This is a genomic window from Ruegeria sp. PrR005, from assembly GCF_010500245.1.
In the GTDB taxonomy this organism is placed as follows: Bacteria; Pseudomonadota; Alphaproteobacteria; order Rhodobacterales; family Rhodobacteraceae; genus Ruegeria_B; species Ruegeria_B marisflavi.
The window spans coordinates 277,723-321,288 of record NZ_JAAGOX010000032.1 but is presented as its reverse complement, the minus strand read 5'-3'; the positions used below and the strand labels follow the sequence as shown (position 1 = coordinate 321,288).

The 43,566-nt window shown below is 61.8% G+C and carries 39 protein-coding genes (1 of these 39 only partly in view); 8 read left to right on the top strand and 31 right to left on the bottom strand.

Translation table 11 applies throughout. The features are described 5' to 3' along the window. On the top strand, nt 1–182 hold a 182-nt coding region (locus G0P99_RS25070; RefSeq protein ID WP_203583137.1), incomplete at its 5' end, for a hypothetical protein. Here the strand turns inward: G0P99_RS25070 and fusA are convergent. The 3 genes from fusA to rpsL are packed head-to-tail and all read right to left on the bottom strand — an operon-like array spanning nt 164 to nt 3,160. Then, a complete protein-coding gene (gene fusA, locus G0P99_RS17165) occupies nt 164–2,287 on the bottom strand; it encodes an elongation factor G (protein WP_164131696.1) in 2,124 nt (707 codons plus the stop codon). The two genes, G0P99_RS25070 and fusA, sit on opposite strands and share 19 nt — an antisense overlap. A 15-nt stretch (nt 2,288–2,302) precedes the next feature. Next, a complete protein-coding gene (gene rpsG / locus G0P99_RS17160; protein ID WP_093034634.1) occupies nt 2,303–2,773 on the bottom strand; it encodes a 30S ribosomal protein S7 in 471 nt (156 codons plus the stop codon). Nucleotides 2,774–2,788: 15 nt separating this feature from the next. Further along, entirely contained in the window at nt 2,789–3,160 is a 372-nt protein-coding gene (gene rpsL, locus G0P99_RS17155; protein WP_093034637.1) for a 30S ribosomal protein S12, read from the bottom strand. A gap of 345 nt (nt 3,161–3,505) precedes the next feature. Between rpsL and G0P99_RS17150 the strand changes: the two genes are divergently transcribed. After that, nucleotides 3,506–4,312, top strand: coding sequence for a putative rhamnosyl transferase (locus G0P99_RS17150; RefSeq protein WP_164131714.1), 807 nt, complete (start codon nt 3,506–3,508; stop codon nt 4,310–4,312). A gap of 2 nt (nt 4,313–4,314) precedes the next feature. Then, complete coding sequence (locus G0P99_RS17145; RefSeq protein ID WP_164131713.1) at nt 4,315–5,133, top strand: putative rhamnosyl transferase; 819 nt, start codon at nt 4,315–4,317, stop codon at nt 5,131–5,133. Here G0P99_RS17145 and G0P99_RS17140 read toward each other — a convergent pair. The 3 genes from G0P99_RS17140 to G0P99_RS17130 all read right to left on the bottom strand — a co-directional run bounded on the left by G0P99_RS17140 (nt 5,113) and on the right by G0P99_RS17130 (nt 7,556). Further along, a complete protein-coding gene (locus G0P99_RS17140) occupies nt 5,113–5,982 on the bottom strand; it encodes a DMT family transporter (RefSeq protein WP_164131695.1) in 870 nt (289 codons plus the stop codon). The two genes, G0P99_RS17145 and G0P99_RS17140, sit on opposite strands and share 21 nt — an antisense overlap. A 113-nt stretch (nt 5,983–6,095) precedes the next feature. After that, nucleotides 6,096–7,265 carry an MFS transporter gene (locus G0P99_RS17135; protein WP_239059845.1) on the bottom strand — a complete coding sequence of 390 codons (1,170 nt, stop codon included), beginning with the start codon at nt 7,263–7,265 and terminating at the stop codon, nt 6,096–6,098. 51 nt (nt 7,266–7,316) lie between these two features. Continuing rightward, nucleotides 7,317–7,556, bottom strand: coding sequence for a hypothetical protein (locus tag G0P99_RS17130; RefSeq protein WP_164131694.1), 240 nt, complete (start codon nt 7,554–7,556; stop codon nt 7,317–7,319). A gap of 172 nt (nt 7,557–7,728) precedes the next feature. Between G0P99_RS17130 and G0P99_RS17125 the strand changes: the two genes are divergently transcribed. Further along, nucleotides 7,729–8,244, top strand: a complete 516-nt coding sequence (locus tag G0P99_RS17125; RefSeq protein WP_164131693.1) for a DinB family protein — start codon at nt 7,729–7,731, stop codon at nt 8,242–8,244. A gap of 67 nt (nt 8,245–8,311) precedes the next feature. Here the strand turns inward: G0P99_RS17125 and rpoC are convergent, their stop codons facing one another. From rpoC to ccoN, 18 genes are all read right to left on the bottom strand, one after another. After that, nucleotides 8,312–12,553 carry a DNA-directed RNA polymerase subunit beta' gene (rpoC, locus tag G0P99_RS17120; RefSeq protein WP_164131692.1) on the bottom strand — a complete coding sequence of 1,414 codons (4,242 nt, stop codon included), beginning with the start codon at nt 12,551–12,553 and terminating at the stop codon, nt 8,312–8,314. A 53-nt stretch (nt 12,554–12,606) separates the two neighbouring features. Continuing rightward, complete coding sequence (gene rpoB, locus G0P99_RS17115) at nt 12,607–16,743, bottom strand: DNA-directed RNA polymerase subunit beta (RefSeq protein ID WP_164131691.1); 4,137 nt, start codon at nt 16,741–16,743, stop codon at nt 12,607–12,609. A gap of 250 nt (nt 16,744–16,993) precedes the next feature. Next, nucleotides 16,994–17,371: a 50S ribosomal protein L7/L12 gene (gene rplL, locus G0P99_RS17110; protein WP_164131690.1), complete on the bottom strand. Its 378-nt coding sequence runs from the start codon at nt 17,369–17,371 to the stop codon at nt 16,994–16,996. A gap of 81 nt (nt 17,372–17,452) precedes the next feature. Then, nucleotides 17,453–17,971, bottom strand: coding sequence for a 50S ribosomal protein L10 (rplJ, locus tag G0P99_RS17105; RefSeq protein WP_093034935.1), 519 nt, complete (start codon nt 17,969–17,971; stop codon nt 17,453–17,455). A 289-nt stretch (nt 17,972–18,260) separates the two neighbouring features. Further along, entirely contained in the window at nt 18,261–19,184 is a 924-nt protein-coding gene (locus G0P99_RS17100; protein WP_164131689.1) for a glycosyltransferase family 2 protein, read from the bottom strand. 218 nt (nt 19,185–19,402) lie between these two features. Next, nucleotides 19,403–20,101: a 50S ribosomal protein L1 gene (gene rplA / locus G0P99_RS17095; protein WP_164131688.1), complete on the bottom strand. Its 699-nt coding sequence runs from the start codon at nt 20,099–20,101 to the stop codon at nt 19,403–19,405. Between the two features lies 1 nt (nt 20,102). Beyond that, complete coding sequence (rplK, locus tag G0P99_RS17090; protein WP_164131687.1) at nt 20,103–20,528, bottom strand: 50S ribosomal protein L11; 426 nt, start codon at nt 20,526–20,528, stop codon at nt 20,103–20,105. Between the two features lie 108 nt (nt 20,529–20,636). Further along, nucleotides 20,637–21,170, bottom strand: coding sequence for a transcription termination/antitermination protein NusG (gene nusG, locus G0P99_RS17085; RefSeq protein WP_164131686.1), 534 nt, complete (start codon nt 21,168–21,170; stop codon nt 20,637–20,639). A 206-nt stretch (nt 21,171–21,376) separates the two neighbouring features. Continuing rightward, nucleotides 21,377–21,574 (bottom strand): preprotein translocase subunit SecE, encoded by a 198-nt coding sequence (gene secE / locus G0P99_RS17080; protein ID WP_164131685.1) that lies wholly within the window; start codon nt 21,572–21,574, stop codon nt 21,377–21,379. 89 nt (nt 21,575–21,663) lie between these two features. Then, nucleotides 21,664–22,068 carry a cupin domain-containing protein gene (locus G0P99_RS17075; RefSeq protein WP_164131684.1) on the bottom strand — a complete coding sequence of 135 codons (405 nt, stop codon included), beginning with the start codon at nt 22,066–22,068 and terminating at the stop codon, nt 21,664–21,666. 47 nt (nt 22,069–22,115) lie between these two features. Then, on the bottom strand, nt 22,116–22,274 hold the full coding sequence (gene ccoS / locus G0P99_RS17070) for a cbb3-type cytochrome oxidase assembly protein CcoS (protein ID WP_164131683.1): 159 nt from the start codon (nt 22,272–22,274) through the stop codon (nt 22,116–22,118). A gap of 4 nt (nt 22,275–22,278) precedes the next feature. After that, the gene (locus G0P99_RS17065) at nt 22,279–24,456 is read right to left on the bottom strand and encodes a heavy metal translocating P-type ATPase (RefSeq protein WP_164131682.1); all 2,178 of its coding nucleotides are present in this window, start codon (nt 24,454–24,456) and stop codon (nt 22,279–22,281) included. Nucleotides 24,457–24,460: 4 nt separating this feature from the next. Further along, nucleotides 24,461–24,919, bottom strand: a complete 459-nt coding sequence (locus G0P99_RS17060; RefSeq protein WP_164131681.1) for a FixH family protein — start codon at nt 24,917–24,919, stop codon at nt 24,461–24,463. A gap of 2 nt (nt 24,920–24,921) precedes the next feature. Continuing rightward, complete coding sequence (ccoG, locus tag G0P99_RS17055; protein WP_203583146.1) at nt 24,922–26,250, bottom strand: cytochrome c oxidase accessory protein CcoG; 1,329 nt, start codon at nt 26,248–26,250, stop codon at nt 24,922–24,924. A 484-nt stretch (nt 26,251–26,734) separates the two neighbouring features. Continuing rightward, nucleotides 26,735–27,604: a cytochrome-c oxidase, cbb3-type subunit III gene (gene ccoP, locus G0P99_RS17050; RefSeq protein ID WP_164131679.1), complete on the bottom strand. Its 870-nt coding sequence runs from the start codon at nt 27,602–27,604 to the stop codon at nt 26,735–26,737. Beyond that, on the bottom strand, nt 27,601–27,786 hold the full coding sequence (locus G0P99_RS17045; protein WP_164131678.1) for a cbb3-type cytochrome c oxidase subunit 3: 186 nt from the start codon (nt 27,784–27,786) through the stop codon (nt 27,601–27,603). The genes ccoP and G0P99_RS17045 overlap by 4 nt, the downstream gene beginning before the upstream one ends. 10 nt (nt 27,787–27,796) lie before the next feature. Next, a complete protein-coding gene (gene ccoO, locus G0P99_RS17040) occupies nt 27,797–28,525 on the bottom strand; it encodes a cytochrome-c oxidase, cbb3-type subunit II (RefSeq protein ID WP_164131677.1) in 729 nt (242 codons plus the stop codon). Between the two features lie 14 nt (nt 28,526–28,539). Continuing rightward, complete coding sequence (gene ccoN, locus G0P99_RS17035) at nt 28,540–30,147, bottom strand: cytochrome-c oxidase, cbb3-type subunit I (protein ID WP_164131676.1); 1,608 nt, start codon at nt 30,145–30,147, stop codon at nt 28,540–28,542. Between the two features lie 190 nt (nt 30,148–30,337). Here ccoN and G0P99_RS17030 point away from each other — a divergent pair, with 190 nt between their 5' ends. Next, nucleotides 30,338–31,177, top strand: coding sequence for a universal stress protein (locus G0P99_RS17030; RefSeq protein ID WP_164131675.1), 840 nt, complete (start codon nt 30,338–30,340; stop codon nt 31,175–31,177). A gap of 12 nt (nt 31,178–31,189) precedes the next feature. On the opposite strand, the gene G0P99_RS17025 is transcribed toward G0P99_RS17030, so the two are convergent. Genes G0P99_RS17025 through glyA form a run of 3 tightly spaced genes read right to left on the bottom strand, consistent with a single transcriptional unit; the run spans nt 31,190 to nt 34,598 of the window. Continuing rightward, nucleotides 31,190–32,929, bottom strand: a complete 1,740-nt coding sequence (locus G0P99_RS17025; protein WP_164131674.1) for an adenylate/guanylate cyclase domain-containing protein — start codon at nt 32,927–32,929, stop codon at nt 31,190–31,192. 31 nt (nt 32,930–32,960) lie between these two features. Beyond that, entirely contained in the window at nt 32,961–33,215 is a 255-nt protein-coding gene (locus tag G0P99_RS17020) for a GlsB/YeaQ/YmgE family stress response membrane protein (protein ID WP_164131673.1), read from the bottom strand. 60 nt (nt 33,216–33,275) lie between these two features. Continuing rightward, on the bottom strand, nt 33,276–34,598 hold the full coding sequence (gene glyA / locus G0P99_RS17015; RefSeq protein WP_164131672.1) for a serine hydroxymethyltransferase: 1,323 nt from the start codon (nt 34,596–34,598) through the stop codon (nt 33,276–33,278). 98 nt (nt 34,599–34,696) lie between these two features. On the opposite strand from glyA, the gene G0P99_RS17010 reads away from it, so the two are divergent. Beyond that, on the top strand, nt 34,697–35,569 hold the full coding sequence (locus G0P99_RS17010; protein ID WP_164131671.1) for a LysR family transcriptional regulator: 873 nt from the start codon (nt 34,697–34,699) through the stop codon (nt 35,567–35,569). Nucleotides 35,570–35,641: 72 nt separating this feature from the next. Here the strand turns inward: G0P99_RS17010 and fnrL are convergent, their stop codons facing one another. Beyond that, on the bottom strand, nt 35,642–36,385 hold the full coding sequence (gene fnrL / locus G0P99_RS17005; RefSeq protein ID WP_164131670.1) for a transcriptional regulator FnrL: 744 nt from the start codon (nt 36,383–36,385) through the stop codon (nt 35,642–35,644). Nucleotides 36,386–36,450: 65 nt separating this feature from the next. Here fnrL and hemN point away from each other — a divergent pair, with 65 nt between their 5' ends. Both hemN and G0P99_RS16995 read left to right on the top strand, forming a co-directional pair. Further along, nucleotides 36,451–37,806, top strand: coding sequence for an oxygen-independent coproporphyrinogen III oxidase (gene hemN / locus G0P99_RS17000; RefSeq protein WP_164131669.1), 1,356 nt, complete (start codon nt 36,451–36,453; stop codon nt 37,804–37,806). 305 nt (nt 37,807–38,111) lie between these two features. Continuing rightward, nucleotides 38,112–40,040, top strand: a complete 1,929-nt coding sequence (locus G0P99_RS16995) for an elongation factor G (protein WP_164131668.1) — start codon at nt 38,112–38,114, stop codon at nt 40,038–40,040. A gap of 47 nt (nt 40,041–40,087) precedes the next feature. On the opposite strand, the gene G0P99_RS16990 is transcribed toward G0P99_RS16995, so the two are convergent. The 3 genes in view from G0P99_RS16990 to G0P99_RS16980 are tightly spaced (at most 3 nt apart) and all read right to left on the bottom strand, a layout consistent with a single transcriptional unit that may run on beyond the window. Beyond that, nucleotides 40,088–41,668: an ABC transporter ATP-binding protein gene (locus tag G0P99_RS16990; RefSeq protein WP_164131667.1), complete on the bottom strand. Its 1,581-nt coding sequence runs from the start codon at nt 41,666–41,668 to the stop codon at nt 40,088–40,090. Further along, nucleotides 41,665–42,771, bottom strand: coding sequence for an ABC transporter permease (locus G0P99_RS16985; RefSeq protein WP_164131666.1), 1,107 nt, complete (start codon nt 42,769–42,771; stop codon nt 41,665–41,667). Before G0P99_RS16985 ends, G0P99_RS16990 begins: the two co-directional genes overlap by 4 nt. A 3-nt stretch (nt 42,772–42,774) precedes the next feature. Then, nucleotides 42,775–43,566: the 3' portion of a microcin C ABC transporter permease YejB gene (locus G0P99_RS16980; protein WP_164131665.1), read on the bottom strand. It continues 300 nt past the right edge of the window; the window shows 792 of its 1,092 coding nt (coding positions 301–1,092); the start codon falls outside the window, past its right edge — the gene reads right to left on this strand; the stop codon is at nt 42,775–42,777.

The window sequence follows — 43,566 nt, the reverse complement described above, 5'->3', positions numbered from 1 at the left end:
TCTTGCCGTGGTCAACGTGCCCAATCGTGCCGATGTTGACGTGCGGTTTCGTACGCGCGAACTTTTCCTTTGCCATTGCAAAGCTCCTTTTTTCTTACAGACGGCGCGCGATCATGCGCACCAACAGGAAGGACGGGGTGCGTGGTTTCCCACGCACCTCGGGTTATGCAAATTTCGCCTGAATCTCTTCCGAGATGTTCTGCGGCACCGGATCGTAGTGATCGAACTGCATGGTGAACTGGGCGCGGCCCGACGACATCGAACGCAGGGTGTTGATGTAGCCGAACATATTGGCCAGCGGCACGAACGCAGAGATTGCGATCGCGTTGCCGCGGTTCTCCTGGCCCGACACCTGGCCCCGACGCGAGGTCAGGTCGCCGATGATGCCACCGGTGTATTCTTCCGGAGTCACCACTTCGACCTTCATGATCGGTTCCAGCAGTTTCGCACCGGCCTTCTTCATGCCTTCGCGCATACCCATGCGGGCAGCGATTTCGAAGGCCAGAACGCTGGAGTCCACATCGTGGAACTTGCCGTCGATCAGGGCGACCTTGAAGTCGATAACCGGGAAACCGGCCAGCGGGCCCGAATCCATCACCGACTTGATGCCTTTTTCGACGCCGGGGATGTATTCCTTCGGAACTGCACCACCAACGATCTTGGACTCGAAGGAATAGCCTTCGCCCGGCTCGGTCGGCGAAATGACCAGCTTGACCTCGGCGAACTGGCCCGAACCACCCGACTGTTTCTTGTGGGTGTAGGTGTGTTCCACCTGTTTGGACACGGTCTCGCGATAGGCCACCTGGGGCGCACCGATGTTGGCCTCGACCTTGAATTCGCGCTTCAGACGGTCGACCAGGATGTCGAGGTGAAGTTCACCCATGCCCTTCATGATGGTTTGACCCGATTCCAGATCGGTTTCGACGCGGAAGGACGGGTCTTCGGCGGCCAGACGGGCCAGACCCTGAGACATTTTCTCTTGGTCGTTCTTGGTCTTGGGCTCGACCGCGATCTCGATCACCGGATCCGGGAAGGTCATGGTTTCGAGAACCACGGGCTTGGACGGATCACACAGGGTGTCGCCGGTGGTGGTCTCTTTCAGACCCGCCAGCGCGATGATGTCGCCTGCAAAGGCTTCTTCGATCTCCTCGCGGTTGATCGCGTGCATCATCATCATCCGGCCAACGCGCTCGCGCTTGCCTTTGGTCGAGTTGATCATCTGGTCGCCCTTCTTGAGGACGCCCGAGTAGATGCGGGTAAAGGTCAGCGAGCCGACAAACGGGTCGTTCATGATTTTGAACGCCAGTGCCGCGAAGGGCTGCGCGTCATCGGCCGAACGGGCGATGTTGCGCTCTTCGTTTTCGTCGCCCGGTGCAAAGCCCATATAGGCCGGCACGTCGAGCGGCGACGGCAGGAAGTCGATGACCGCGTTCAGCAGCGGCTGCACGCCCTTGTTCTTGAACGCCGAACCGGCAGCAACCGGAACGAAGCTGAGCGACAGGGTGCCCTTGCGGATCAGCTTGCGCAGGGTTGCTTCGTCGGGCTCGTTGCCTTCGAGATAGGCTTCCATCGCCTCGTCGTCCTGTTCGACGGCAAGCTCGATCAAGTTGTTGCGCCATTCTTCGGCAACATCCTGAAGGTCTTCGCGGATCGGCTGACGAACCCAGCTTGCGCCGAGGTCTTCACCCTTCCAGACCCACTCTTCCATCTTGATCAGGTCGACGATGCCTTCCAGCTTGTCCTCGGCGCCGATCGGCAGGGCGATCGGTGCGGGGATCGCGCCGGTGCGGTCCTTGATCATCTTCACACAGTTGAAGAAGTCAGCGCCGATCTTGTCCATCTTGTTGACGAACACGATGCGCGGAACCTTGTAGCGGTCAGCCTGACGCCACACGGTTTCGGTCTGCGGCTCGACGCCGGCGTTGGCGTCCAGCAGACAGACGGCACCGTCGAGAACCGCCAGCGAACGCTCGACTTCGATGGTGAAGTCAACGTGGCCGGGAGTGTCGATGATGTTGAAGCGGTACTTGGTGTCCGAGGTACCTTCGGCGGTCGGATCTTCCTGGCGCTGCCAGAACGTGGTCGTGGCGGCCGAGGTGATGGTGATCCCGCGTTCCTGTTCCTGCTCCATCCAGTCCATGGTGGCGGCGCCATCATGGACTTCGCCGATCTTGTGCGACTTGCCGGTGTAGTAAAGGATACGCTCGGTCGTGGTGGTCTTGCCCGCGTCGATGTGGGCCATGATACCGAAGTTGCGGTATCGCGTAAGGGGATATTCGCGTGCCATGTCTGCTCGCTCCTATTACCAGCGATAATGGGCGAAGGCCTTGTTGGCTTCGGCCATCTTGTGGGTGTCTTCGCGCTTCTTCACGGCAGTCCCGCGCGACTGGACAGCGTCCAGCAGCTCGCCGGCGAGGCGTTCTTCCATGGTGTTTTCGTTGCGCTTGCGGGCGGCGGTGATCAGCCAGCGGATCGCCAAGGCCTCACGACGCTCGGGGCGCACTTCGCACGGCACCTGATAGGTGGCACCGCCGACACGACGCGAACGAACCTCGACCGAGGGCTTCACGTTGTCGAGCGCTTCGTGGAACACTTCCACCGGGGCGCGCTTGATCTTGGTCTCGACGCGCGTCAGCGCGTTGTAGACGATGGTTTCTGCGACCGACTTCTTGCCGTCGATCATCAGGTTGTTCATGAACTTGGTCAGAACGCGGTCGCCATATTTGGCGTCGGGCAGAACTTCGCGTTTCTCTGCAGCGTGACGGCGCGACATGCTCGTCTCTCCTTCTTACTTCGGACGCTTCGCGCCGTACTTCGAACGGCGTTGCTTACGGTTTTTGACGCCCTGGGTATCCAGAACACCGCGCAGGATGTGGTAACGCACACCGGGAAGGTCTTTTACACGGCCGCCACGGATCAGAACAACCGAGTGCTCTTGCAGGTTGTGGCTTTCACCGGGGATGTAGGAGATCACTTCGAAACCGTTGGTCAGGCGAACCTTGGCAACTTTCCGCATAGCGGAGTTCGGCTTCTTCGGAGTGGTGGTGTACACGCGGGTGCAGACGCCGCGTTTTTGCGGGCACTGCTCCAGGTGCTGGGACTTCGAGCGTTTTACTTTCGGCTGCCGCGGTTTGCGGATCAGCTGTTGAATCGTTGGCATTCCGGTTTCTTCCCCGTTTTGCAACACACATGTCATGCACGCGCGCTGCGTGCGGCTTCATTCTTTGCGCGCTTGCGCTAACGCAAACACAAAACCCGCGAGCGTTCCCATTCCGAGGTGAACGTCGCGGTTGGTTCTCAGAGGATCGGGACGACGAAATTGTCCGGACCTTGACCACGTCTATTTGAAATCGGATATGGGGTGTCCCCGGTTTCCGAGATGTTGCGCGTAATAGGGGGAGTCGGCAGCAGTGTCAACAGCTCCGGCCCATGTTGCCAAGCGGGCAGAGGGCTGCCAATGTCAGAGCAACGCGTATTTACAGGTTTATTCATGGACAGCAAGGACATGCAAGCCATCGGCTTGTGCCGGTTCTCGTACCCGGCTTTAGGTGGGTTTCAGGTCGAGCATGCAACCATAGACGAGCGCATTGCCTATCTTTATGCCGAGCACCGGATGGAAGAGCGGTTCCAGTTGATGGAAACCGTCGCCCTGCCCTGTCTGCGCGAGCAAACCGACCAGAACTTCGAACTGATCATCGTGATTGGCGACAGCCTGCCCAAGCTGCACCACGACAGGTTGCATGACCTGACCGCCGACATGCCGCAGGTTCGCATCGTTTCGGAACCGCCCCGCCCCCAGCGCGAGGTGATGAAGGAGCTTCTGAACGCGGCCCGCAAGGATCCCTCCGAACCCTGCCTGCAATTTCGCCACGACGACGACGATGCGATCTCGGTCGATTTCATCGAACGGTTGCGCCAGACTGTGCGTGACTGTCCCGGACTGATCCGCGACAACCGCACGGTGGCGGTGGATTTCAACCGCGGCTACGTGGCCGAGCTGGGCGCCCAAGGTATTTTGGCCACCGAGACCGTCCGCTCGCTCTATGTCGCGTCGCTGGGCATGTATGTGGCGGGCAGATGCCATCTGACGATAATGAACTTTGCTCATGAAAGGATTGGCCGGTTCATGCCGGTGGTCAGCCTGAGCGATGCGCCGATGTGGGTCCGAACCCACAACGGCTATAACGACTCGCGCCAGAAAAAGGTGAAACCGGTCCCGGTGGAGCCATTGACCGAAGCGCAGAAAGCCGAGTTTGCCGCCCGCTTCGCGGTGCGGGAAGAGCGCGTCAAACAGGTGTTTTCGGAGAGATGACAATGCAGGTTCTGGGTCTTTGCCGATTTAGCTATCTTGGTCACGGTGGTTTCAAGATCATGCATGAAACCTTGGATGAACGCCGCGCCTATCTCTATGCCCCGGAACGCATGGACGACAGGTTCCGCCAGTTCGAGGCGATCACCCTGCCGACCATCGCCGGGCAGACCGACCCCGACTTCGATTTTGTCATCGCCATCGGCGAGTGTTTCCCGGATCGCTATCTGGTCCGTTTGCAGGATCTGACCCGCGACGTTCCCCAGATCCGCATTCGCGCCTTTCCCCCGCTGCGCCACCGCACGGCCATGGCGCGCGCGCTGGACGAGGCCCGGCAGGATATCGAAACACCTTGCCTGCAGTTCCGGCTCGACGATGACGACGGCATGGCGCGTGATTTTATCGAACGCTACCGGCAGGTGGCCGAGGATACCCGCGCGTTCTGGCAAAGACACCCGGCGGTGGCGGTAGATTTCAACACCGGCTACGTGTTCCGCTGCGGCACGCGCGGGATCGAGGTTTCCCCGTTTCAATTCGCCTACAGCGCCATTGCACTGGGCGTGATCGTCGCCCCGGGCCATACCGAAGGGATCATGCATCACGGGCACCACAAGCTGTGGACCTCGATGCCGACCATCACTGTGCCGGGCGAGGACATGATGTTGCGCGGACATAACGACTTCAACGACTCGCGCGCCAAACCGGGGGCAAAACAATTCGAGTATGCGCCGCTAGATCCGGAGTCCGAGGCCTATTTCAAGGCCCGGTTCAACGTCGACAATGCGCGGGTGAAGGAGATCTTCTCAGCCTCGCCTGCGGCGTGAGCGTTCGCGGAACAGGGTGAACAGACCGGTAGCGACAACCAGTCCCGCGCCCAACATGGTGACGGGATCGGGCCAATTGCCAAAGATGAGCCAACCCAGCCCCAAGGCCCAGACCAGGCTGGTGTAGCGGAACGGCGCGATGAACCCCACCTCGCCCACGCGCATCACCATGACGCTGCACAGGTATCCGATCAGGACAAAGACCGACGCGCCAAATACCAGAAGACCTGATTGCAGGTCGAGCGGCACCCAGGAAACGGTCAGGGATCCCACAAGACCAAGACCGGTAACCGTGAGAGCCGTCGCCAGTGTGACAACCATGGACGGAACATGAGATGACATCCGACGCGTGATCAGGTCGCGCGCGGTCACGCAGGTGACGGCCAGCAGCGCAAAGATGGCGTGTGTCGTGAACCCGTCCGGTCCCGGCCGAACGATCAGCAGCATCCCGCAAAACCCGATACCGATGGCCAGCATGCGCCGCCAGCCCACGGGCTCGCCAAAGATCAGGGCCGCCCCCAGGGTGACGGTGAGCGGCAAAGCCTGCAAGACTGCAGTGACATTCGCCAGCGGCATGTTCATCAGCGCGGTCAAAAAGAAGAAGGTGGCCCCGATTTCGGACACGCACCGCATCGCCACAAGCACTCGGTCGCGGTGGTCGAACCTCAGGTGCAGCGCCCCCAGATGCCGAGCCAGAAGGAAAACCCAGACAGAGGTCAAGGCCCCGCGCAGGGTGATGATCTGGAACAATGGAAGGCTGCCGCCCAGCAGTTTGACAATTGCGTCGTTGACGGTAAAGGCGGCCATGCTGCCCATCATCAACAACGCCCCGCGAGTATTGGGTGACATGTTCCGACCTCTTCGCAGGGAACCATCGTCGGCGCCGCCCGAGCGTTCGTTCACAAGCTAACAGACCCGTTCTGGCCTGCCATGGGGAAAATGGCAAGATAGCGCGACAGAGTTCACCTCAGGTCGCGCCGCCGCTGCATCCACATATGCAAGAGAATGCCGACGACATAGAACAGGATCACCACCGCCAGCATTCCGCCCGTTCCCCCGCGTTGCAGAACAAGCATCAGAACCGGAGTGCCCAGAGTGTTTCCCAGGTTGCCCATCTGGGCCATCGCCCCATTTGCCAGCGCCCTGTCGCGGGCCGTTGCGTTCAACTGCGGGATCGAGGCGAAACTCGCCCCCTGCACCAGCCCCAGCGCGGCGAACAGCGCGATGCAGGTCGCGGCGGGCGGAAAACCCAGCCAGTGGCCGCAAAGCACCAGAGCAGACAGCGCAAACCCGGCCATCACGATACGCACCGCGGGCCAGTATCGCAGCAATGGCGTCACGATCAGAAGGGACACACCAATGCTGGCCACCGGCATAAGCCCGACCACCGCCGCACGCTGTCCATGCGGAAGCAAACCCGGCAGGATCGCCACCAGCGACACAAATGTCAGTGTGTAGAACAGCCAGCCCATGGCCGGAGCGGCGATGAAGGCCGACCTGTAGGCTGCCCGATGCTGTTGGAGTATCTCGACAAGACCCAGGTGATCGCCGGGAACGGCCGGTGAATTGTCCTCATCCAGGAACCACCAGACCAGTGCGGCAAGGGCCGCCATGACGCCACCATGAATCAGAAACAGCAGCTGGACACCAAAGACCTGTGCCAGCGGCAGACCAAGCCAGGCCACGATTGAGAACGCCACGGCAAAGAATGTGCTCCAGAGCGTCATCGCCGGCCCACGCAAGCGGTCGCTGGCAACCTGGGCAATCAGGGTCGGCGCAGCAACAACGATCAACAGGTGCGACAGACCCTCGACAACTCGGCTGGCCAGCATCACGGGAAACTCGGGCAACGTCGATTGCCAGATCGAACACCCAGCACCCACCATCAACCCGATCACCAGCAGCCGCCGGAACCCGTACCGGGCGACAAAAATACCCGCGGTCATCCCCAGCACGATCCCAGCAAAGCTGATCATCGAAAGCAACAGACCAAGCCCCGCGCCGCTGTCTGGATAACGCGCCGCGATCAGGTCAAAGGGAACGGCAATCTTGGCAAACTGTCCTGCCGCGCCCAGACCAGCGCACCAAAGAAGCAGGATCAAACCGATGGAACTGAATGGACTGCGAACCATGTCCTAGCGTTACCCGCTTCCCTCTGACAGAGCCACAGGATTCGGGCGGTTTCAGGTGTCGAGCGCGTCGCCCAGCCAACCGACTGTATCGATAGCGGCACGCAAAGCCGCCGCCTCGCTGGAATAGCTGCGCGTCCCGTGGTGGCCGATGCTGTACCAGCCGTGCCCATCCTCGGGGTCGCGGCGGAATTCGTCGAACCCAAAGGATCCGTCCGGTCGAACAAAAACGTCGACGCAGATGGTTTCGCCATCCAGGTTGACGGATCGGAGAACCTTGTTCGCGTGGGCCATAGGGCGAGGTTGTCAGATTTCGCTGGCCGCCTCAATGGCTGTGCTGCCGAGGCAGAGCATGCTAGGCTGCGCCGGTGCGATGCCATTATGTAATCGCTCAATCAGGCCCAAGCGCTGAACAGCGCATCACCAGGCCGCTCTCCCCCCGGACAATCGCAACAAAGGAGCCGTCATGCCCGACAAGCATTATGTATTGACCATGGCCAGATACAACATGTGGCAAAACCAAAGCCTGCTGGCGGCGGCCGGCGACCTGGACGAAACCGCGCTTGAACAGGACAGGGGGGCGTTTTTCGGGTCGATCCGCAGAACCCTGTCACATCTCTATTGGGCCGATCAGTTGTGGCTGAGCCGGTTCGCCCAGACTCCACCGCCGACGGTCGGTGGCAAGGACTCGGTCAATTCCGTCAAGGATTGGAGTCAGTTCCCGGACGAGCGCGCTGCCTTGGATCAGAGCATCCTCGATTGGGCGCACAAGGTCACACCCGATTGGTTTGAAGGCAGTCTTAAATGGACTTCTGTCATTCTGAATGGCGAGCAGGTCACGCTACGCAGGACACTGGTACTCGGTTTCTTCAACCACCAGACCCATCACCGGGGTCAGATCCACGCAATGCTGACGGCGGCCGGTGCCATGCCCGAGGATACCGATATCATTCTCTTGCCTGAACGCTTCGCCGCAATGTGATCCAGGCAAAAGAAGAACCCCCGCGCAAGCGCGGGGGTCTCTGTTTTCCGTTTCCGGTTCGCCTTGGTTAGTTGCGGCTTTCCGGAGTATCGACCAGCGAGTCGAAATCGTCGTCGATGATGTCAGCATCCATGATCGGAGCGGCCAGGGCCGCGGCGGCCTCAGCCTCTTCACGGCGGGCCGTGATCACCACGTTGTCACGCTGCGTCGCGATATGGCGGACCCGCTGGGTCGCGCCACCGGTACCCGCCGGGATCAGGCGGCCGACGATGACGTTTTCCTTGAGGCCAACGAGCTTGTCCATCTTGCCCTGAACCGAAGCCTCGGTCAGGACGCGGGTGGTCTCCTGGAAGGAGGCCGCCGAGATGAACGAGCGGGTCTGCAACGAGGCTTTGGTGATACCCAACAGGATCGGCTCGCCCGAAGCGGCACGACCGCCGCGAGCGATGGTCTTCTCGTTGGCCGCGTCGAACTCCTGCTTGTCGACATGTTCGCCTTTCAGCAGGGTAGTGTCGCCGCTGTCGGTGATCTCCCACTTTTGCAGCATCTGACGCACGATGACCTCGATGTGCTTGTCGTTGATCTTCACGCCTTGCAGACGATAGACCTCCTGCACCTCTTTCACCATGTAGTTGGCCAGAGCCTCGACACCCAGGATCGACAGGATGTCGTGTGGGGCCGGGTTGCCGTCCATGATGTAGTCACCCTTCTGCACGAAGTCGCCTTCCTGCACCGGGATGTGCTTGCCCTTGGGCACCATGTATTCGACGGGCTCCAGACGGTCGTCCGACGGTTCGATGGTGATGCGACGCTTGTTCTTGTAGTCGCGTCCGAACCGCACATAGCCATCGGCTTCGGCAATGATCGCGTGATCCTTGGGACGACGGGCTTCGAACAGTTCCGCCACGCGAGGCAGACCCCCGGTGATGTCCTTGGTCTTGGCACCTTCGCGCGGGATACGGGCGATGACGTCTCCGGCCTCGACAGTCTGGCTGTCTTCGACCGACAGGATCGCGTCCACCGACATCGGGTAGTGTACGGGGTTGCCGGCATCGTTGCGCACCGGCTCTCCGTCCTCACCGACCAAGATGATCTCGGGCTTCAGCTCGCTGCCACGCGGGGCCGCGCGCCAGTCGATCACGATCTTCTGGGTCATGCCGGTCGCTTCGTCGGTCTCGTCGCGCACCGCAAGGCCCGAAACGAGGTCGACATATTTCGCGGTACCAGCTTTCTCGGCGATGATCGGCAGGGTGTAGGGGTCCCACTCGAACAGCTTGTCGCCGCGCTTGACCGTCGCACCGTCCTTGACGAACAGCTTGGAACCATAGCCCAGCTTGAAGCTGGCACGTTCCTCGCCCTGCGCGTCCTTGATCAACATCTTCATGTTCCGGCCCATGACCAGGCTCTCGCCTGCGGCATTCAGCAGAAGCTGCGGGTTCTCGAACGTGATGGTGCCGTCCTGGTTGGCTTCCTGGAAGGACTGCTGGCCACCCTGGGCAACACCGCCGATGTGGAAGGTCCGCATCGTCAGCTGGGTCCCCGGTTCGCCGATCGACTGCGCGGCGATGATGCCGACAGCCTCGCCGATGTTCACCCGGGTACCACGGGCCAGGTCGCGGCCGTAGCATTGGGCACAAACACCCTCTTCGCTTTCACAGGTCAGCGGCGACCGCACGCGGGAGGTCTGCACACCGGCTTCGTGGATGGCATCCGCCATCCGTTCGTCGATGAGCTGGCCCGCAGCCACGATCACCTCATCCGTGCCCGGACGCAGGATATCGTCGGCCGCGACACGGCCCAGGATACGCTCGGCCAGCGAGGCGACGATTTCACCGTCGTTGACGGCCGCTTCGGCAGTGATGCCGCGGTCGGTGCCGCAATCGGGCTCGCGCACGATGCAGTCCTGCGCCACGTCCACCAGACGACGGGTCAGGTAACCCGAGTTCGCCGTCTTCAGAGCGGTGTCCGACAGACCTTTCCGTGCGCCGTGGGTCGAGTTGAAGTATTCAAGAACGGTCAGACCTTCCTTGAAGTTCGAGATGATCGGCGTCTCGATGATGTCGCCGTTCGGCTTGGCCATCAGGCCGCGCATGCCGCCCAGCTGCTTCATCTGGGTCACCGAGCCCCGCGCGCCCGAGTGGGCCATCATGTAGACCGAGTTCGGTTCCTTGTCGGCGCCATTCTCGTCCTTCTTGACCGACGAGATGGTGTTCATCATCGCCTCGGTGACGCGGTCGTTACACTTCGACCAGGCATCGACGACCTTGTTGTACTTTTCGCCCTGAGTGATCAGGCCGTCCATGTACTGCTGTTCAAAGTCCTTCACCTGCTCGCGGGTGTCTTCGACGATGCCCCATTTGTCATCGGGTATCACCATGTCGTCCTTGCCGAACGAAATACCCGCCTTGAACGCCTCGCGGAAGCCCATCGTCATGATCTGGTCGCAGAAGATCACCGACTCCTTCTGACCGCAGTAGCGGTAGACGGTGTCGATCACCTGCTGCACTTCTTTCTTGCGCAGCAGACGGTTGACCAGTTCGAACGGAGCCTTGTTGTTCATCGGCAAGAGCGCGCCCAGGCGCACGCGACCCGGCGTGGTCGCGACCCGCTTGTAGACCTCGTTACCCTCGTCGTCGATCTGCTTGATCCGAGCGGTGATCTTGGTGTGCAGATGCACCTCTTTTGCGTCCAGTGCGTGTTGCACCTCGTCAATCGAGCCAAAAACCTTGCCTTCGCCAACCATGCCTTCGCGTTCCAGGGTCAGATAGTAGAGACCCAGGATCATGTCCTGCGACGGCACGATGATCGGCGCGCCGTTGGCGGGCGACAGAACGTTGTTGGTCGACATCATCAGGACTCGGGCTTCCAGCTGGGCCTCCAGGCTCAGCGGAACGTGCACGGCCATCTGGTCGCCATCAAAGTCGGCGTTGAAGGCCGAGCAGACCAGCGGATGCAGCTGGATCGCCTTACCTTCGATCAGGATCGGCTCGAACGCCTGGATGCCCAGACGGTGCAGCGTCGGCGCACGGTTGAGCAGAACCGGATGCTCGCGGATCACCTCGTCCAGAATATCCCAAACCTCGGGACGTTCTTTTTCGACCAGTTTCTTGGCCTGTTTGACGGTGCTGCTGAGGCCCTTGGCCTCGAGTCGCGAATAGATGAACGGCTTGAACAGTTCCAGCGCCATCTTCTTGGGCAGGCCGCACTGGTGCAGCTTGAGTTCCGGGCCGGTCACGATAACCGAACGGCCCGAGAAGTCGACCCGCTTACCCAGAAGGTTCTGACGGAACCGGCCCTGCTTGCCCTTGAGCATGTCAGACAGCGATTTCAGCGGACGCTTGTTGGCGCCGGTGATCACGCGGCCGCGACGGCCGTTGTCGAACAGGGCATCGACCGACTCTTGCAGCATCCGCTTTTCGTTGCGGACGATGATGTCGGGCGCGCGCAGCTCGATCAGGCGCTTCAGACGGTTGTTCCGGTTGATCACCCGGCGGTACAGGTCGTTCAGGTCAGAGGTCGCAAAGCGGCCACCGTCCAGCGGCACCAGCGGGCGCAGTTCCGGCGGAATGACCGGGATCACGGTCATCACCATCCATTCGGGCCGGTTGCCCGACTCGAGGAAGCTTTCCACAACCTTCAGGCGCTTGATGATCTTCTTGGGCTTCAGCTCGCCGGTGGCTTCGGCCAGGTCGGCGCGCAGCTGTTCGGCCTCGGCTTCAAGGTCGATCTGGCTCAGCATCTCGCGGATCGCCTCGGCGCCGATATTGGCGGTGAAGGCGTCCATGCCGAACTGGTCCTGGGCATCCATGTACTCTTCTTCGGTCATCAGCTGACCATAGGAGAGATCGGTCAGACCCGGCTCGGTGACCACGTAGTTTTCAAAGTAGAGGATGCGTTCCAGATCCCGCAGGGTCATGTCCAGCATCAGGCCGATCCGGCTGGGCAGCGACTTCAGGAACCAGATATGCGCAACGGGCGCGGCCAGTTCGATATGGCCCATGCGCTCGCGCCGGACCTTTTGCAGGGTGACTTCCACACCGCATTTTTCGCAGACAACGCCGCGATACTTCATGCGCTTGTATTTGCCGCAAAGGCATTCATAATCCTTGATCGGGCCAAAGATGCGGGCGCAGAACAGACCGTCACGCTCGGGCTTGAACGTGCGATAGTTGATGGTCTCGGGCTTCTTGATCTCGCCATAGGACCACGAGAGGATCCGCTCGGGGCTGGCCAGCGAAACCTTGATCTCGTCAAAGACCTTCGGCGGCGTCAGCGGGTTGAACGGGTTGTTCGTCAGTTCCTGGTTCATTTGTTTTCCTCAAATTCGTGCGGAAGGGATGATGGGGTAAGGGCGCGCGGCCCTTACTCGTCCACCTCCGCATCCAGGAGTTCCATGTTCAGGCCGAGGCCACGGACTTCTTTCACCAGAACGTTAAAGCTCTCGGGAATGCCCGCTTCGAAATTGTCCTCGCCCTTGACGATCGATTCATAGACCTTGGTACGGCCCGCCACGTCGTCCGACTTCACCGTCAGCATCTCTTGCAGAGTATAGGCAGCGCCATAGGCTTCCAGAGCCCAGACTTCCATCTCCCCGAAGCGCTGACCACCGAACTGCGCCTTGCCGCCCAGCGGCTGCTGGGTAACCAGGCTGTACGGTCCGGTCGAACGCGCGTGGATCTTGTCGTCGACCAGGTGGTGCAGCTTGAGCAGGTACTTGATGCCCACGGTGACCGGACGCGCGAACTGCTCGCCGGTGCGGCCGTCGAACAGGATGCTCTGGCCGCTGGTGTCGAATCCGGCGCGTGTCAGAGCGTCGTTGACATCAGCCTCTTTCGCCCCGTCAAAGACCGGCGTTGCGATCGGCACACCGCGTGTGACGTTGCCCGCGGCTTCGACCAGCGCGTCGGCGTCCAGACCCGAGATTCCCTCTTCGTACACGTCCTCGCCATAGGCGTGGCGCATCGCTTCGCGCACCGGGGTCAGGTCACCCGACCGGCGATACTCTTGCAGCGCATCGTCGATCCGCAGACCCAGGCCGCGTGCGGCCCAGCCCATATGGGTTTCCAGAATCTGACCAACGTTCATCCGCGACGGCACACCCAACGGGTTGAGGCAGAAGTCGACCGGAGTACCATCCGCGAGGAACGGCATGTCCTCCATCGGCACCACTTTCGAAATCACACCCTTGTTGCCGTGACGGCCGGCCATCTTGTCGCCCGGTTGCAGCTTGCGCTTCACCGCGATGAAGACCTTGACCATCTTCATCACACCCGGCGGCAGGTCGTCGCCACGGCGGACCTTTTCGACCTTGTCCTCGAACCGGGCATCCAGGGCACGCTTTTGCAGCTCGTACTGCTCGTTCAGGGCTTCGACGATCTTGGCGTCTTCCTCGTTCTCCAGGGCCAGCTGCCACCACTGACCACGGGTCAGGGTTTCCAGCAGGTCCTCGGTGATCTCGGAACCCGGCTTGATGCCCTTGGGACCCTTAACCGCGACCTTGCCCATGATCAGCGACTTCAGACGCGCATAGATGTTGCGGTCGAGGATCGCCAACTCGTCGTCCCGGTCACGGGCCAGACGTTCAACTTCCTCGCGCTCGATCTGCAGCGCACGCTCATCCTTGTCGACGCCGTGGCGGTTGAACACACGGACCTCGACCACGGTGCCGTAATCGCCCGGCTTTACCCGCAGCGAGGTGTCACGCACGTCGGAGGCCTTCTCGCCAAAGATGGCGCGCAGCAGTTTTTCTTCCGGCGTCATCGGGCTTTCGCCCTTGGGGGTGATCTTACCCACCAGAATGTCGCCCGGCTGCACTTCGGCACCGATATAGACGATACCGGCCTCGTCGAGGTTGCGCAGGGCTTCCTCGCCGACGTTCGGGATGTCGCGGGTGATCTCTTCCGGCCCCAGCTTGGTGTCACGGGCGGCGACCTCGAATTCCTCGATATGGATCGAGGTAAAGACGTCGTCACGCGCGATGCGCTCGGAGATCAGGATCGAGTCCTCGTAATTGTAACCGTTCCACGGCATGAAGGCCACGACGACGTTCTTGCCGAGCGCCAGTTCGCCCATGTCGGTCGATGGGCCGTCTGCGATCACCTCGCCCTTGGACACCATATCACCCACCTTGACCAGCGGACGCTGGTTGATGCAGGTGTTCTGGTTCGAACGCTGGAACTTGCGCATACGGTAGATATCGACGCCCGCATCGCCCAGTTCCAGATCCTCGGTGGCCCGGATCACGATCCGCTGCGCATCGACCTGGTCGATGATGCCCGCGCGCTTGGCCTGGATCGCCGCGCCCGAGTCGATGGCGACCTTGGCCTCAATCCCGGTACCGACCAGCGGCGCCTCGGCCCGCAGGAGCGGAACAGCCTGACGCTGCATGTTCGAGCCCATAAGAGCGCGGTTGGCGTCGTCGTTTTCAAGGAACGGGATCAGCGAGGCAGCAACCGAAACCAGCTGTTTCGGCGACACGTCGATCAGGTCCACGTTTTCGACCGGGGCCAGGGTATAGTCACCGGCCTGACGAGTGTTGACCAGTTCGTTCACGAACCTGCCGTTCTCGTCCAGCGTCGCGTTGGCCTGCGCCACAGTGTGACGCATTTCCTCGGTCGCGGACATATAGTGCACCTCGTCGGTGACCTGCCCGTCATTGACGACGCGATACGGGGTTTCGATGAAGCCGTATTTGTTCACGCGGGCAAAGGTGGCCAGCGAGTTGATCAGACCGATGTTCGGACCTTCGGGCGTTTCAATCGGGCACATCCGGCCATAGTGGGTCGGGTGTACGTCGCGCACCTCAAAGCCCGCACGCTCTCGGGTCAGACCGCCCGGTCCAAGCGCCGAGAGACGACGCTTGTGCGTGACTTCGGACAGCGGGTTGGTCTGGTCCATGAACTGGCTGAGCTGCGATGAGCCGAAGAATTCACGCACAGCGGCCGCGGCCGGTTTTGCGTTGATCAGGTCCTGCGGCATCACCGTATCGATCTCGACCGAGGACATACGCTCCTTGATCGCGCGCTCCATGCGCAAGAGGCCGACGCGGTACTGGTTTTCCATCAGTTCGCCGACCGAACGCACCCGGCGGTTGCCGAGGTGGTCGATATCGTCGATGTCGCCCTTGCCGTCGCGCAGTTCAACCAGCGCCTTGATGCAGGCGATGATGTCTTCGCGGCGCAGGGTGCGCTGGGTGTCGGCGGCATCCAGATCGAGACGCATATTCATCTTGACCCGGCCAACGGCCGACAGGTCGTAGCGCTCGCTGTCAAAGAACAGGGTATCAAACAACGCCGAGGCAGCCTCGACGGTGGGCGGCTCACCCGGACGCATGACGCGATAGATGTCCATGAGCGCGGTTTCCCGGTTCATGTTCTTGTCCTGCGCCATGGTGTTGCGGATGTAGGGGCCGACGTTGATGTTGTCGATGTCCAGAACCGGGATATCGGTGATACCGGCATCCAGCAGTTCCTTGACGGTACCACCAACGAGGTCGCCGTCCTTGTCGTATTCCAGGGTCAGCTCGTCGCCAGCCTCGACATAGATCGCGCCGGTTTCCTCGTTGATGATATCCTTGGCAACAAACTTGCCAACGATGTGCCCGAACGGAACCAGCAGGCTCTTGACGGTACCTTCCTCGATCAGCTTCTTCACCGCGCGCGGGGTGATTTTCTTGCCGGCCTCGGCAATCACTTCGCCCGTTCCGGCATCGACCAGATCATAGGTCGGGCGGGTGCCGCGGACACGATCGGGGAAGAAGGGCGTGACCCAGCCTTTCTTCTTCTCCAGCTTGAAGGAAATGGTCTTGTAATAAGCATCCATGATGCTTTCCTGGTCCAGGCCCAGGGCATAAAGCAGCGTCGTCACCGGCAGTTTGCGGCGACGGTCGATGCGGGCGAACACGATGTCCTTGGCGTCGAACTCGAAGTCCAGCCACGAGCCGCGATACGGGATGATGCGGCAGGCGAACAGCAGTTTGCCCGAGGAGTGGGTCTTGCCCTTGTCGTGATCAAAGAACACGCCCGGCGAACGGTGCATCTGGGACACGATCACCCGCTCGGTTCCGTTCACGATGAACGTGCCGTTGGGCGTCATGAGCGGCATGTCGCCCATGAACACGTCCTGCTCCTTGATGTCCTTAACGCTCTTGCCGCCGGTGTCCTCGTCAACATCGAACACGATCAGGCGCAGGGTGACCTTCAGCGGCGCGCTATAGGTCATGTCGCGCTGCATGCATTCCTCGACGTCGTACTTCGGCTTTTCCAGCTCGTACTTCACAAATTCCAGAACGCTGGTCTCGTTGAAGTCCTTGATCGGAAAGACCGACTGGAACACGCCCATGATGCCTTCGCCATCGGTGGGCTTGGCGCCGTCGCCAGAGTTCAGGAACAGGTCGTAGGAGGATTTCTGGACCTCGATGAGGTTCGGCATTTCCAGCACTTCGCGGATCTTGCCGTAGTACTTGCGAAGACGTTTCTGGCCAAGGAACGATTGAGCCATGTCAGATGTCACCTTTTTATTTTCTCACCGGTCAAGGACGCCGCCGGGCCCCAGCGTCTTGACCATTCGAGACGACACGTTCGGATCAATTCATGGCCACCGTCCCGAGTGGCGGCCTCCCGATTCGCGAACCGCGTCTTAGAAAACGCCCCTCTGCCTGAGGCCCTTTCTAAGACAGGTTCGGCTGGACCCGGAGTTTTCCGGGCCCAGCCAACACTACGATGCGTCTGCGACGCACCTGTAACAGTGCTTAGGCCAGTTCGACCTCGGCGCCAGCTGCTTCCAGCTTTGCCTTGATCTCTTCTGCTTCTGCCTTTGCAATGCCTTCTTTGATCTTGCCGCCGGCTTCGACCAGGTCCTTGGCTTCTTTCAGGCCCAGACCGGTGATGCCGCGAACTTCTTTGATCACGTTGATTTTCGAAGCGCCGGCGTTCTTCAGAACGACGTCGAATTCGGTCTTTTCTTCTTCGGCAGCTGCGCCGCCGGCGTCGCCAGCTGCTGCAACCATCACGGCGCCGCCAGCTGCGGGCTCGATGCCGTATTCGTCCTTCAGGATGTTTTTCAGTTCCTGTGCTTCCAGCAGGGTCAGACCCACGATGCTTTCTGCGAGTGCTTTCAGATCAGCCATTTTATCAGCTCTTTCCGTTTACAGTGTGTGTGTTCCAACGTCGGGGCACATGCCCCACGCAGATCATTCAGTGCCAACCGCTTACGCAGCTTCCGCCTTCTCGATGATGGTGGAAAGGATGCCAGCGATGTTGCTTGCAGGTGCGCCAATCGCGCCAGCGATGTTCGAAGCAGGTGCGCCAATGCAGGACACGATCTGAGCGATAAGCTCTTCGCGCGACGGCATTTTCGACACGGCTTCGACGCCGGCACGGTCCAGAGCCGCTCCGCCCATTGCACCGCCGAGGATCTCAAATTTCTTGTTATCCTTGGCGAAGCCCTCGGCCACCTTGGCTGCTGCCACGGGGTCCTCGGAATAGGTCAGAACGGTCATACCCGTCAGCAGGTCGGCCATGCTTGCACACGGCTTTCCCTCAAGGGCGATTTTGGCGAGCCTGTTCTTGGCAACACGCACAGACCCACCCGCTTCGCGTGCACGGGCGCGCAGGTCTTGCATCTCGGCAACTGTCAGACCGGCGTAGTGAGCAACCACCACGACGCCAGAGCTTTCGAAGATCTGGCCGAGTTCCTCGACCACTTTCTCTTTCTGGGCTCTATCCACAGTTCTCTCCAAGTTTGGGACGTTGAGGCGTCCCGGCTCATATTTGCCGGGCTCGCACCCGGCGTTCATGTCCGCATTACGGGGCTGAGCCAAATAATCGCCCGAGGGTCGAGCCCTCGATCTCTTTGGTCCTTCCCGTCTCAGGCAGGAAATTAAGGCTACGAATGTGGCCACCCACCGTCTTGGACGAAACGAAATAAAGCGCACGACGAATCGCACGCTTTACTCGCAGACTTACTTAGGACAGAGTGGCGGGGTTTCCAAGGGGTAAAACGACCGATCGGCGCGATCAGGCCGCTCCATGACCTTTCCCGAACCTCCGGGCGGTTATTCCATCCAGGTCAATGGGAAGCTCTAGGCTCACACCTTCGGCGCGCAGCCGGTCCAGCCGTTCAGCATCCACACCGTGCAAGTCGGCATGCAGGGTCCGCAACCTCTCCTCGGCGTCGGGCAAGTCGAGCATGGCGCGAATCCGCTCGGTCAGGGGAACGGTAAACCCACTGGAGACGAGCCGCCAGTCGAGCTTGGCCCGCCAAACGGCATAGTCCAGCCCGATGTGATGAAGCAGCGCCGCGCCCTCGCGAACCGGCACGTATCGTTCAGCGATCTCGCTGCCGTCGGCGCGCTGCGCCCAATGCTGACGCAGGCTGACGCCCGGCAGACCGCAACGGACAAAGGATTTCCCCTGCGGGTGGCCGATCAGCCCTTTTCTGCGAGGACCGAACAGCGCCGCGCTGTCACCATAGACCCGGCGGGCAACGTCCCGCTCCATCGGCAGGCGATAGATGTTTTCTGTCGCTCCTGCCGGACCTACAACGATTTCGGCAGTTTCCACCCGCACCGCTTCTGTTTCAGCGGGCATGGCGGCCAGAAAACTGGACACGGCCCCGTTTATGACATGCAGGAACTCGTCTGCATCGACATTCAACAGCCATCCGTCCGGCATCGACCGATAGACCCAGCTGAGCGCCATGTTCTGCCGCTTGGTGAACCGCGTGTCGGGCGTCAGACCCAGATCGGCCCAGAATTCGGCGGTGCAGGGAATACAGGTTACCGACGGATGACTGGCAAGCACCTCTAGCGCCGGATCTTCGGGATTATCGAACAACAAGGTCAGACCCGACGCGCCGGCGTCAAGATACCAGGCGGCAAACCGCAGCGTGTCGGCCAGCGGCTCGTTCAGGATGGCACCGACACGCCATTGCGAGGTCATGCCTCACCCTTCTTCGTCATTGCTGCCCGCCTCTGTCATCGCTGGACGTTTTTCGGGGCGACCGTACACCGAAGGCCGCAGCCAAGTCAAAACAGCGTTGAGTTGACGGGCCAGGCCAAAACGATGGCCTCCTACCCCGAAAAAGAAAAACCCGGCACCGCCAGTGGCGATACCGGGTTTCAACTCTGGGCCGCGACCAGGGTCGCGTCCCTTGTTTCTTAGTTGCCCGAGGCGCTGGCCACGTCAACCGACACGCCCGGGCCCATGGTCGAGCTGAGAGCGATCTTTTTCAGGTAGGTGCCCTTGGCGCCTGCCGGTTTGGCCTTGGCGACTGCATCCACAAAGGCGCGGACGTTTTCGGCCAGTTTGGCCTCGTCGAACGACACCTTGCCGACGCCGGCATGGATGACACCGGCCTTTTCGACCTTGAACTGGACTTCACCGCCCTTGGCGTTCTGCACGGCCTGGGCGACGTCCATGGTCACGGTGCCGACCTTGGGGTTCGGCATCAGGTTGCGCGGGCCGAGGATTTTACCCAGGCGACCGACAACCGGCATCATGTCCGGGGTCGCGATGCAGCGATCGAATTCGATCTTGCCGGACTGGATGGTTTCCATCAAGTCCTCGGCACCGACGATATCCGCGCCGGCGGCCTGTGCCTCTTCAGCCTTGGGGCCACGGGCAAAGACCGCGACGCGCACAGTCTTGCCGGTGCCGTTCGGCAGGCCGACAACACCACGGACCATCTGGTCGGCGTGACGCGGGTCAACGCCCAGGTTCATCGCGATCTCGACGGTCTCGTCGAACTTTGCCGAGGCCGACGACTTGATCAGGGCAACAGCTTCTTCGACCGACAGGTTTTCCTTGCCGACAAAGGCTTCGCGGGCTGCGCGGGTGCGTTTTCCAAGCTTTGCCATCTTACTTCACCTCGATGCCCATGGACCGGGCCGAGCCCAGGATGATCTGCATTGCGCCTTCGATATCGTTGGCGTTCAGATCCTTCATCTTTGCCTCGGCGATTTCGCGGACCTGGGCAACGGTGACGGTGCCGGCGGTCGCGCGCGAGGGGGTCTTTGAACCCGACTGGATCTTGGCGGCCTTCTTCAGGAAATAGGACGCGGGCGGCGTCTTGATTTCCATGGTGAAGGATTTGTCCTGGTAATAGGAAATCACGGTCGGGCAAGGTGCGCCCACTTCCATGTCTGCGGTCTTGGCGTTGAACGCCTTGCAGAATTCCATGATGTTGATGCCGCGCTGACCCAGCGCCGGACCAACTGGCGGCGACGGGTTCGCCTTGCCTGCAGGCACCTGAAGCTTCAGCGTGCCGATCAGTTTCTTGGCCATTGGCCTTCTCCTTTTTCAACACCTTCGGGGCGCGCCCCTCGGGTTCTCATGTTGTGTGGTCCGGCACCGGATGACGCGTCACCCTGAACCTCCCACAGTGCATTCACCTCAGGCCTGCTTGGCAACCTGTGTGAAATCCAGCTCGACCGGGGTTTCCCGGCCGAAGATCGACACCGACACGCGCAGCTTCTGGCTGTCGTCGTCCACGCCCTCGACCATGCCGTCGAAACCTTCGAACGGGCCGTCATTGACCTTGACCCGCTCGCCGATCTCGAACGAGATCAGGGTGCGCGGTGCCTCTTCGCCTTCCTGCACGCGGTTGAGGATCTGGTTGACCTCGGCATCGCGCATCGGCATCGGGCGGCCCTGTGGGCCCAGGAAACCGGTGACCCGGTTGATCGAGTTGATCAGGTGATAACCCCGATCGGACATTTCCATGTGCACCAGAACGTAACCGGGCATAAAGCGACGCTCGGTGGTGACCTTCTTGCCCCGGCGCACCTCGATGACCTCTTCGGTCGGCACCAGGACTTCGTCGATCTGGTCCTCAAGGCCATTTTCGGCGACCGAGGAACGGATCTGCTCTGCAACCTTCTTTTCGAAGTTCGAAAGAACGCTGACCGAGTACCACCGTTTCGCCATGAACCTGTCGTCCTTGTCTTTTCTTGCCAGGTCACTCGAGGCACCCCGGCATATGTGTCGATTTGTGCGGCGGCAAAGCCGCGCTCTCCGGAACAAAAAGCGGCGCGCAGCTCGAATCGCCGCACGCCTATCCCAAAGGTTCCGCGTGAACTAGCCCCTGAACCGCCGATGTGCAAGGCCGGATTGTTCGCCCGGCCCGTGGCTGGTCAGTTGAACATCCCCAAAAGCAACTGCAAACCGCCCCGGATCGACAGATCGACCAAGGCAAAGAAAACGGCTGTCAGGGCTGCCATGATAAAGACCATGACCGTGGTCAGCAGAACCTCGCGGCGGGTCGGCCAGACGACTTTGGATACTTCTGCACGGACCTGCTGGATGAACTGGATCGGGTTGCTGGTGGCCATCTGCCTGACTTCTCTCTGCTTGCGGATTAAGGGCACATAGCCGGACCGGGTGCCGAATTCAAGGCCGGTTCAATTTCCCGGACGCCGGTTCAGGTCGGGACGGTCAGATAGTCGGCATCAGCGACCTTTTCCAGCCAGTTGGCCACCTGCCCGTCCTGCGCCTCCTGAATGGCCAGGTGAACCATGCCTGTGTAGGGCGCCGCACCGTGCCAGTGTTCCTCGCCCGGCGGGATCCAGACCGTGTCGCCCGCGCGGATCAGACGTGGCGCGGCAGTCCGGGTGCCGACCAATCCCACGCCGGACAGCACATGCAGCGTCTGGCCCAGTGGATGGGTATGCCAAGCGGTTCTCGCCCCCGGCTCGAACCCCACGCGCAAGGCGCGCACGCGCGCCGGTTCCGGTGCTTCGATCACCGGATCCTGCCAGACCGTACCGGTAAACCATTCCTCGTTCGCGCGCCGGGTCGGCCGGCTTCCGCTTGCGAATATCTCCATTCGGACTCTCCCCTGTTCCCGTCAGTCTGGCGCAAACGGGCAAAGCGTCAAGGCTTTGGCCGGTCGTCCCAGTCATTTGACAGGATGCGGCGGGCGTCGCCTTCGGGGTCATCGTACTGGTTGGACCGCACGGTATAGACAAAGGCCAGCAGCCCGATCGCGCCCAGGATCAGGGAGATTGGAATCAGATAGGAAAGGACTTCCATAAGCTCACCTCAGCCGCAGCGCGTTCAGTGATACGGTAATGGACGACGTCGACATGGCCAAGGCCGCAATCAGCGGTGAACACAGGCCGGCAACCGCCAGGGGTACCGCGATGACGTTGTAGACGGTCGCGATCTGGAAATTCTCGCGGATCCGGCGGGTCGCCTTCTTGGCCGTGTCGCAGGCCCTGGCAATCGGGCTTAGGTCGGTGCCCAGCAGCACGATGTCCGATGCCACCCGCGCCGCATCCAGCGCCGATGCGGGAGAGATCGAGACATGGGCGGCGACCAGGGCGGCGGTATCGTTCAGCCCGTCGCCCACCATCAGAATTCGCTTGCCTTGCCCGGCCAGTGCCTGCACCCGCGCCACCTTGTCCTGTGGCAGCGCCTCGGCCATCCAGTTGGCGATCCCCAGGCGGTTTGCCAGCGCCTCGACCGCGCCGGTGGTATCGCCGGACATCAGCATGACCTGCTTGCCCGATGCCTTCAGCGCCGCAACCGTTTCTTCGGCCCCGGGACGCAGCGCGTCCGTGAACAGAAAGCCAACAGGTGCCCGGTCGCCCACGGCCAGCCAGGCCGATGTCTGTCCACCATGCGCCGCACCGACCCAAGCCGCGCGGCCAAGCCGCACACGCATGCCCTGCCAGACACCTTCGGTGCCATAGCCCGGAATCTCGCGCACATCCTCGACCGCCGCTGGTTCGGCGCCAGCCGAACGCGCCGCGCGGGTCAAGGATACCGAAAGCGGGTGCGAGGATGCCTGCGCCAATGCCAGCGCCACCGACAGATCATCGCGCAGGATTTCACCCAGATTGGTCAGTTCCGGCGTGCCGGCGGTCAACGTGCCGGTCTTGTCGAACACAACGGTATCGACCTCGGCCAGGCGTTCCAGCGCAGTCGCGTGCTTGATCAGCATGCCCTTCTTGAAAAGCCTCCCCGAGGCGGCCGTGGTCACCGCCGGCACCGCAAGGCCCAGTGCACAAGGACACGTGATGATCAGAACGGCCGCGGCGATGTTCAGCGCGGTGCGCACATCGCCCGAATAAACCAACCAGCCCAGGAAACTGAGGACCGACAGGATGTGAACGCCTGGCGCATAAAGCTTTGCTGCACTGTCGGCCAGCGAGGTATAGCGCGACCGACCGCTTTCGGCGATGGCGACAAGGTCAGCCATGCGGTGCAGCGAGGTTTCCTGCCCCACGGCGCTGGCCCGGATCACCAGCGGCCCGGTCAGGTTGACCTCTCCGGCGCTGACGGCACGTCCGGGCTCGGCAAAGACCGGCAGCGTCTCGCCGGTCAGCAGCGACCGGTCGAGCTCCGAGCGCCCCTCGACAATCTCGCCATCGACGGGCATCCGCCCGCCCGGCCGTACCAGGATGAGATCGCCGACCGCCAGTTGCGCGACCGGAATCTCTGTCTCCCGGCCATCCTCCAGCCGGATCGCGCGGGGCACTTCCAGCGCGGCCAGTTCCTCGGCCGCGGATCGCGCGACCGCCCTTGTCCGGTAATCAAGGTAACGGCCCGCCAGCAGGAAGAATGTGAGTGTCAGCGCTGCATCGAAATAGGCGTCTTCCCCCGACAGCGAGGTTTCCCACAAGGATGTCACCAGCGCCAGCACGATAGCCAGCACGATGGGCACATCCATATTCAGGCGCTTGACCTTCAACGCGCTCCAGGCACTGACAAAGAAAGGCTGCGCCGAAAAGGCGATGGCTGGCATCGCGATGGCCGCCGAAATCCAGTGGAACATGTCGCGTGTCGCATCCGACGCCCCTGACCAGACCGACACTGACAGCAGCATGACGTTCATCGACGCGAACCCTGCTACCGCCAGACGCATCAGCAGGTCACGACCGGCCCGGTCCGTCTGGGTCGCACTCAATGCGCCCGGATCCAGCTCATGCGCCTCATATCCCGCGCGCTCCAGCACCGGGATCAGGTCGGCCGCGCGCAGGTCGGGCGCTGCCTTGATCAGCGCCCGTTTGAGGGTCAGGTTGACTCGTGCATCCTCGACCCCCGGATATGCGGCCAAGGTACGTTCAACGGTCGAGATGCAGGCAGAACAATGGATGCCGGGCAGGGACAGGGCAATCTGCACATCCTCGGGCACCGGTCTGGCCGGTTCCAGCGGGGCGGCCACGCAGGCCGGGCAGGCCGCAAGCGAAGGGCGAAGTTGCGCTGTCACGCCATCACCCTTTCACATGCAAAACGACGCGCTGGGTGAACTCGGTGCCATCTTCGGCGCGCGCCACCATGCGGATGTTCCAGTTGCCATCCCCCAATTCGGCCTTGGCCACATAGGCGGTGCCATCAAAGGTGAAAACGGGCTCGATATCTTCCTTCACATGGGTCGCCCGCCCAACCACCGCCTTCAGGTCGGCCACTTCGACCGGCTGGCCCGCCTGATCGGTGATCGACAGGGTGACAAGGCCACCCGCAGCGTCCGCGCGCACCGACCATCCCAGTGCCTCTTGCTCATGCAGCCGGGTGTTGAATTCCTGGCTGGCGACGTAGGAGTTCTTTACCTCCAGCCCCGGAAAGGTCTTGATCGCGCTGACGGCCAGCAGGATGTTGACCCCGATGATCACGCCAAAGGCGCCGATGAACACAGCCGCCGCATGTTTTCCGGTGAACTTGCGTTCGCTCATGCTCAGTTCCCCCGTCCATTGAACGTCGTGTCCTTGTAGGCACGCTCGCCATTGCCAAGATCCTCGACCCAGATGCGCACATCCGTGCTTGCGGCATTCGACGGCGCGGCATCCTTTGGTGCGACGATGTATACACGTTGCAACTGAGCCGTGTCAGCCGAAACGATTACGGACTCATACGGTGTGCCTTCCAGCTCGATCCGCATCGTCGGATCTCCGACCACGGACAGGCGGAACCGGCGATCCTCGCCATGCTTGTTGCGCAGGCGCACGTCATAGGTGTTGCGGATCGACCCGTCGGACAAGGTGACATAAGTCGGGTTGCGAACCGGGGCCACTGTCAGGTCGATGTCGGACCGGATGAACAGCGCGAACAGCAACGCGAAACCGACCAGCGACCACAGGCTGGTATACATGATCGTGCGCGGCCGCAGGATGTGCTTCCAGACGCTCTTGGGCGGTTGGCCGGCGCGCTCGGCCTCTTCGTCCTTGAGCGCCATATAGTCGATCAGCCCGCGTGGCTTGCCGATCTTTTCCATCATGTCGTCGCAGGCGTCGATACACAGCGCACAGGTGATGCACTCCAACTGCTGGCCGTCCCGAATGTCGATGCCCACCGGGCAGACGTTGACGCAGGCCATGCAGTCGATGCAGTCGCCCAGTTCGGAATCCTCAGTGCGTTTGCCCTTGCCACGCGGCTCACCCCGCCATTCGCGGTAGCCCACAACCAGCGTATCCTCGTCCATCATCGCGGCCTGAATGCGCGGCCAGGGGCAGGCATAGATACAGATCTGTTCCCGCGCGAAACCACCGAAAAAGAAGGTGGTAAAGGTCAGCACCGCCATTGTCGTATAGGCGATCGGATGCGCGTTGAGGGTTACCAGATCGCGCAGCAACGTCGGAGCATCGGCGAAGTAGAAAATCCAGGCCCCGCCGGTGGCGAGTCCGATCAGCAGCCAGACGGTCCATTTCGTCAACCGCAGCCGAGCCTTACGGAAATCCAGCTTTTGTTGCCGATGCAGCCGCAGGCGCGCGTTCCGGTCGCCCTCAATCCAGCGTTCGACCAGGATGAACAGGTCAGTCCAGACGGTCTGCGGGCAGGCATAACCGCACCAGACCCGGCCCAGTGCCGAAGTAAACAGGAACAGGCCCAAACCGGCCATGATCAGCAGGCCGGCGACAAAATAGAACTCATGCGGCCAGATTTCGATCCAGAAGAAGTAGAACCGGCGGTTGGCCATATCGAGCAGCACCGCCTGATCCGGCAGGCTGGGGCCGCGATCCCAGCGAATCCAGGGCGTCAGATAGTAGATCCCCAGCGTGACCGCCATGATGATCCACTTGAGATTACGGAACTTTCCGGAAACCCGTCGGGGAAAGATCGGCTCTCGCGCGGCGTAAAGGCTAGGTTCTGGGGTCGACTCGCTCACGAACTCACTCCGGTTCTGGCTATTCTACAGCGCGACTTCTTCCAGATACACGCTGCGCACACTTTGACATGGGTCAAAAAGCGTATCTGTGACGCAGCTTTCAATGCTGCAATTGCAAAAGTCGTTTGGTCGCAGGGCGCCCGGATCGGGAAAAAAGGGCCTTTAACCTGAGTAGTGAGGGACTTCCTCACGATTTTGTGAATTACGTCAAAGAGTTGCATTCCATCCCAGGGAGCGATTTAAAAAAAAGATCCGCCGACCGGATTGGTCGGCGGATGCTTTGCCACTATGACTAAAGGCGCCGGCTGTTCAGGAAACGCGCGAACAGATCGAACAGCCGACGCCAACCTCCGGGCCGCAAACGCCGCCCGGAGGTATTCTCGTGTTATTCGCCGCCGCCCAGCTGGTGGACATAGGCCGAGACCGCGCGGATCTGCGCTTCGGTCAGTCGGGTGTTCCAGGCGGGCATCACGCCGAACCGGGCGTTGTTCACCGACTCGGAAATCGCGGCATAGTCGCCACCAAAGAGCCAGATGGCATCCGACAGGTTGGGCGCACCTTGCGTGCGGTCGCCAGTGGCGTCCTCGGCATGGCAGGACGCGCAGTTATCCGCAAAGACCACCGCGCCGGCGGCCACCTGCGATGCATCCTGCGGCTCACCCGACAGCGACATCACATAGTTGACCACCTGGTCGATCTCGGCGGCTTCCAGCAACTCGTCGCGGCCAAAGGCGGGCATCTCGGAGTACCGCGCATCGTCGTTTTCCGTGTTGCGGATACCGGCGGTGACGGTCTGGTGGATGTCCTCGATCGAGCCGCCCCAGAGCCAGTCGTCGTCCAGCAGGTTGGGATAGCCCACAGCACCGGCGGCACCCGAACCGTGACATTGGGCGCACCAGGTCTTGAACACAGCGCTACCCGCCGAAACGGCGTAGGAGTTAAGCTCCGCATCCGAAGAGATTGCGGTCAGCTCGGCTGCTTCCAGTTTGGCATTGATCGGCGCGTTCGCCTCTTCGACGTCGGTGATCGCCGCTGCAACGTTGGCGCGGGTCGACCAGCCCATCACCCCGGCCGTGGCCGAGTTGATCATCGGCCAGGCAGGATAGGCGATGGTATAGCCGATGGCCCAGACGATGCAGAGGTAGAAGGTCCACAGCCACCAGCGCGGCAGCGGGTTGTTGAACTCTTCGATCCCGTCCCAGCTGTGGCCTGTGGTTTCCGGATCGCCCTTTTTCAATTCGGGTTTCTTGCTCATTGCCGCGCCTCCTTGTGTGTGGCGGGTTTATCCTGGTGCCGGAAGGGGATGTTTGCCGTGTCGCCATAGGTCTTGCCCGACCCGGGGCGGAACACCCAGATGACCACTCCGATAAAGAAGGCGAACAGGGCCAACAGCATCCAGCTGTCCGCGAACTGCCGTAAAAGGGTATACTCTTCCATATCTCCCTCCTCAGCGGCTCGCGTCCGGCGTGAAGGTCGAGAAATCGACCAACGTGCCCAGCATTTGCAGATATGCGATCAACGCATCGGCTTCCGAGACACCCGGCTGACCGTCGAAGTTGCGCACGTTCACCTTATCGCCATAGCGCTCCAGCAGCCCGTCATAGTCGCTGTCGGGATCGGCCTGAGCGGCGAAGTCGGCTTGTGCGGCCTCGATCATCTCGTCCGTGTAGGGCACGCCGACGATCGCGTTGGTGGCCATGATGTCACCGATGTACTTGCCGTCGATCATGGTGCGTTCCAGGTAGCCATATTTTGGCATCACCGATTCCGGCACCACCGACTGCGGGTCACGCATGTGATCCACGTGCCAGTCGTCCGAGTAGCGACCGCCCACGCGGGCCAGGTCCGGCCCGGTCCGCTTGGACCCCCACTGGAACGGGTGGTCGTACATCGACTCCGCCGCCAGCGAGTAGTGGCCATAGCGTTCGACCTCGTCCCGCATCGGGCGGATCATCTGGCTGTGGCAGACATAGCAGCCTTCGCGGATGTAGATTTCACGCCCCGCCATTTCGAGAGGGGTGTAGGGCCGCATGCCCTCCACTTTCTCGATGGTGTTTTCCAGATAGAACAGTGGTGCGATCTGCACGATGCCACCAATGGTCACGACCAGAAAGCTGAAGATCAGCAGGAGGGTCGCGTTGGTCTCGAGGATCTTGTGTTTTTCGAGAATAGCCATTGCTCCGGCCCTCCTTATTCAGCCGGGACCGCGACGGACAGGCTGGCCTCTTTGGCCGGCGCTTTCCGAACGGTCATCCACAGGTTGTAGCACATGATGATGGCACCGGTGAGGTACATGACCCCGCCCAGAGCACGCACCACATACATCGGGAACTTGGCGGCAACGGTTTCGGCGAACGAGTTCACGAGGAAGCCGTTTGCATCCACTTCACGCCACATCAGGCCTTCCATGATCCCGGTCACCCACATCGAGGCGGCGTAGAGCACGATCCCGATGGTGGCGAGCCAGAAATGGTAGTTCACCAGTTTCAGCGAGTAGAGGCGATCCCGCTTCCACAGAACCGGCACCAGGAAGTAAAGCGCGCCGAAGGTGATCATGCCATTCCAGCCCAGCGCGCCAGAGTGCACGTGGCCGATGGTCCAGTCAGTGTAGTGGCTCAGCGAGTTGACCGCGCGGATCGACATCATCGGGCCTTCGAAGGTCGACATGCCGTAGAAACCGACCGAGATCACCATCATGCGGATCACAGGGTCGGTACGCAGCTTGTCCCACGCGCCCGAGAGCGTCATCAGGCCGTTGATCATGCCACCCCAGGACGGCATCCACAGCACAACCGAGAACACCATGCCTAGCGTCGAGGCCCAGTCAGGAAGCGCGGTATAGTGCAGGTGGTGCGGACCGGCCCAGATATAGATAAAGATCAGCGCCCAGAAGTGGATGATCGACAGCTTGTAGCTGAACACCGGACGTTCGGCCTGTTTCGGGATGAAATAGTACATCATGCCCAGGAAGCCCGCCGTCAGGAAGAAGCCCACGGCGTTGTGGCCGTACCACCACTGTACCATGGCATCCTGCACACCGGACCAGACGATAACCGATTTCGAGCCCCAGATGCTGACCGGGATGGTCATGTTGTTGACCACATGCAGCATGGCGACAGTGACGATGAACGACAGATAGAACCAGTTGGCCACATAGATGTGGGGTTCCTTGCGCTTGACGATCGTGCCCAGGAACACGGCCAGATAGGCCACCCAGACGACGGTCAGCCACAGGTCAACGTACCATTCCGGCTCGGCATATTCCTTGGACTGGGTGCCGCCCAGCAGATAGCCGGTTGCCGCCAGCACGATGAACAGTTGATAGCCCCAGAACACGAACCACGCCAGGTTGCCGCCCCAGAGCCGCGCGGCGCTGGTGCGTTGAACCACATAGAACGAGGTTGCGATCAGGGCGTTACCACCAAAGGCGAAAATCACCGCCGAGGTGTGCAGCGGACGCAGACGACCGAAATTTGCATAACCCTGGGCCCATTCAAAGTTCAGCTCCGGAAAGGCAAGCTGAAAGGCAATGAACGTCCCGGCCAGAAAGCCGACGACGCCCCAGAATGCGGTTGCGATGACACCATAACGGACCACGTCATCCATGTACTCGCCCGAACGGTCGGTCAGGATGTCGGGCTCGCCGGTGTTGCGAAGAGTCCAGATGAAAAGCCCACCCGATACAAGCAATACGATGACTGCATGCACCATGTAAGCCACGTCGCGCGCATAATTTATCCCCATCGCGGCGAACAGCGCGATGAGACCAAGCGCGATGAGCTTGATATAATTCGACATTTTGCGTCCCTTTGCCTTGTCCCGCGCGATTCTAATGTCACGCCAGACGGATTAGACTGGGCGCTTAATTGGAGAATTGCGCATATATCTGCTTTGATCTGCATCAAGACATACACGTGAAATGTGTGACAGGCATTAGCCAATAGTAACGCCCCCGCTGGTCGGGGCTTGATGCTCACACGAGGTTGAGATGACCTACAAATCCTTGTTGACGGTCCTGACGGATCCCAAACAGTCGAAAACGACGCTGGATCAGCTGGTTGCTCTGGCGGATGCTCAGGATGCCCATGCCGAGGCTCTGTGCCTTGGCGTCGACCGCAGCCAGACCGGGTATTATTACGCCGGGGCGAATGCCTTGATCCTGCAAGAAACCCTGAGCCGGGCGAATGCGGAAGCCGAGGAAGTGCTGACTTTGGCCAAGGATCACCTGTCCAAGGCTGGCGTGCGCTGGTCGGCGGAAAGCGGTGTTGCCCAGATTGCAGATCTGGGACGGCATGTCGCTCACCGCGCCCGTTTCTCGGATCTTGTCGTGCTACCGCGTCCCTATGGGGAAAACCGGGGCGCAGAGGCAGAGCCGATCATTGAAGCCGCCATGTTCGAAGGCCATGCCCCGGTTCTGGTGGTTCCCGATGATCGGGCACCGATCAAGCAACCGCGCACGGTCCTGATCGGCTGGAACGAAAGCGTCGAAGCCATGCGGGCGATCCGTCTTGCGATGCCGTTCCTGAGGGCGGCGGAACTGGTTCGCATCGTGGTGATCGACCCGCCGCAACACGGCCCGGACCGGTCGGATCCCGGCGGATTGCTTAGCCAGATGCTGTCCCGCCATGGTGTAAAGGTCGAAATCGACGTTCTGAGCAAGACGATGACCCGGGTGTCGGACATCCTCAACCGTCATGCCTCGGATACCGATGCCGACATGATCGTGATGGGGGCCTACGGTCACTCCCGTTTCCGCGAAGCGATCCTTGGCGGCGCGACACGCAACATGCTGGAGAAGGCAACCGTTCCCATCTTCATGGCGCATTGAACAGGCAAGGGGCTACTCCGGTAGCCCCACAGCCGTAAGCCAGCGTGTGTTCTGCGCGGTATGCAGTGCCGCGCGGAAATACTTGTGGTGGTCCTGAAACCGGGACACCGAGAATTCCGGAGACAGGTCCAGAAGCCTGCTCGCCATTGTCCGCGCCTCGTCCATCCTGTCCAGTTCGCAGAGCGCGCAGATCAAATGGACATACAGAACCACGACATTGGGATTGAGCTGCAACCCCTCTTGTGCGGCCTGAAGCGCCTCGTCGAACCGCCCCGCGTCGCGGTGAACGGCGGCAATGGCGACCAGCGCACGAAACCACAAGGGATCTTTGGGGTTCAGTTGTCGCGCCCGACCCGCAAGGTCCAGAACCTTGTCGCTGTCGCCCTGCAACGCTTCCAGCATCGCCAGCGATGTCCAGGCCCAGGCAAAGCTTGGACAGCCGTCGCAGGCCTGCCGGACCAGCCCCATTCCCCGCTCTATTTCAAGACCGAAGAAGGCCAGGGTATACCCGGCATAGGCCGCCACTTCGAGATCGCCGGGGGCAAGATCAAGCGCCGCCTTCGCAAGTTCGCCTCCCCGCGCGCGATCCGTATCCTGCGCATAGCCGACCCGCCACGCAACATTGAGCGTGTGGCACCAGGCCCTGAGCGCCATGGCCTTGGCGTAACCCGGAGACGCGTCGATCGCGGCGTCGAGCAAATCGGCAGCCTTGGCCACCTGCGCCCGGTTCAGCGCCGCCAGCCCTTGCAGATAGTAATCATAGGCGCTGGCATTGCCCGGCGCGCTCTGCGCCGCGCGCTCCATCTCTGCCATCTGCACGGTGGGCGCCACGGCGGCAACCACGGCTGCGGTCACCTTGTCCTGCAAATCGAATATGTCCTCGTCGGTGCCATCGAACCGCTCTGACCAGACCTGCGCGCCGGATGCCGTGTCGGCAAGTTGGCCACTGACCCGGATCCGGTTGCCCTGGATGCGCATGCTGCCTTCCAGAACATATCTGACACCCAGGTCCCTGCCGATCTGCCGTACGTCCATCGGGGTGCCTTTGTAGGCAAAGGAAGAGTTCCGGGCGATCACGAAAAGCCACGGAACCCGCGCAAGGGCGGAAATGATATCTTCGGTCAATCCATCGGCGATGTACTCGGTCTGGGGACTTGCCGACCAGTTCGTCAAGGGAAGAACCGCCAGCGAGGGTTTATCGGCAACCGCTTTCGGGCGCGCTGCGGGCGCATCCGCCTGTCGCAACGGCATCCAATCGAACAGACGGATGCTGCGCGATATGTTCTTCAACGCAGGCGAACCGGCATCCCGAAAAGCGATATCCAACCGGCCCGCCACTTCGTCACGGACACACTCTGAGACGGCAACACCGCCTGTCGGCGCATGGGCCTCGATGCGGGCTGCGATGTTCACATCATCGCCAAAGATATCACCACTCTCCGACAGGATCTCGCCCGAGTGAACGCCAACCCGCAAGAGCATCTGCTCAGAGGCCTCCAGAGGCGCATTGCGTTCCATCATCCTGTGCTGGATGGCAGCCGCGCAGCCGACCGCATCCCGGGACGAGGCAAACTCGGCCAGCAACCCGTCCCCCATGGTTTTTACCACACGCCCCCGGTGCAGGCCGATGACCAGTTCGATGGCATCCAGATGCCCACGCGCCGCACGGACCGCGAGTTCCTCGTTGCGGCCGACATGGGAGCTATAGCCTGCAAAATCCGCGACCAGCACGGCCGCCAACCGTCTCTCCATAAGGCGGTTTCCCCGCTTCAAGGCAGGCGCATCATGCCTTGCGGACCAATCCAATCAGGAACAGCAGGATCACAGCACCGATGGTGGCATGGATTACCGATGCGATAAAGCCGCCGCCGACAGCAAAGCCAAGGGCGGGAAAGATCAACCCGGCAAGGAATGCACCAACAATACCGACGATGATGTTGCCGATCAGGCCGAACCCGCGCCCGGCCATGATACGGCCGGAAAGCCACCCGGCCAGAATACCAACGATAAGCATCACGAACAGGCTTTCGAACTGCATGATCCGCGTCTCCCAAAATCTGATTTCCTTTGGGAAGTAGATCACGGATCGCCGGACCGGTCACGACCTGATGTATTGCATCCCCTGAAACCGCGCCCGCATTTCGCGGGTGCGCAGCGCCACCGCCTCGGGGTCGTTGCCGGTGAGACCTTGCGTGATCAGCCAGGCCAGTTCCGCCGCATGGTCGGGCGTTACCCCGCGCCGCACCAGCTCCGGCGTGCCGATCCGGAGGCCGTTCATATCCCCCGCAACCGGGGCCACGGGCAGGCCGATACCGCAGGCCAGGAACCCGGCCCGGCGCAGCACCTTCGACGCAGCCTGACCGCCGCCGAACCGCGCCGCCTCAACCGCGAACTGGTGCGAGGCGGTGGCTCCGCCCGCGCCATGAAACACCGGCAGGCCCAGCGCCTCCAACTCGGCGGCCAGCGCCTGCGCCAGATCGACCATCGCCTGACCATAGGCCGCGCCGTGATCGACCCAGTCCAACAGCGAGATTGCCAGCGCCGCCGATTTCGCCGCGTCGAAATTGGCGGTCATGCCGGGAAAGGCGATGGCGTCCAGTTGTTCGGCAATCTCGGCATCATTGGTCACGATCAGCCCGCCCGCAGGACCGCCCAGGCTCTTGTAGGTGCTCATCGTCATCAGATGCGCGCCCTCGTCCAACGGGTTGGCCCAGACGCCGCCCGCGATGATCCCGCATTGATGCGCCGCGTCGAACAGAACCTTGGCACCGACCCGGTCGGCAATCTCGCGCACGGCCGCCACCGGATGCGGAAACAGGTTCAGCGAGCCGCCCACGGTAATCAGCTTGGGCCGGTGCCGCTCGGCCAGTTCGGCCAGCGCCGTCAGGTCCAGGCTGTAGCCATCCGCATCCACCGGCGCCTCGATTGTGCTCAGACCGTAAAGCCCCGCACAGCCCGCCTTGTGATGGGTCACATGGCCGCCGATGCTGGCCGGTGGCGCGATGATCGTGTCACCGGGTCGGGTCAACGCCATGAACCCATACAGATTTGCCAGCGCGCCCGAGCCAACCCGGATCTCGGCGTAGCGTGCGTTGAACACCCGTGCCGCCAGCTCGGCGGCGATGACCTCGATCTCTTCGATCGCCTCCAGCCCCATCTCGTATTTGTCGCCGGGATAGCCCAGCGAGGGACGGCTGCCCAATCCCCGCGCCAGCGCCGCCTCGGCACGCGGGTTCATCACATTGGTCGCGGGATTCAGGTTGAAACACTCCGTGTCATGGATGACCCGGTTTTCCTCGATCAGCGCCTCCAGGCGGGCATCGATGGCATTGCTGTCGGCGCGGGCCGTGGCCTCGGCGATCTGCTGAACGCGGGTCTCGCAAAGGGCGGGCACCCAGGGGCGGGCGGCAAGCTGTGGCATGGCATCCTCCGTATCTGTGTCCTCAGGATCACCAAACCGCCTCTTGCGCGCAAATCAGTTTCCCGAAAAACTAGGGTCAGAAAATCTGAGGCTATCCCATGCCCGTCGCCCCGCCCCGCCCCCGCCCCTTGCCGCTGAACGCCCTGCGCGCGTTCGAGGCTGCCGCACGACTGGGCGGATTTGCCGCCGCCGCCGAGGAATTGGGCGTCAGCCCCGGCGCGGTCTCGGCCCAGATCAAGCAGCTTGAGGACATGCTGGGCGCACCGCTGTTCGAACGCGGTGCCCGAGGCGTCAATCTGACCGCGCTTGCGGTCGATGTCCTGCCGGACCTGACCGTCGCCTTCGACCGGCTGGCCAAGGTCAGCCATGGCCTGCGCACCGGTGCCAAACCGCAGGTGGTGCATGTGGCCGCGCTCCCCTCGGTTGCCCAGCTCTGGCTGTCTCCCCGTTTGCCCGGCCTGCGCGCCGCAGCGCCCGAGATCGAGATTTCGGTCACCGCGATGGAGCAGCCGCCCGACCTCAAACGCGCGCCCTTCGATCTGTGCTTGTTCTTCGGCGACGGGCCAGGCGAGGCGCTGGCCGCAGATACGATCACACCCGTCTGCGCACCCGTACTGGCGGATCGGTTGCACCGGCCCGAGGATCTGCGCCACCTGCCCTGTCTGATCGACACCACCTGGCACGCTGACTGGTCGCACTGGATGTCCGCTGCCCTGCCCGGTCAGACCTTTGTGCCGCGCGGACCCGAATTCTCGCTCTATGCGCTGGCGGTCGAGGAAACGGTGAACGGCGCCGGGGTGCTGATGGGACACGAGGCGCTGATCGCCCCGTATCTGGCGCGCGGCCAACTGGTGGCGCCTTTTTCCACGCGGGTCACCCTGCCGCGCGCCTTGCGGCTCTGGGCGCCGCGCCCATTGCCACCGGGCTCTGCCGCCCGGCGCGTGGCCGACTGGCTACGGCGCCAGAGTTGAACCCCGGCCCGCACCCCTTCATTTCGCTGCAAATACGCAGGAGCGCGAGGCAGCGCCTCGCTTCCCCCGGTCTCAGACCAGGAAACCGCCATCGGTATCGTCGCCCGCTTCCTCCATCAACCGGCCCATATCCGGGATGGTGACGTGGCGCTTGCCTTCCAGGTGAATCACCCCGTCCTTTTTCAGGGCCGAGATCTGGCGGCTCACCGTTTCCAGTGTCAGGCCCAGGTAATCGGCCATCGCCTCGCGGGTCAGAGGCAGGTCGAACACCATCGGCCCGCTCATGCCGCGCTTGGTCAGCGAGGCATCGCGACGGGCGATGATCGACAGAAGGCTGGCGATCTTTTCACGCGCGGTCTTGCGACCCAGCACCAGCATCCATTCGCGCGCTGCATCCAGCTCGTCCAGTGTCATTTCCAGCAGCCGGTGCGCGATATGCGGGGTGCGCGCCATTAGCTCCTCGAACGGTTTCTTGCGGAAACAGCACATGACCAGATCGGTGGTCGCCACCACGTCATAAGGCGCACCGTCGCGCCCCGGGCGTCCAACAAAATCCGACGGAAGCAGCAGCCCCACCATCTGGGTCCGCCCGTCCTCCATCGTCTGGGTCAGCGAGGCGATACCGGACACGACCGATCCCACAAAACTCATCTGGTCGCCGGACCAGATCACGGTCTGCCCGGCCTCGAAGCTGCGGTAATACTTGATCTGCTCCAGCTCTTCCAACTCGCTCGTGTCGCAGTGGGCGCACACTGCACGGTGTCTGATCGGACAATCGTCGCAATCGGAATGGCAAAGTTGGGGGTGGCTGCTCATTTGTTCCCGGTCCTACTTGATCTGGGTCAAGGTCCATTTCGAAAGGCTCACATAAGCGTACTTGCATGAAAGCGAAACCTCAATTGGCCCGACTCGGACTTTTTGACGCGAAAGTGCCGAGATATACGAGCTACCCAACCGCGCCCCACTTCAGCAATGACGTGGGCGCAAGTGATTTTGGCAACTGGATCGGGGCAATTCCGCCGCACAGCGAGGTTTCGCTGTATGTGCATGTGCCATTCTGCCGCAGGCTGTGCTGGTTCTGCGCCTGCCGGACCCAGGGCACCCAGACCGACAATCCGGTCATCGCCTATGTGGAAACGCTCAAGGCCGAACTCGCTCTGCTGGCCAGCCGTCTGCCCGAAGGTGTGCGCCTTTCCCGGCTGCATTGGGGCGGCGGCACGCCGACCCTGCTGAACCCCGATCTGATGCGCGACCTGGCAAAGTCGATCTTCGACGTGGTGCCGCTCGGCCCCAACGCCGAGTTCTCGGTGGAAATCGACCCCAACGAGATCGACGACGCCCGTCTGGATGCCCTTGCCGAGGCTGGCATGAACCGCGCCTCCATCGGCATTCAGGATTTCGACAGCGAGATTCAGAAGACGATCGGGCGCATTCAGGGGTATGACATCACCCGCAAAGCGGTGGATATGATCCGCGCCCGCGGAATTTACAGCCTGAACGCCGATATCCTCTATGGCCTGCCGCACCAGACCCGCGCCCGCATGACCGAAAGCGTGCAAAAGCTGTTGTCGCTCAACCCCGACCGGGTCGCGCTCTACGGTTATGCGCATGTTCCATGGATGGCCAAGCGCCAGCAACTGATCCCCTCGGATGCGCTGCCGACACCCGAGGAACGGCTCGACCTGTTCGATACCGCCCGCCGGTTGTTCCTGTGGGACAACTATGCCGAAATCGGAATCGACCATTTCGCCACGCGCGAAGACGGGCTGACGCGGGCACTGGATGCCGGCAAGCTGAAACGAAACTTCCAGGGTTATACCGACGATCAAGCCGACGTTCTGATCGGGGTCGGCGCCAGCGCGATTTCAAAGTTCCCGCAAGGTTTTGCCCAGAACGCCCCGGCGACCTCGGCCCACACGGGCGCCATCCGCGCCGGAAATTTCTCGACCTCGCGGGGCCACCAGTTCAAGGGTCAGGACATTCTGCGTGCGCGGCTGATCGAGGCGCTGATGTGCGATTTCCGGATCAACACGTCCGAGATTCTGCGCGACCACGACATCTCGGCCAGCGAGTTGCAGCGCATGTACCATCAGGCCAACGAGAATTTCGAAGGTCTTTTGCGCATCACCGAGGACGGTCTGTTCATTCCGCCGGAAGCCAGGCCACTCACCCGGATGGTGGCCCGCTGTTTCGACGACTACGACCTCAGTAAAGCCGGACACAGTTCGGCCATCTAAAGCGTTTTCGATCCGATCCGGTTTATTCGAAAACTGCTCTGACCCCGGAGGGGGAGCCGGGTCAGAGCGGGCGGGGTCTTGCAAGATCCCGCCTCCATTTTCACCAAGGGACTTGACGTACAAAGCCCTGATTTCCCACACTCGTACCAAGGCGGGAAACCCTGGCGATGCGGTCACGCAGATGCGCTGAAGGGATCTCGCCGTGAGGCAGGCGACACCCGATACAGGCAAGCGGACGTAGCATCGTTCGCCATAGCCTTGTTTCCGCAGCAGACAGTATTGCAGCAAGAAAAGGGACAGCCCCAATGCGCGTTTTCACCGTTCTCGGACCCACCCAATCGGGCAAGTCCACCCTGGTCGAGGCCATCAGTCGCCTCGACAGCCGCCCCACAACTTTCGATGTATCCGGGACCGTGCACTTGCACGGTTTTTCTTACCTGGATGAGCCCTGGTGCGCGATTGAAGTGGACGGGGGCGGCGATGCGCTGGCCTTTGTCGGCCCCGCCATGGCAATTTCCGATGCTGCGGTGATCGTGGTGCCGCCCGATCCGGATGCCGCTGTGCTCTGCGCGCCCTACCTGCGACTGGTCGAAGAGGCCGGCATTCCCGCGATCCTGTTCATCAACCGGATGGACAACCCCAATGGACGGATCCGCGATATCGTGGCGGCATTGCAAGGCTATTGCAGCCATCACATCACCCTGCGCCAGGTGCCCATCCGCGAGGGCGACCAGATCGTGGGCGCGGTGGATCTGATCTCGGAACGCGCCTGGCAATACCGCGAGGGCCAGCCCTCTGCCCTGATCGAAATGCCCGGCTCGGCCGTTGAACGGGAACAGGAGGCGCGCGCCGAACTGCTCGAGGCGCTGTCGGATTACGACGATCACCTGCTTGAACAACTGATCGAGGACAAGCAGCCGCCCAGCGCCGAAATCTACGATCTGGCCGCCAAGGTCCTGCAAAATCACCAGCTGATCCCCGCCTACCTTGGGGCGGCCAGTCACGGCAACGGGCTGACCCGAGTGATGAAGGCGCTCCGCCATGAAGCACCGCAGTTCGACATCGCCGCCGGGCGGGACGAGGCCGGCGAAAAGGCCCGCGCCATCGCGGGCTTTGCCGATGTCAAGAAACATATCGGCAAGATCGTGGTGCTGCGCGGCCTCGGAGACGGCGTCAAGGCCCACGAGCTTTTGGGAGGGGAAACCATCGGCAGCCTCACCGATCTGGACGCGCGCACCCAGATTGGCGCGCTGGAGGCCGGGCAGATCGGTCTTGCCGTGAAGTCCGATCACCTGTCACCGGGCAATATCTATGACAGCGCCGCCGCGACCGAGTTGCCGCATTGGGCACGCAGCCACCCGCCAAGCCACCGGCAGCTCATCACCCCCGCGCACGAGCGCGACGATGCCCGCCTGTCTTCGGCGCTGGCGCGAATGGACGAGATCGACCCCGGCCTGCACCTCAGCATCGACGAGGCGACCGGACATTCCATTCTGGGCTGCCAAGGGCCGCAGCATCTGCGCCGCGTATCGGCCAAGCTGGCCGAGGATTTCGGGGTCGAGATCATCGCCGAACCGGTCGAGACCGCCTATCGCGAAACGATCCAGAAACCGGTGGATCACCATCACCGGCACCGCAAGCAATCGGGCGGGGCGGGCCAGTTTGCCGATGTCCAGATCTCGGTCGAACCGCTGCCGCGCGGCAGCGGGTTCCAGTTCGACGAGGTGGTCAAGGGCGGCGCGGTTCCCAAGAACTATATCCCTTCCGTGGCGCAAGGGGCCGAAGACGCGCTGGCCCAGGGTCCCGAAGGGTTCAAGGTTGTCGATGTGAAGGTGACGCTGAAAGACGGCAAGCACCACGCGGTGGACAGTTCCGACTATGCCTTCCGCACGGCGGGCAAGGCGGCCGTGCGCGAGGCGCTGCCGATGGCGAAACCGGTGGTGCTGCAACCTGTCCTGCGCGCCGAGATCCACCTGCCGTCCACCTTTGTCGGTGATCTGGTGCCAACGATCAGTTCGCTTCAGGGCCAGGTTCTCGGGTTCGAAGCGCATCCCAGCGCCGCCGGGTGGGAGGTCTTCAACGCGCTGCTGCCAGCAGTGGCCGAGGACGAGCTGCATCGCTCGCTGGCCAGTTCCACCCGTGGCACCGCCTGGGTGAAACTGGGCTTTGACCATTATGAGGAATTGCGGGGCCCGATGCCGAAATCGGCAAAGGAACGCGCCGCCGCCGGATGACGTGAAACAGTTGCAAAGGCTCGGAAACCTTCCGAGCCTTTCGGCCGTCAGCCCGCCGCCGCGATCAAGGTGCGGGTGTACTCGGTCTGGGCGTTCTCGAACAAAGCCTCGGTCTCGCCGGTTTCGATCACATCGCCCTGTCGCATGACTACAACCTTGTGCGACATCGCCCGCACGACTTTCAGGTCATGGCTAATGAACAGATAGGCCAGCCCGTACTTGCGCTGCAACGCGCGCAGCAACTCCACGATCTGCACCTGCACCGTCATATCCAGCGCACTGGTCGGTTCGTCCAGCACCAAGAGCTTGGGCCGCAGCACCATTGCCCGCGCGATGGCGATCCGCTGGCGCTGGCCGCCGGAAAACTCGTGCGGATAGCGGTCCATCGACGCCGGGTCCAGCCCCACTTCGCGCATCACCTCGGTCACCAGTTCGCGCGGCGCGCGCTGCGGGTCCACCTTGTGAATCGCCAGCCCCTCGGAAATGATCTGGGCACAGGTCATGCGCGGGCTCAGACTGCCGAACGGATCCTGGAACACGATCTGCATGTCCTTGCGCAGACGGCGCAGTTCGCGCGTGGACCAGCCGCGCACATCCTCACCGCGAAAGGTGATCCCCCCCTCGGACCCGATCAACCGCATGATGGCCAGCGCCAGCGTGGTCTTTCCCGACCCGCTTTCGCCCACGATCCCCAGCGTCTCACCGGCGCGGACCGAAATAGTGGCGTCGTTCACCGCCTTTACATGTCCCACGGTCCGTTTCAGGAACCCGCGCTGGATCGGGAACCAGACACGCAGGCTCCGGGTCTGCACGATCTCTTCGGCCCGATCGGACACCGGATCGGGCCTGCCCGAAGGCTCTGCCGCCAAGAGCTTGCGGGTGTAGGGGTGCCGGGGGTTCGCGAATATCTCGGCGGTCGGACCGGTTTCCACGATCTCGCCCGCTTTCATCACACAGACCCGGTCGGCAATCCGCCGCACGATACCCAGATCATGGGTGATGAACAGCATCCCCATGTTCTCGGATTTCTGCAAATCCGCCAGCAGTTCCAGGATCTGCGCCTGAATGGTGACATCCAGCGCCGTGGTCGGCTCGTCCGCGATCAGGATGTCAGGCTTGTTGGCCAGCGCCATGGCGATCATAACCCGCTGCCGCTGCCCGCCGCTCAATTGATGCGGATAGGCATCCAGTCGGGTTTCGGGATCGCGGATCCCGACCTTGACCAGCAGCTCTAGAATACGCGCCCGCGCCGCCTCACCCGCCAGCCCCTGATGCAGCGCCAGCGATTCCGCCATCTGCTTCTGGATCGTGTGCAGCGGGTTGAGCGAGGTCATCGGCTCCTGGAAGATAAAGCTGATATCGTTGCCGCGCACATCCATCAACCGCTGTTCGCTGGCGCCGATCATCTCCTTCCCGTCATACTTGACCGAGCCTTCGACAATCGCGCTGTCGCCCAACAGCGACACGGTCGAGAGCGCCGACACCGACTTGCCCGAGCCGCTTTCGCCCACCAGCGCCACTGTCTCGCCGCGGTTGACCGAGAACGACACCCCGCGCACCGCCTGGCTGATCCGGCCATCCTGCCGGAACGACACTTTCAGCCCTTTGACCTCCAGAAGCGCGCTCATGAAAAGGTCTTTCTGGGGTCAAAGGCATCGCGCACGCCTTCGAAGATGAAGACCAAGAGCGACAGCATGATGGCAAAGGTGAAAAACGCAGTGAAGGCCAGCCAGGGCGCTTGCAGGTTCTGTTTCGCCTGCAAAGTCAACTCACCGAGCGACGGGGCCGAGGACGGAAGGCCAAAGCCCAGAAAGTCGAGCGAGGCCAGCCCGCCGATCGACCCGGTGACCAGGAACGGCAGGATGGTGACGGTGGCCACCATCGCGTTGGGCAGCATGTGGCGGAACATGATGGTCCAGTCACTGACGCCCAGGGCCCGCGCCGCGCGCACATATTCCAGGTTCCGGGCGCGCAGAAACTCGGCCCGCACAACCCCCACCAGCGCGGTCCAGCCAAAGATGATCGAGATGATCACCAGCATCCAGAAACTGCGCTGGAATATCGAGAACATGATGATGATCACGTATAGTCCCGGCGTGGCCCCCCAGATCTCGATCACCCGCTGCATCACCAGATCCAGCTTGCCGCCAAAGAACCCCTGCATCGCCCCCGCAATCACCCCGATGATGCTGGAGGCGGCGGTAACGATCAGTGCGAACAGGATCGACAGGCGGAATCCGTAGATCACCCGCGCCACGACGTCCCGCTTGGTGTCATCGGTGCCCAGCCAGTTCTGCCCGTTGGGCGGCAGCGGTGCCGCGCCGGGCCGGTCCACCGTGGTGCGATAGGAATAGGGGATCGGCGGCCATATCGCCCAGCCCTGGTGGAAATCCTCGGCCTGATAGGTACCCGCCTCGATCTCTTCGATGATACCTTCGGGATCGTCGAAACACGCATCTGTACCGCCGCTGACAATCAGGCACTGCACCTCTGGATCGCGATAGATCGCCTCGGTCTCGAAATCGCCGCCAAAGGCGGTTTCGGGATAGAAGGAAAAGATCGGCATCCGCAACTCGCCGCGATAGCTGACGAGAATCGGTTTGTCATTGGCCAGGAACTCGGCAAACAGCGAGACCCCGAACAAGATCGAAAACAGGATCAGCGACCAGAAGGCGCGGCGGTTCCGGCAAAAGTTGTTCCAGCGGCGCTGGTTCAGGGGCGACAGGCGCATGGCTCAGCCCTCCCGCCGCTCAAAGTCGATCCGGGGATCGACCAACACATAGGTCAGGTCCGAAAGGATGCCAATCAACAGGCCGATCAGGCCAAAGACAAAGAGCGTGCCGAACATCACCGGATAATCGCGCGCCACCGTTGCCTCGAACCCCAGCCGCCCCAGACCGTCGAGCGAAAAGATCGTCTCGATGATCAGCGAACCACCCAGGAACACCGACAGGAACACCGCCGGAAAGCCCGAGATCACGATCAGCATCGCGTTGCGGAACACGTGGCCATACAGCACCCGGCTTTCGCTCAGCCCCTTGGCGCGGGCGGTGATCACGTATTGCTTCTTGATCTCGTCGAGAAAGCTGTTCTTGGTCAGCAGGGTCAGCGTGGTAAAGGCGCCGATGGTATAGGCGGTCAGCGGCAACGCGATGTGCCAGAGGTAGTCCAGCACCTTGCCGATCAGCGACAGGTCGGCGAAATCGTCGGATGTCAGGCCGCGCAGCGGGAAGATCTGCCAGTAACTGCCACCGGCGAACAGCACCAACAGCAGAATGGCGAACAGGAACCCCGGGATCGCATAGGCCGCGATGATCAGCCCGCTGGTCCAAGTATCAAACCGTGACCCGTCGCGCACCGCCTTGCGGATGCCCAGCGGGATCGAGATGGCATAGGCAATGAGCGTCGACCACAGGCCCAGCGTGATCGACACCGGCATCTTCTCCAGCACCAGATCGACAACGTCGATCTTGCGGAAATAGCTCTCGCCGAAATCGAGGTTCAGATAGTTCCAAAGCATCAGCAG

Excerpts from the sequence above, each read along its gene's own strand:
- fusA (WP_164131696.1), bottom strand. The coding sequence starts at position 2,287 with ATGGCACGCGAATATCCCCTTACGCGATACCGCAACTTCGGTATCATG.
- rpsG (WP_093034634.1), bottom strand. The coding sequence starts at position 2,773 with ATGTCGCGCCGTCACGCTGCAGAGAAACGCGAAGTTCTGCCCGACGCC.
- rpsL (WP_093034637.1), bottom strand. The coding sequence starts at position 3,160 with ATGCCAACGATTCAACAGCTGATCCGCAAACCGCGGCAGCCGAAAGTA.
- G0P99_RS17150 (WP_164131714.1), top strand. The coding sequence starts at position 3,506 with ATGCAAGCCATCGGCTTGTGCCGGTTCTCGTACCCGGCTTTAGGTGGG.
- G0P99_RS17145 (WP_164131713.1), top strand. The coding sequence starts at position 4,315 with ATGCAGGTTCTGGGTCTTTGCCGATTTAGCTATCTTGGTCACGGTGGT.
- G0P99_RS17140 (WP_164131695.1), bottom strand. The coding sequence starts at position 5,982 with ATGTCACCCAATACTCGCGGGGCGTTGTTGATGATGGGCAGCATGGCC.
- G0P99_RS17135 (WP_239059845.1), bottom strand. The coding sequence starts at position 7,265 with ATGGTTCGCAGTCCATTCAGTTCCATCGGTTTGATCCTGCTTCTTTGG.
- G0P99_RS17130 (WP_164131694.1), bottom strand. The coding sequence starts at position 7,556 with ATGGCCCACGCGAACAAGGTTCTCCGATCCGTCAACCTGGATGGCGAA.
- G0P99_RS17125 (WP_164131693.1), top strand. The coding sequence starts at position 7,729 with ATGCCCGACAAGCATTATGTATTGACCATGGCCAGATACAACATGTGG.
- rpoC (WP_164131692.1), bottom strand. The coding sequence starts at position 12,553 with ATGAACCAGGAACTGACGAACAACCCGTTCAACCCGCTGACGCCGCCG.
- rpoB (WP_164131691.1), bottom strand. The coding sequence starts at position 16,743 with ATGGCTCAATCGTTCCTTGGCCAGAAACGTCTTCGCAAGTACTACGGC.
- rplL (WP_164131690.1), bottom strand. The coding sequence starts at position 17,371 with ATGGCTGATCTGAAAGCACTCGCAGAAAGCATCGTGGGTCTGACCCTG.
- G0P99_RS17100 (WP_164131689.1), bottom strand. The coding sequence starts at position 19,184 with ATGACCTCGCAATGGCGTGTCGGTGCCATCCTGAACGAGCCGCTGGCC.
- rplA (WP_164131688.1), bottom strand. The coding sequence starts at position 20,101 with ATGGCAAAGCTTGGAAAACGCACCCGCGCAGCCCGCGAAGCCTTTGTC.
- rplK (WP_164131687.1), bottom strand. The coding sequence starts at position 20,528 with ATGGCCAAGAAACTGATCGGCACGCTGAAGCTTCAGGTGCCTGCAGGC.
- nusG (WP_164131686.1), bottom strand. The coding sequence starts at position 21,170 with ATGGCGAAACGGTGGTACTCGGTCAGCGTTCTTTCGAACTTCGAAAAG.
- secE (WP_164131685.1), bottom strand. The coding sequence starts at position 21,574 with ATGGCCACCAGCAACCCGATCCAGTTCATCCAGCAGGTCCGTGCAGAA.
- G0P99_RS17075 (WP_164131684.1), bottom strand. The coding sequence starts at position 22,068 with ATGGAGATATTCGCAAGCGGAAGCCGGCCGACCCGGCGCGCGAACGAG.
- ccoS (WP_164131683.1), bottom strand. The coding sequence starts at position 22,274 with ATGGAAGTCCTTTCCTATCTGATTCCAATCTCCCTGATCCTGGGCGCG.
- G0P99_RS17060 (WP_164131681.1), bottom strand. The coding sequence starts at position 24,919 with ATGAGCGAACGCAAGTTCACCGGAAAACATGCGGCGGCTGTGTTCATC.
- ccoG (WP_203583146.1), bottom strand. The coding sequence starts at position 26,250 with ATGGCGGTCACGCTGGGGATCTACTATCTGACGCCCTGGATTCGCTGG.
- ccoP (WP_164131679.1), bottom strand. The coding sequence starts at position 27,604 with ATGAGCAAGAAACCCGAATTGAAAAAGGGCGATCCGGAAACCACAGGC.
- G0P99_RS17045 (WP_164131678.1), bottom strand. The coding sequence starts at position 27,786 with ATGGAAGAGTATACCCTTTTACGGCAGTTCGCGGACAGCTGGATGCTG.
- ccoO (WP_164131677.1), bottom strand. The coding sequence starts at position 28,525 with ATGGCTATTCTCGAAAAACACAAGATCCTCGAGACCAACGCGACCCTC.
- ccoN (WP_164131676.1), bottom strand. The coding sequence starts at position 30,147 with ATGTCGAATTATATCAAGCTCATCGCGCTTGGTCTCATCGCGCTGTTC.
- G0P99_RS17030 (WP_164131675.1), top strand. The coding sequence starts at position 30,338 with ATGACCTACAAATCCTTGTTGACGGTCCTGACGGATCCCAAACAGTCG.
- G0P99_RS17025 (WP_164131674.1), bottom strand. The coding sequence starts at position 32,929 with ATGGAGAGACGGTTGGCGGCCGTGCTGGTCGCGGATTTTGCAGGCTAT.
- G0P99_RS17020 (WP_164131673.1), bottom strand. The coding sequence starts at position 33,215 with ATGCAGTTCGAAAGCCTGTTCGTGATGCTTATCGTTGGTATTCTGGCC.
- glyA (WP_164131672.1), bottom strand. The coding sequence starts at position 34,598 with ATGCCACAGCTTGCCGCCCGCCCCTGGGTGCCCGCCCTTTGCGAGACC.
- G0P99_RS17010 (WP_164131671.1), top strand. The coding sequence starts at position 34,697 with ATGCCCGTCGCCCCGCCCCGCCCCCGCCCCTTGCCGCTGAACGCCCTG.
- fnrL (WP_164131670.1), bottom strand. The coding sequence starts at position 36,385 with ATGAGCAGCCACCCCCAACTTTGCCATTCCGATTGCGACGATTGTCCG.
- hemN (WP_164131669.1), top strand. The coding sequence starts at position 36,451 with ATGAAAGCGAAACCTCAATTGGCCCGACTCGGACTTTTTGACGCGAAA.
- G0P99_RS16995 (WP_164131668.1), top strand. The coding sequence starts at position 38,112 with ATGCGCGTTTTCACCGTTCTCGGACCCACCCAATCGGGCAAGTCCACC.
- G0P99_RS16990 (WP_164131667.1), bottom strand. The coding sequence starts at position 41,668 with ATGAGCGCGCTTCTGGAGGTCAAAGGGCTGAAAGTGTCGTTCCGGCAG.
- G0P99_RS16985 (WP_164131666.1), bottom strand. The coding sequence starts at position 42,771 with ATGCGCCTGTCGCCCCTGAACCAGCGCCGCTGGAACAACTTTTGCCGG.